Here is a 56,102-nt window from a genome sequence, read left to right on the forward strand (position 1 = left end):
ATTCCCCCCCGCCCCCTGCGGGCGCCGGCCACCTGATTTTCAAGAGACAATAACGGACAGAGCCGCGGCGATGGCGGAAAACGTTAGAATTTATAGCTGAAATTCACGCCCAGCGTCTGCAGCTTCACGTCCTGGTCGCGCTCCGTGAAAGTGTCCGAAGCGTCGAAATGCTCCTTGCCGAAATCGTAGTAGCGGTATTGCGCGCCGACGACGACATTGTTGGTCAAGGCATAGTCGACGCCGGCGCCGAGCGTCCAACCGGTGCTGGTGCGGGTTCGGGCAAAGGTGGTGCCCGCCGCTTGCGAGGTCTCGATGCCGGCAAACGCGACGCCCCCAATGCCGTAGAGCAGCACGCGATCAGCGGCGTAGCCGGCCTTGGCATTGACCGATCCGAACCATTTGACGTCGGTGCCGAAGGTGTTTCCCGGGGCGGCATCGGCGGTGCCGTCGATCGAGGCGTAGTTGAGATCGGCCTCGGCGCCGATCACGGCCTGGTCGAACTGCCAGAGCCCGGCGACATGGCCGCCGACAAAACCGCCGTCGATGTCGGGCTTGATCGGACCGCCATCGACAGTGATGTCGGACCGGCCCCAGCCATAGCCGGCCTGCATGCCGGCATAATAGCCGGTCCAGTCGAAGCCAGGCGCGGTCATCGGCAGATCAGCGCCCAGATCCGCCGCCCAGGCAGACCCGGACAGCAGGGCAAGAAAGCCGGCACTGGCGAGCGTCAGTCGACGCATCGAGCACTCCGAAATGGCGGTTCCAAAAGACTCCTTGGGAAAGACTAGCCCCTTTCGCCGCTGAACGGAATTGCATCTCTGCAACAGTGGTTTACGTCGGTGGGTTGCGCACACGATCCTCCAGGTCGCGCCGTTTCTCCTCGTGTGAGGCCAGCCGGCCGAAGGCATATTCGGCAAGCATCGAGCCGGCGATGAACAGCGCGATCGGTGCGGCCCAGGCCCAGAACGAATGGAAGGTGAAGAAGGCTACGCCGGCGCAACATGCCGACAGCACGAAAATTGCAAACCGGATCGTTTGTGCCATCTCTTCCGCACCTGAATGGTGTCCGGGTTTCAGTCTAGGCCATTTCGCTTCGTCGCAGGAGAGATCTGTCGGACCGGTTCTGTATTAAAACAAATTGGTGTTGCCAACTGGTCAAAACTACGCCCGCTTGGCACAGTCGGGCATACAGGAGTTTTTCATGGCAAGCCGCACTAATCCGACGAAACCCAAGCCCTGGACCGAAGTGGCGACACATCTGGTCGATGTCGCGACGGGCCGAAAGCCCGCGGATCTGGTGATCCGCAACGGCCGCTGGGTGAATGTCCATTCGGGCGAGATCATCCCCGGCACCGACATCGCGATCGCCGCCGGCCGCTTCGCCTATTGCGGGCCGAATGCCAGCCATGCCGTCGGGCCGGGGACCAAGGTCGTCGACGCCGGCGGGCGCTATCTGGTGCCCGGCCTCTGCGACGCGCATATGCATGTCGAAAGCGGCATGGTGACGGTAACGGAGTTCTGCCGCGCGGTGATCCCGCATGGCACCACCTCGATGTTCATCGATCCGCACGAGATCGCCAATGTGCTCGGGCTACCGGGTGTCAGGCTGATGCATGACGAGGCGGTTGCCATGCCGGTCAACGTGCATGTGCAGATGCCGTCCTGCGTGCCGTCGGCGCCGGGGCTGGAGCACGCCGGCGCCGAGTTGACGGTCGCCGACGTGGCCGAGGCCATGACCTGGGAAAACATCATCGGGCTCGGCGAGGTGATGAATTTCCCCGGCGTCGCCGCCAACGATCCGGTGATGTCGGGCGAGATCGCCGAGACGGTCAAGGCCGGCAAGACGGTCGGCGGGCATTATGCATCGCCCGATCTCGGCCTGCCGTTCCATGGCTATGTCGCGGGCGGGGCGGAGGACGACCACGAAGGCACACGCGCCGAGGACGCGATCGCGCGCGTGCGCCAAGGCATGAAGGCCATGCTGCGGCTGGGGTCGGCCTGGTACGACGTCGCGGCGCAGATCAAGGCGGTGACCGAAGGCGGCATCGACCCGCGCCACTTCATCCTGTGCACCGACGATAGCCATTCCGGCACGCTGGTGCATGAAGGCCATATGGACCGGGTGGTGCGGCATGCCATCCAACAGGGCCTGAAGCCGGTGACGGCGATCCAGATGGCGACGCTCAACACCGCGCAGCATTTCCGGCTGGAGCGCGAGATCGGCTCTATCGCGCCGGGGCGACTGGCTGACCTGCTGATCGTTTCGGACCTTGCCCAGATGGCCATAGACGAGGTCTATGGCCGCGGCGTCAGGCTGGCGAAGGCCGGCAAGCTCGAGATCGACATCCCCGCCTATGACTATCCGCAATCCGCGAAGAACACTGTCAAGCTCGGCAAGAAGCTCGCGGCGAGGGATTTCGACATTGCGGCGCCGCAGGGCGCCAACGAGGTGCGGGCGCGGGTGATCGGCGTGATCGAGAACCAGGCGCCGACGCGGGCGCTGGAGGCCGATCTGCCCGTCGAGGACGGGTTGGTCGCCATGGATCGGCGCAACGACATCTGCCAGATCGCCCTGGTCGAGCGCCATCGCGGCACGGGCGGCGTTACCAATGCCTTCGTCTCCGGTTTCGGCTATGTGGAAGACTGCGCAATGGCATCGAGCGTGGCGCATGACGCGCACCACATCATCGTCGTCGGCACCAACAAGGAAGACATGGCTTTGGCCGTCAACCGGTTGGGCGAAGTAGGCGGCGGCGTGGTGCTCTATTCCAAGGGCAAGGAACTGGCGCTGGTCGAGATGCCGATCGCCGGCCTGATGTCGGACGAACGCGCCGAGATCGTCGCGGCAAAGGCCGAGCAATTGACAGAGGCCATGCGCAAGGTCGGCTGCTCGCTCAACAACGCCTATATGCAGCATTCGCTGCTGGCGCTGGTCGTCATCCCGGAGCTCAGGATTTCGGATGTCGGCCTTGTCGACGTGACGACGTTCCAGAAGGTCGATCTGTTCGTATAGGGTGCAGCCCGGCGACTGTTTATTCGCCGCCGGTAGCTATGGTCAGAACCTTGAACGGCGTGGTGATGACCACCTCGGCCACAGATCCCACGGCTTTGCCGAGCCCTTGGCCGATGTTGTCCAACCCGGCTCCCTGAGGTTCGCCCGCTCGCAGGGCTGCCGGCGTGCGCAGCCGGTCGCCGAGCAGTTGCACCAGGATCGGGTTATCGGCGAATTTGGCATGGTTTAAGCCGCCGTCGCCGCCCTTGGTCTTGGTAAGGTCGACCACGACCACGCCGTAGCTCGCGAGATCGGCGGCGTTGCCGTAGTCGCCGACGCGCGGCTTGTCGCCGGAAATGAAGCTCGACAGCTTGAGCGCGCGGTCGTCGCCCGAAAGCAGGATGGCGAAGGGCTTGTCGGGCTTGCCATAGCGGATCATCTGCTTCTTGAAGACATCGACGTCGATGTCGGGCGAGGCGAGGATGACATAGCCGAGCTTGCCGCCGAGGTCGCGGTCGCCGGTGATGGCGAGCTGGCGCAGAGCTTCCATCGTCAGCCAGGTGCCCATCGAATGGGCGATGATGTCGATGCTCTTGACGCGTGTTTTGGCGAGCATCCTCAGCGTCGCCTCAAGATCGTCGCGCGCGGCGTTGGCGCTGTCCTTGTCGTAGATATAGCCGGTCGCCTTGGCGCTCGATGCCCATGAAAACAACACCGGCGTTCCGGGATATTTGGTGTCATGCGCGATCTGCGTCAGCCGGTAGATGCCGTCGTCAAACCCGTTATTGAAGCCGTGCACGAACACCAAAGCGCGGTCGCCGCGCATGGAAATGTCGGCGCTGACAGCCTTGGCGAATTGCTGCGCGTCGCCATAATGGACGACGTCGGTGGCCGTGAACTGCTTGGCGGGGTTAGAGTCGGCGGAGCCCTTGGCGCGCTCGATCGCGCCAACCTGATGGATCTTCGGCACGGTGACGTCGACGCGGGCGTAGCTGGTGGTCAGCGAACGGTCGCCGTCGAACACCTGGCGAGGATCCTTGGTCGCCTGCTGGCGGGTGGTGGCGACGAAGATCTCATGCGTGGCGGCGATGTCGGAGGCCGGCGCGCTAACGGGCTTGCGATTGAGAAGGTCATGTGCGCTCTGGCCGGCGCAGCCGCTGACGGCAAGCGCAAACGCAAGGCCAAGCACGATCCTAACACGCAAGATCACCCGGGATCCCCCAAGGGCGGCAAACCTCTCCGACTATTCCGATAAAGCCAGAGCGCGGCCGGGTCCAGTTCTAAAGTCAATGCAAGGCTACGCCGCGCAAATCGCGTTACTGGCTGGCGAGCTGGCGGATGCGGTCGGTCACGTCGCGATCGCTGGCAAAGCCGTCGTCCTCGCGCAGCCGCTGGCCGATCATCTGCACCATCATCGGGTTGTCGGCGAATTTGGTGTGATTGAAGCTGTCGCTGCCCTTCATCTTGGAAAGGTCGACCACCGTGACGCCATAGGAGGCGAGGTCGGCGGCGTCCCGATAGTCGCCGACGCGCGGCCGCGAGCCAGCGATCAGGCCGGAGAGCCGCAGCGCCCGGTCGTCGTCCGACAGGAGCAGGATAAAGGGCTTGTCCGGCTTGCCGTAACGGCGCATCTGGCTCTTGAAGACGTCGACATCGATGTCGGGCGAGGCGAGCACGACATCGCCAAGCTTGCCGCTCAGATCGCGGTCGCCGGTGATAGCGAGCTGGCGCAGCGTCTCCATCGTCACCCAGGTTCCCATCGAATGGGCAACGATGTCGATGCGCCGGGCACCGGTCTGCGCCAGCATGCGCAGTGTCACTTCCAGCTGATCGCGTGCGGCGGCGGCACTTTCCCTGTCATAGACATAGTCGGTGGTCTTGGCACCGGAAGCCCAGGAGAACAGCACCGGTGTGCCCGGATAGCCGGAATCATGGACGATCTGGGTCAGCCTGTAGACGGCATCGTCGAAGCCGGTGTTGTAGCCATGGACGAAGACCATCACACGTCCGCCGCGGGCGTCGATGTCGGCGTTTAGGGCGCTGGTGAATTTCGGCTGCGTGTCGTAGCCGACGACTTCCGAGGCCATGAAATACTTCGTCGGGTCGTCCGACTTGCCGCGCGAGCGGCGCTCGATCTGGCCGACCTGGTGAACGGGCGGAACGGTGACGCTGACGCGGGCATAGTTCAGCGTCGCCGAGCGTTCGCCGTCGAAGACCTTGTTCGGGTCGTCGGACCGCTTGCGCGTGGTGGCGATGAATATCGAATGGTTGCCCGCGATCTCGGTCGCCTGGGTCGGCACGACGACGCTGCCCAGGATTTCCTGCGTCTGGGGACCCGCGCAGCCTGCCGTCAGCAGCGCAAGGGCAATGATGAAAATCGTCTTCAATCGCACGTCGACACTTCCGCTGGCACTTCCACTCCGGCCGTGACTGGCCGTCCACCTCCGCGAAAAACTCCCCCACAGGCGAAGTGCGGCTAAAGTAAGTCGTGTCCAGCGGAAATCCGCTTCGCGCCGGGCGACTGTCGGCGAAGTGTTGCGCGAAAGCCAAAACGGCGGCAGGAAGGTTTCCGCACGGGGCCACGTCCGTCCTGCCGCCGAGGCCATAATGAGGGATTTCTGTTGAACAGCTTCTCTTCTCGCGTTGCCGCTGCTGCTGAGGCGATCCGCGAAATCTTTCCGGAAACGCCGCTCCAGGAGAACGACTATCTGTCGAAGAAGACCGGCGCCCGCATCCTTTTGAAGCGCGAGGACCTGACGCCGGTGCGCTCCTACAAGATCAGGGGCGCCTTCAATTTCTTCCGCAAGGCGCTTGCCGCCGGCAACCATGCCGAGCTGTTCGTCTGCGCCTCGGCCGGCAACCATGCGCAGGGTTTTGCCTTCGTCTGCCGCCATTTCGGCAAGAGGGGCGTCGTGTTCATGCCGGTGACGACGCCGCAGCAGAAGATCGACAAGACGCGGCTGTTCGGCGGCGATTTCGTCGAGATCAGGCTGGTCGGCGACTTCTTCGACGATTGCTATCGCGCGGCCTTCGAATTCACCGAAAGCGCCGGCGCGCATATGGTGCCGCCCTTCGACCACAAGGACATTATCGAAGGGCAGGCGACGGTAGCCTATGAGATCGCGGCGCAGATGCCGGGTGGGCGCGTGCCCGATATCGTCATGCTGCCGGTGGGCGGCGGCGGCCTTGCCGCGGGCGTGACCCATTATTTCGCCGACCAGCATCGCGACCCGCGCTTCGTATTCTGCGAGCCGGCGGGCGCGCCGAGCCTGCGTGAGAGCCTGGCCAGCGGCAAGCGGGTCAAGCTCGCCAAGGTCGACAATTTCGTCGACGGCGCCGCGGTGGCCGAGATCGGCCGCGAGCCGCTGCGCCACCTCAAGGACTTCACCGGCGATGCCGTCCGGCTGATTCCGGAAAACCGGCTCTGCGCCACCATGATCGAGATGCTCAATATCGAGGGCGTGGTGCTGGAGCCGGCCGGGGCGCTGGCGATCGACGCGCTGAAGGATTTTTCACGCAAGGAGATTAGGGGCAAGACCGTTGTTGCGGTCGTCTCCGGCGGCAATTTCGATTTCGAGCGGCTGCCGGACGTGAAGGAGCGGGCGCTGCGCTTCGAGGGGCTGAAGAAATACTTCATCATCCGCTTCCCGCAGCGGCCGGGCGCATTGCGCGATTTCCTCGAAATGCTCGGTCCCGACGACGATATCGCCCGCTTCGAATATCTGAAGAAGTCGGCGCGCAATTTCGGCTCGGTGCTGATCGGCATCGAGACCAAGGACCGGCGCAATTTCGACCTGTTGAAGGCCAATTTCGACGCCGAGGGCGTGCAGTATCAGGATATCACCGACAACGAGACGCTGGCGGGCTTCATCATATGAGCGCAAAACAAAGCGCGGTCTTCGTTGCGCTGTTTTCCGGCATCAATGTCGGCGGCAACCGCATCGTCAAGATGGCGGAGCTCAAGGCCTTCTTCGAGGGCCTCGGCTTCACCGATGTCGCGACCTATGTGCAGAGCGGCAACGTCGTGTTCCGGGCGAAGAACCAGGACGCGGCGGCGCTGACCAGGGAGATCGAAGCGGCCTTCGACAAGAAGTGGGGTTTTCATTCGCGCATCATGGTGCGCGATGCCGGCTGGTTCGAGCGGCTGGTCAAGGACAATCCCTATCCCGGGATTGCCGGCGACCCGACCAAGCTGCACGCCTATGCGCTGGAGCGAGAGCCGACCGCCGAGGAGACGCAGCGGCTCGCCGACAAATGCACCGGCCCTGAGCGCTTCGAAATCAAGGGCGACGTGCTTTACCTGCACGCGCCGGACGGGCTCGGCAAATCGGTGTTCGCCAATCTGATCCCGCGCACCTTGAAGGTGCCGGGCACGGCGCGCAACTGGCGCAGCGTCCTGGCGTTGCGCGATATGGCCGGGAAAGCCGGCGGCTGATCGCCGATTGTCAGGCGGCCTTTTGCCAGTCGAAGCTCAATTCCTCGCGGAAGGCGAAGCGCTTGATGTGGTCGGCGACCACTGTCTCCAACCGGTCCAGCGAAGCTTCATCGTCGGCTGCCAAAGCGATGTGCAGCGCCTGATCGTCGGCGTCCATCACAGTGCGGCCGATCGAGAGCTGGATGGCGCCGTGGCGCGGGTCGAACTCGACCGGGAATTTGTGCGACCAGTGCTTGCAAAGCTGCTGCAGGTAGCGGCTGGCATGTTCGGTGGCGACATCGGCGCGGCTGGTCGGCATGAAATTCTCCTGGCGGATGAAGAAACGCCAGCCTGGATAAGGCTGGCGCCAATTCCCGGTAGATAGGCGGTATCTGGCGAAACGCCAGCGGCGGCCGATCGGATTTACCAGACGCCCGTGTTCGCCATCGAAGCCCACGGTTCGGCCTTTGCCTTGGCCGGGCCTTTCTGCAGGAGCTCGATCGAGATGCCGTCCGGCGAGCGGATGAAGGCCATGTTGCCGTCGCGCGGCGGACGGTTGATGGTCACGCCGCTGTCCATCAGCTTCTGGCAGGTGGCGTAGATGTCGTCGACCTCATAGGCGAGATGACCGAAATTGCGGCCGCCCTTATAGTCCTCCGGGTCCCAATTGTAGGTCAGCTCGACCAGCGGCGCCTTCTCGTTGATGCCGCTCTGCTCGTCTTCCGGCGCGGCGAGGAAGATCAGCGTGTAGCGGCCCTGCTCGTTTTCGTAGCGGCGCACCTCCTTCAGGCCGAGCTTGTTGCAGTAGAAATCGAGCGACTGGTCGATATCGGCGACGCGGACCATTGTGTGCAGATAGCGCATGGCGGCTTCCTCGGCTTGTTGGGGTTGCCGGGCACCATAGGAGCCACCCAGCGAAAGGGCAATCGTCCGACAATAGCGGCGGCGGGGTCGATTTTGGGGCCCGCCTATCGTCTTTGGGAAGCGCCGGCAAACAACATTTCAGCCTTTCCGGTGCTGAACGGTGAAAAAAGGCACGTCAGCCCTTGCACACCCCGGAAGCCGCAGTGTTAATCTCTTGGCAAGAATCAGTTGCGGTTCAGTTGGAAAAAGGGGGCATTCTTATGGGGGAAAAAGCCTCTTTAACGAGGCGGGACGGAAGCCTTGACGACGCCTTGAAGCGGGACAATGGCGGCGACTCCGGCGAGCTTGTCGAAATCGCCGGCGCGATCAAATGGTTCGACGTGGCCAAGGGCTACGGGTTCATTCTTCCGGACGACGGCGTCTCGGGTGATATCCTCCTCCATGTGACTTGTCTTCGAAAGGACGGCTTCCAGACGGCGCTCGAGGGCGCGCGGGTCGTCTGCCTGGTGAAACAGGGCGAGCGCGGGTTGCAGGCTTTCCGTGTCCTGTCCATGGACGCCTCGACGGCGGTTCATCCGGCCGAGCAGGAACAGCGCACCCACGTTACCGTCAGCCCGGAGAGCGGCCTCGAGCGGGCACTAGTCAAGTGGTTCAACCGCAGCAAGGGTTTCGGCTTCCTGACGCGGGGCGAGGGAACCGAAGATATCTTCGTCCATATGGAGACGCTGCGGCGCTACGGCATAACCGAGCTCCGGCCCGGCCAGGTCGTGCTCGTCCGCTTCGGGCGCGGCGACAAAGGCCTTATGGCCGCCGAAATCCACCCCGATATGGGTACCTTGTCGGCCTCGCATTAAGGGCTTCTCGACGCACTCGAAGAGCCCCTTGGCCGCGACGTGACCATCTTGTCCGAAAACCGGTTCCACTTCCGCGGATCATGGTTTAGGACGAGCGTCTGGACGAGGTACCCCATGGCTTACCGCAATTGGCTGACTGCGGGCGCGCTCTGCGTCGCGATCGTTTTCGCCGCCTGTTTCATGGTGGCGAGGCCGAGTTCGGCGGATGCGATGCTGCTGCCCATCGACCGGACGCCGCTGGTGGTGGCGACCGGTTCGGGCGAGCGTTCCTTCTCCATCGAGATCGCCGACACTTCCGCCGAACGTGAGGCGGGACTGATGTTTCGCCGGACGATGGCCGACGATCACGGGATGTTGTTCGTCTTCGACAGAACCAGCGAGGTGGATTTCTGGATGAAGAACACGCCGATGGCTCTCGACCTCGTCTTTGTCGGCGAGGACGGCCGGATCAAGGCGATCGAGCGCGGCGAGCCCGAGTCCGAGGCGATCATCTCACCCGGACAGCCGGTGCGCTTCGTGCTTGAGTTGAAGGCAGGCACCGCCGCCAAGGACGGCATAAAGGAGGGCGATCTTCTGCGCCATCCGGCCATCGGCGCCCAATCCAACTGAAAAGCAGTTTCTGCCGATGCAATTCCTTTCGCATGACGGTTTCGAACTCGCCTATCTCGATCGCCAGCCGGCCTCGGGGCAGGGCGACCCCGTGCTGATGATCCATGGCTTTGCCTCCAGCCACTACGTGAACTGGGTCTCGCCGGGCTGGTTCAAGACGCTGAACGACGCCGGTTACCGGGCGATCGCCTTTGACAATCGCGGCCATGGCTCGTCGTCGAAGAGTTATGACGAGGCCGATTACACGCCGGCCAAGATGGCTTCCGACGCGGCCGCGCTGCTCGATCACCTCGGCATCGAACGCGCCCATGTCATGGGTTATTCGATGGGCGCGCGGATTTCGGCCTTCCTGGCGCTCTCCGACCCGCAGAAGGTCGCAACGCTGGTGTTCGGCGGCCTCGGCATCGGCATGGTCGACGGCGTCGGCGACTGGGACCCGATCGCGGCGGCGCTGCTGGCGGAGGATCCCTCGCAAAACACGCATCCGCGCGGCCGCTCCTTCCGCGCTTTCGCCGACCAGACGCGCAGCGACAGGCGCGCGCTCGCGGCCTGCATCGCAAAGTCGCGCGAGTTGCTGAGCGAGGACGACATGGCGCGGATCGCCCAGCCAACGCTGATCGCGGTCGGCACGAAGGACGATATCGGCGGCTCGCCGGACGAGCTCGCCGCCCTGATGCCGAACGCCAGGGCGTTCCACATCGAGGGCCGCGACCACATGCTCGCCGTCGGCGACAAGAGCTTCAAGCAGCGCGTGCTCGAATTCTACGCCGAAAACCCGCTCTGAGCGCACTCGCTCTCCGCCTGACAATGGTCGATCTTCTCGTCACTTATATGGAGATGTCCGTGCCACCGCAGGGCGCGCCGCGTGCATCACCTTTGCCCGGCGCCATCGTGGCGCGCGAAAGGCTCGATCCTTCCAGCTATCTCGATCTCTACCGCGCGGTCGGCGGACCGGTGCAATGGGACCAGCGGCTGCGCGTGGCGGAAGCGGAACTCGAAACGCTGCTCGCCGACGATGCCACGCATATCCACGTGCTGCGCCTCGATGGCGGGGCTGCTGGTTTCTGCGAGTTCAACCATGTCGGGCGGCCGGCTGTCGAGCTCGTTCACTTCGGACTGGTCCCGGCCTTTCAAGGGAAGCGGCTGGGGCCGTTCTTGCTCGACCGGGCGTTGCGCGCGGCGTGGTCGCATCGGCCCGAGCGGGTTTGGCTCCACACCGATACGCATGACCACCCAGCCGCTCAGGCGGTCTATGAGCGCGCCGGCTTCAAGGCCTATGCGCGACGGATGGAAACTTTTCCAGACTAAGTTCCCTTTCAACCCTCCAGTGCCGCCAACGAGCGCTGGATGTTATGGCGGGCCTGTGTTTCGAAACGCTTCTGGAATTCGGCGGTGTGGAAAATTCGCGGACGGGCGAGGAAGGTTTTCAGCACGGCTGAGCGGCCGGCGCGCCACATCGGCTCTTCCACCCAGCCATATTCCAGCCGGACCGCCTTTTCGTAAGCATCGAACGCCGCAGGCTCGGCGCCGAGGATCGCCAGATCCATGTCGAGCAGAACGGCGGCATCGTTGAGCGCGTTTTCGTCGCGGAAAGGTGGCAACTGGTGCGTGGCGGTGGCGTTGATCATCGCCGCTATGCGGGCGAGGCGGTGGGGATCGATGCGCCCGGCGAGCCTTTTCTCGGCCAGTTCAGCGCTTTTTGCCTCATTATCCTTGGCGCGGCTGTCGTAAATGGCATCGTGGAACCAGATCGCCGCTTCGACGCCCTCCGGATCGTCGAGCAGGCCCCGGTATTCTTCAGCCAGCGCCAGCATCGCCTCAATGTGAGCCAGGCCGTGATAGTGGCGTTCTTCGGCGCTATAGAGCGCGGCAAGCTCGCTTTTTAGCGCTTCGTCGATCAAGGGTTCCTGCATGGCTGGCCTTTCCAGGGAGCCTCGCGTGACCGCGGGCAAGGGAGAATGTCGCCCAGCGCTGCCGCAAACGCCAGCCGCCATCGCAAACGGTTGACCAAACGACAAGACGGCTGGAAGCTGCCGCGTCACTCAAACCGGAGGAGTTTGGCATGACCAGCACCGAGAAAGCGAAACCAGGCACGATCGACATGAAGCTGGAGGCTGTCGTCATCCCCGTCTCGGATGTCGATCGGTCCAAGAATTTCTATGCAGGGCTAGGCTGGCGGCTCGACGCTGATTTCGTCGTCGGCGACACGTTCCGCGTTGTGCAGTTCACGCCACCCGGCTCACCATGCTCGATCCATTTCGGCAAGGGACTGACGCCGGCGGCGCCCGGCTCGGCAAAAGTGCTTTATCTCATCGTGTCTGACATCGAGGCGGCCCATGCCGAGCTGGTCGCGCACGGTGTCGCGGCGAGCGAGGTGTTCCATCGCAACGGCCCTGGCCAGCCCGCGGTCAGCGGTCGGCATCCGGAGGGGCGCAGCTATTCCTCGTTCGTCACCTTCAACGATCCGGACGGCAATGGCTGGCTGCTGCAGGAGATCACCCAGCGCCTGCCCGGGCGCGTCGATGCGCGCGACACGACGTTCGCGTCGTCGGCCGAGCTTGCCGCCGCATTGCGTCGCGCGGCCGCTGCCCATGGTGAGCACGAGAAGCGCGCAGGCGGGCAATATGACACGAACTGGCCTGACTGGTATGCCGCCTACATGGTGGCTGAGCAGGCTGGAACAGCGCTGCCGCAATAGGCTTCCGGCATCAGGTTGCGGGAGCCGAGGATGCAGGAACCGGCGATTTCGAATACGATCGCCGAGCAAGGGTTCGTTTTCCATCGTCGCTTGAATTTACGTGAACCAGGTCCATTTGAACGAACACTAAGGAAAATTGAGTTCAACCGTGCTATGATCTGGCCTATATGTGCCGCCGGAGAATGAGCAAGGCCGGAGAGCGTCGATGAACAGCATTACGATTGCCCGCCCCAGCATGGTGCAGCCGGTCGACCCGATCTGGCGATCGATCCGTGACGAGGCGATGGAGGCGGTGAACCGCGATCCGTTGCTTGCGGCCTTCCTCTATTCGACCATCCTCAACCAGGAGAGCCTGGAAGAAGCGGTGATCCACCGGCTTGCCGAGCGCCTGGCGCATCAGGACATCGGGTCAGATCTCATCCGCCAGACCTTCAAGGCGATGCTGGACGACGACCAGGATTGGAGCACCACGGTTCGCGTCGACATCCAGGCCTATTACGACCGCGACCCGGCCTGCGACCGTTTCATCATGCCGGTCCTCTATTTCAAGGGTTTTCACGCCATCCAGACGCACCGGCTGGCACACTGGCTGTGGAACCAGGGCCGCAGGGATTTCGCGCTCTATCTGCAGAGCCGCTCGTCCTCCGTGTTCCAGACCGACATCAATCCGGCGGCCCGCATCGGCAAGGGCATCTTCCTCGACCACGCCACGGGCCTGGTCGTCGGCCAGACGGCCGTCATCGAGGACGACGTCTCGATCCTGCATGGGGTGACGCTGGGCGGTACCGGCAAGGCCAATGGCGACCGCCATCCGAAGATCCGCCGCGGCGTGCTGATCGGCGCCGGCGCCAAGATCCTCGGCAATATCGAGATCGGCCACTGCTCGAAGATCGCCGCCGGTTCGGTGGTGCTTTCGCCCGTGCCGCACAACAAGACGGTCGCCGGCGTGCCCGCGCGCGTCGTCGGCGAGACCGGCTGCGACCAGCCTTCGCGGCAGATGGACCAACTCCTGCCGTCGCAGAGCATGGATCACGTGGTCAGCTTCGACATCTGACCGACCGCGTACCGGTGGCGGCCGAACGGGCCGCCAGTTCCGCTTGGCTGTTCTCCCATGTTATCCTGCCGGCTTGCCTTTACATGGCCATTGTTGGCGTGTCAGAAGCGCGTTCCCACGAACAAGGCCGACATTTCGGAGAAGACTTTTGAAGCCTGACGAAATCAGAAAGCTGGACGCCTATTTCAAGCGCGTCTTCCAGAACCCCAAGCTGCAGGTCAAGGCGCGCCCGCGCAAGGAAGACTCGGCCGAGGTCTATGTCGGCGACGAATTTCTCGGCATCGTCTTCAAGGACGAGGACGACGGCGACTATAATTTCTCGATGGCCATTCTCGACATCGACCTGGGCTAAATCAGCCCTGGCGAACTGCCGCCGAATGGAGCATCCCGACAGCTACCCGACGATTTCGGTGGCCAACCGAAGCAAGCTGTCGGGCAATGTGACTGCTATTTTGCGCGCAGCGTTCAAATTGACGATCAACTCGGGCCGGCGGACATATTCGACTGCAAGCGCGCCGGCGTCGGCTCCCTCGAGGATCATGGCGACCTGGCTGGCCGTCCGGCGCGCGGCAAACGCCAGGCTCGTGCCATAGGCCAGCAGCGGACCGTACCTCGCGTGGTCCCTGCCGAAAACGGCCGGCAGCCGCGCAGCGTTCGCCATCCCGACGATCCTGGCCCCGTAAGTCGTGGTTCGCGGAACCTCCAGGCACAGCAGTCCGTCCGCCTCGGCGGCCGCGAAGGCGGCGAAACCAGCCTCCAGGTCTTCCTCGCTGCCAAGCAGGTGAACGCAAATGTCGAGGCCTTCCGCTTCGGCCGCTGCTTTTGAGAGTTTCGGCAGGATGTCTGGAACCCCCGCGTCGCCCAAAATCGCCAGGCGCCTCAGGTTCGGCGCCACCTGCTTCAACATTCGCACTTGCTCGCGGATCTGACCTGGGTCGAAATTCGAGCATCCCGTCGTGCGGCCGCCGGGCCACTCGACGTTCTGGACGATTTTCGCCGATACCGGATCGAGCACGACGGCAAAGACGATTGGCAGATCGGGCGCCGCCTCGCGAGCAGCCCAGTAGCTCACGTCCCCAATGGCGACGATAATCTCGGCTCCGCACTGAACAAGCTCGCCGGCAAGGGCTGGAAGGCGATCGAGATACCCATCGGCAAAGCGAGGCTCGATCCGGATGGTTTCACCGTCCCGGTAGCCCTGCTCTGCGATCGCCCCGCAGAAAGAGCCGAAGCTCGGATACGAGCGGTCGCCGGCGAGCAGAACGCCGACAACGGGGATGTCTGAAGGCCGCATTCTTCGCATTCCCGGCAGTTTCTTGGCGCGCCCGCGCTGCTTCGATGTCGAAGCTACCATAGGGTAGCGCAGGCGAAATGCCGAAAACCCGCTTCCTGTGCGCGGCTGCGAAAACTCCGGTCAACCCTAATCGACGCAATGTCGTGGGATATGCACCCGTCGCCAGCTTGTCGAACCTTCCCGCACCACCACCCGGCGCGCCACCGTCGCGTATGAGGGCGGGATTTCCCGGATGCGGACTTGCTGCGGCCGCACCAGCACTTCGTGGGCAACCGCTTCATATTCCGCCGGCTGAACGACGCGCCGGACGCGCTCCGGCTGGACCACGACCGTTTCCGCCACACGCGCATAGCGGGCCTTGCGCCAGACCTTGCACAGCACCTTGCGGCCATGGATGACGCGCCACTCCCAGGCATAGCCGCCATCGTCCACCTTGACCGTGTGGTAGACCGTGCGTGTCACCGCCGGCACGGTCTCATAGGTGACGCGCGGCGGCGCGATCGGGTCCACGCTTTGATAGGTGCCGAAGATCGGCGCGTCGTAATCGACCACCTGTCCGCCGGGGCTCACCATCACATCCTCGTAGACGGTGTCATAGAGCGCCTGCCTGTGGATCGGCTCGTAGCATTCGAGCGCGCGGCCACCAGCGGCGGTTCCTGAGACGCTGGCAAGCATCGCGACCGTCGCCAGCGATGCGGAGTGTTTGCGGATCATGACATTCCCCCGTTGAAAAAGGACGCCTTCACAACGCAGGACTGTAGCGGAAGGTCCGGGGTCGGACAGTGATTTCAAGGCTTTTCGTTAAGCGGCGCGGTTAAGGAAGTGCTACCTTGCGGATGGCTTCGTCCGGCCAACCAGGACCGAAGCCGTCTCGGGCGATCAAATCGGCCATGTTTCTCCGGCCTGCAGCGCTTTACTCGACTTAACCAGATGGCTAGGAGAGGCGGCCTTGCGCTAGGGTGAGCCGGCATCCTATTTAGGTCATAACCGATCCAGAACGATTCCGCGCCATTGCCCGCATACCAAGGTGCCGGAAATCCATCTCCAACAAGGGTAGTCCATGAAGAACCCCGTTGAAACCTACATGAACCTCGTTCCGATGGTGGTCGAGCAGACCAATCGCGGCGAGCGCGCCTATGACATTTTCTCGCGCCTCCTGAAGGAACGCATCATCTTCATCACCGGCCCGGTCGAGGACGGGATGGCGACGCTGGTTTGTGCACAGCTTTTGTTCCTCGAGGCGGAGAATCCCAAGAAGGAAATCAACCTCTATATCAATTCGCCGGGCGGCGTCGTCACCTCGGGCATGGCGATCTACGACACCATGCAGTTCATCAAGCCGGCCGTGTCGACACTCTGCATCGGCCAGGCAGCTTCGATGGGGTCGCTGCTTCTAACCGCTGGCCACAAGGACATGCGTTTCGCCACGCCGAACGCCCGGATCATGGTCCATCAGCCGTCCGGCGGCTTCCAGGGTCAGGCGTCGGACATTGAACGTCATGCGCAGGACATCATCAAGCTGAAGCGCCGCTTGAACGAGGTCTATGTCAAGCATACCGGCAAGAGCTATGACGAGATCGAGCGGACGCTCGACCGCGACCATTTCATGACCGCGGACGAAGCCCGGGATTTCGGTCTGATCGACAAGGTCATCTCGAGCCGCGAGGCCGTCGAGACAGCCACGGCTTCAGCCTGATTTCGGCAGCAAATGACAGCATAACGCGGTTTTGGCGCGGCTTGCGGCATTTCGGCCACATTTGGCTGTTCCCTCAGGCGTTGCGATTGCCTACGTTAAGGCTATGTTGATTTTCGACGGCTTAGCTTTGAATGGGGTTGCAGCGAATCATTGCCGCGTTTCTGATTTCGTGTTTCGTAAGGAATGCGCTGTGTGAGCCGGGACACTGGCGGTGGCGGATTCCCGCGATAGATTGGTGAGACGTCACTGAAAGCCAGACCACCGGCGGGCGTTGGTGAAAGGACAGAAAAATGAGCAAGGTCGGCAATAACGGCGGTGACTCCAAGAACACGCTTTACTGCTCGTTTTGCGGCAAGAGCCAGCACGAAGTCCGCAAGCTGATTGCCGGCCCGACCGTCTTCATCTGCGACGAATGCGTCGAGCTCTGCATGGACATCATCCGCGAGGAGAACAAGACCTCAATGGTGAAGTCGCGCGAGGGCGTGCCGACCCCGCAGGAGATCCTCAAGGTCCTCGACGACTACGTCATCGGCCAGCCCTACGCCAAGCGCGTGCTGTCGGTGGCGGTGCACAACCACTACAAGCGCCTCGCGCATGCCGGCAAGAACAACGACGTCGAGCTGGCGAAGTCGAACATCCTTTTGATCGGCCCGACCGGCTGCGGCAAGACGCTGCTGGCGCAGACGCTTGCCCGCATCATCGACGTGCCGTTCACCATGGCCGACGCCACGACGCTAACCGAAGCCGGCTATGTCGGCGAGGATGTCGAGAACATCATCCTGAAGCTGTTGCAGTCGGCCGACTACAATGTCGAGCGCGCCCAGCGCGGCATCGTCTATATCGACGAAATCGACAAGATCTCGCGCAAGTCGGACAATCCCTCGATCACCCGCGACGTGTCGGGCGAGGGCGTGCAGCAGGCGCTCTTGAAGATCATGGAAGGCACGGTCGCTTCGGTGCCGCCGCAGGGCGGCCGCAAGCATCCGCAGCAGGAATTCCTGCAGGTCGACACCGCCAACATCCTGTTCATCTGCGGCGGCGCCTTCGCGGGCCTCGACAAGATCATCTCCGACCGCGGCCGCAAGACCTCGATCGGCTTCGGCGCGACCGTTGCCTCGCCCGAGGATCGGCGCACCGGCGACCTGTTCCGCCAGGTCGAGCCCGAAGATCTGCTGAAATTCGGCCTGATCCCGGAATTCGTCGGCCGTCTGCCGGTTCTGGCGACGCTTGAAGACCTCGACGAGCCGGCGCTGATCCAGATCCTGACCGAGCCGAAGAACGCGCTGGTCAAGCAGTATCAGCGGCTGTTCGAGATGGAGAATGTCGACCTGACGTTCCATGAGAACGCGCTGTCGGCGATCGCCAAGCGCGCCATCGAGCGCAAGACCGGCGCGCGCGGCCTGCGCTCCATCATGGAGGCCATCCTGCTCGATACGATGTTCGAGCTTCCGGCGCTGGAGGGCGTGCGCGAAGTGGTAATTTCGGAAGAGGTGGTGTCAGGCAACGCAAGGCCGCTCTACATCTATTCCGAGCAGAAGGAAAAGAAGGGCAATGTCAGCGCCTGAATGGCACTGGACCCGTCATTTTCATGGAACGGCGCCCGCGTGGCGCCGTTTTGCTGTCAACGGGGCGGGGATATGCGATGGAACGGGTCGAGCGACCGTGTTAACCCTTGATCTTTGCCCCGGCTGCATCCACCTAACAGCAGAAGGCCGAGGCGCCGAATTCTGTGCTGTAAAACTCCCGTCACAAACGGTGGTAGGCGGAACGACACTCGGTCGTTAATATGAGATTCGCGGTTGGCTAAAATAAGCGGCCGCGACATGAAAGGTTGGACAATGGCCAAGATATCCAAGGCTTCCGGCGACGGCGTTTTCGCAGTCCTCCCACTGCGCGATATCGTCGTGTTCCCGCATATGATCGTTCCGCTCTTCGTGGGCCGTGAAAAGTCGATCAAGGCGCTGGAAGAGGTGATGGGTCAGGAGAAGCAGATCCTGCTCGCCACCCAGATGAATGCAGCCGACGACGATCCTGAACCCGATGCGATTTTCGACATCGGCACGCTCGCTAATGTGCTGCAGCTCTTGAAGCTGCCCGACGGCACCGTGAAGGTGCTGGTCGAGGGCGCCTCGCGCGCCAAGATCGTCTCGTTCACCGACCGCGCCGATTTCCATGAGGCCCGCGCCACCGCGCTCGCCGAGCCGGAAGAGGAAGAGGTCGAGATCGAGGCGCTTGCCCGCTCGGTCGTCACCGACTTCGAGAATTACGTCAAGCTGAACAAGAAGATCTCGCCCGAGGTGGTTGGTGCCGCCAGCCAGATCGACGACTATTCCAAGCTCGCCGATACGGTTGCCTCGCATCTCGCCATCAAGATCCCCGAGAAGCAGGAGATGCTTGCCACGCTTTCCGTGAAGGAGCGTCTGGAGAAGGCGATGGGCTTCATGGAAGCCGAGATCTCCGTGCTCCAGGTCGAGAAGCGGATCCGCTCGCGCGTCAAGCGCCAGATGGAGAAGACACAGCGCGAGTACTACCTCAACGAGCAGATGAAGGCGATCCAGAAGGAACTCGGCGAGGGCGAGGACGGCCGCGACGAGGCCGCCGAGATCGAGGCGCGCATCAAGAAGACCAAGCTTTCCAAGGAGGCCCGCGAGAAGGCGGAAGCCGAATTGAAGAAGCTCCGCTCGATGTCGCCTATGTCGGCTGAATCGACGGTGGTTCGCAACTATCTCGACTGGCTGCTGTCGATTCCGTGGGGCAAGAACTCCAAGGTCAAGCAGGACCTGAACTATGCGCAGGACGTGCTCGACGCCGATCATTTCGGCCTCGACAAGGTCAAGGAGCGCATCGTCGAGTATCTCGCCGTGCAGAGCCGCCAGAAGAAGATCAAGGGGCCGATCCTGTGCCTCGTCGGACCGCCGGGCGTCGGCAAGACCTCGCTCGGCAAGTCGATCGCCAAGGCGACCGGCCGCGAGTTCATCCGCATGGCGCTCGGCGGCGTGCGTGACGAGGCCGAGATCCGCGGTCACCGGCGGACCTATATCGGCTCGATGCCCGGCAAGGTCATCCAGTCGATGAAGAAGGCCAAGAAGTCCAACCCGCTCTTCCTGCTCGACGAGATCGACAAGATGGGCCAGGACTTCCGCGGCGATCCGTCATCGGCCTTGCTCGAGGTGCTCGATCCGGAGCAGAACTCGACGTTCATGGACCATTACCTCGAGGTCGAATACGACCTGTCGAGCGTGATGTTCGTGACGACGGCGAACACGCTGAACATCCCTGCGCCTTTGATGGACCGCATGGAGATCATCCGCATCGCCGGTTACACCGAGGACGAGAAGATCGAGATCGCCAAGCGTCACCTGATGCCCAAGGTGATCCGTGATCATGCGCTGCAGCCGAACGAATTCTCGGTCGGCGAGGACGCGATCCGCGGCATCATCCAGACCTACACGCGGGAAGCCGGCGTGCGCAGCCTGGAGCGCGAGCTGATGAAGCTCGGGCGCAAGGCGGTTACCGAGATCCTGCGGACGAAGAAGAAGACGGTGAAGATCACGGCGGAAAACCTCGCCGATTATCTTGGCGTGCCGCGCTTCCGCTTCGGCCAGGTCGAGGCCGACGATCAGGTCGGCGTGGTCACGGGTCTTGCCTGGACGGAAGTCGGCGGCGAGCTGCTGACGATCGAAGGCGTCATGATGCCCGGCAAGGGCCGCATGACGGTGACGGGCAATCTGCGCGACGTGATGAAGGAATCGATCTCCGCGGCGGCTTCCTATGTCCGCTCCCGGGCGATCGATTTCGGCATCGAGCCACCGCTGTTCGACAAGCGCGACATCCACGTCCACTTGCCGGAAGGAGCGACCCCGAAGGACGGTCCGTCCGCTGGCGCCGCGATGGCCACGGCTATCGTGTCGGTGCTGACGGGTATCCCGGTCCGGGCCGATGTTGCGATGACCGGCGAGATCACGCTGCGTGGCCGCATCCTGCCGATCGGTGGCCTGAAGGAGAAGCTGCTCGCGGCATTGCGCGGCGGCATCAAGAAGGTCCTGATCCCGGAAGAGAACGTCAAGGATCTGGCGGACATTCCGGACAATGTGAAGAACGGCATGGAGATCGTTCCGGTCTCGCGGGTCGGCGAGGTACTCGCACACGCGCTCACCCGGATGCCGGAGCCGATCGAGTGGGTCGAGCCGGTTAATGCGCCGGCTCCGGTCGACAGCGGCGACGATGCCGGAAAGTCGCTCGCGCACTAACAAAAGTTAAGGTTGCAGTGCACAAAGAGAGAGCCGGGCTTCGAGCCCGGCTTTTTCATGTGAAAAAGCCACAAAAAAATGCAAAAAAGCCCGGAATTCCGCGGTTTTTGGGCTTGGGTTCCGGAACGCTTCTTTCTAAAGTCCGTTTCCTGCCGGATGAGTCGTAGTTCCGGTTTTCTCATGGAAGGGAATTTTTATGAACAAGAACGAACTGGTGTCCGCTGTCGCCGACTCCGCAAGCATTTCGAAGGCTGATGCTCAGTCGGCCGTCGATGCGGTGTTCTCCGTGATCACTGGCGAACTGAAGAAGGGCGGCGATGTCCGGCTTGTCGGCTTCGGAAATTTCACCGTGTCAAAACGCGCTGCTTCGACCGGCCGCAATCCGCAGACCGGCGCGGAAGTGAAGATTCCGGCACGCACCGTGCCGAAGTTCTCGGCCGGCAAGGGCCTCAAGGACGCGGTCAACTAAGACCTTTTTCTTTAAGAGCAGAAAAGCCGGGCTTGCCCGGCTTTTCTTTTTCAGGTGATAGGCAGCCGGCACTTTTTCCTGGAATTGCTCAGGCCGTCGGCGCGTCGGCGCGCAACAGGCCTTCCTGCTTCAAATCCGCCCAGAGTGCAGCCGGTATCTTGGTGTCGAGCAGCGCGCGGTTGCTTTCGACCTCGGCCGGCCGCTGGCCGCCGGGGATCACCGACATCACCGAAGGATGCTGCAGCGGGAATTGCAGCGCCGCCTCGATCAGGCGCACGTTGTGGCGCTTGCAGACGGCCTCGATGCGCGCCACGCGATCGAGGATCTCCTTCGGCGCCTCGCTGTAATTGTAGAAGGCGCCAGGCTTCGGCCCGGTCGCCAGCACGCCGGAATTGTAGGGGCCGCCCAGCACGATGCCGATGCCGCGCTTCTGGCAAAGCGGCAGGAAGGACTGCAGCGCTTCCTGTTCGAGCAGCGTGTAGCGGCCGGCGAGCAGGAACAGGTCGAAGTCGCCGCGCTCGGCGAGCGTCTGCGCGACCTGCCACTCGTTGATGCCGCCGCCGAAAGCCTTGATCACGCCCTGGTCACGCAGCGAAAGCAGTCCGTAATAGCCGGACGACATGAACTCCGCGATGCGGGCATCCGAGGCTTCCTTGCTGCCATGGGTGAAGATGTCGACGTCGTGGACGAAGAGAATGTCGATGCGGTCGACGCCCAGACGTTCCAGCGAGGCCTCGAAGGAGCGCATGACGCCGTCATAGGAGTAGTCGTAGACTTCGCGGCGCGACGGTGTCTCGAAGAACTTGCCGATGCCGGTGCGCTGGTCCGGCGGGGCGACGCGCATGATGCGGCCGACCTTGCTCGACAGCACATAGTCGTCCCGCTTCCTGCCGCGCAGGAACGGGTTGAGGCGGGTTTCGGAGAGGCCGAGGCCGTAAAGCGGCGCCGTGTCAAAGTAACGGCAACCGGCCGTCCAGGCCGCTTCCAGGGTAGCATTGGCGTCCTCGTCGGAGACGGCGCGATAGAGATTGCCTAGCGGCGCGGCGCCGAAGCCCAGTTCCGTGAAGGTGATGCCGCCATTGCCGCTGCGGTCGAAATGCCGTGTCTTCATGTCTGACGATGTCCCGGAGTGATTTGTCTGACATGACACTATCACGCTGGTGGCCCAGCAAAAGTGCCGAGGCTCGTTGGACAGCGATTTTCGCGGTGATAGCATGAACAAAAACAAGCCTTTCGCCGGAAAACGCGCGGCCAGTCGTCGCCTCGCAAGACAGTCCGCGACTAGCCCAGGTGGATCTCAATGACGCAAGCCGGATCAGAGATGTTCGCGACCGCGCTGGACGAGCTTGGCGCGGTGCTGGCGCGCACAGATGAAGCCCGGATCGACGCCGCCTGCGCAATGCTGGCCAGCGCCGGCAGGATCGCCGTCTATGGCTGCGGCCGCGAGGCGCTGCAGGTGAAGGGTTTTGCCATGCGGCTTTACCATCTCGGCCTGCCGGTCTCGGTGGTCGGCGACATGAGCACGCCGCCGCTGGGGCAGGGAGACGTCTTCCTGGCGAGTTCAGGGCCGGGGGAAACCACCACAGTGCTGACCTTGATGCGGGTCGCCCGCGCGGCCGGCGCGAAGGTGCTGCTCCTGACGGCCGAACCGAAAGGCAGCGCGGCGAAACTCGCCGACTTCACGCTCGTCATTCCGGCCCAGACCATGGCCAGCGACCAGGGCGCGGCAAGGACCTCGGTGCTGCCGATGGGCTCGTTGTTCGAAGGCGCGCTGTTCCTTTTGTTCGAGATCATGGTGCTGAAGCTCCAGGCGCAGACCAATGCGACGCCGGAAGCCATGCGCGCCAGGCACACCAATATGGAGTAAGGGATGCGCTACGAGCTCATGCTGCCGCACCAGATCCGCAAGGCGATCGAGGAGAACTGGCCGGTCGTGCTGCCGCTCGGCGTGCTCGAATACCATGGCGAGCACATGGCGGTCGGCATGGATACTTTAGCCGTCATCAAGACGGTGGAGTTGATCGAGAAAGAGAGGGACCTCGTCATCCTGCCGCCCTTCTATTACGGCGCGGCAAGCTATGCGGTGGCGGCGCCCGAAGGCAGCGGCTCGGTGCAGGTCGGCGGTCCGGTGCTTTCGCCATTCGCGGAGGAATTGTTCTACGGGCTGCTGCGCATCGGCTTCCGCAACATCCACGCCATCATCCACCACCAGACCGAGAATTTCGTGGCCGGCATGCCGACCGACCTCGCCTTCAAGACTGCCGGCCGCCAGGCGATCTTCCGTTTCCTGGAAAAGGAGCGCGGCGAGGGCTGGTGGGGGTCGAACACCATGGCCGACTACTATGCCGGCCACGCCCAGGGCGAGAATGTCTTCAACTGGGTGCAAGTGCATCCGCTGATGCCGGCGGCGATGAACGGCAAATACCCGTTCGACCATGCCGGCAAAGGCGAAACCTCGCTGATGCTGGCGCTATGCTCCGAGGCCGTGGACGAGAAGCATTTCGCCGACAACACCGGCTGGTACACGAAAGACGCAGCGGAGGCCTCGGCGGGCCTCGGCAAGGTCGGCGTCGCCATGATCCTTGATCATTTAAGGGCGATCCTGCAGGCCTAGCTCCCCCTTCTCCCCCTTGTGGGAGAAGGTGTCGCCGAAGGCGACGGATGAGGGGTGCTCCAGGGAACGCCAGCGTCTCACTCCGCTGGAACATCCCTCATCCGTCTCGGCGCTGCGCGCCGATCCACCTTCTGCCACAGGGGGAGAAGGAAAGGCGCGCCAGCTACTTCACCGAGCCGGCCGTCATGCCCATGATCAGGTAGCGCTCGAGCGCGATGCCGATGATCGCCAGCGGCGCGATCGCGGCGGTGGCCAGAGCCGCCATCGACCACCAGTTGATGCCTTGCGAGCCGGTCTGGCTCGCCACCATGACGGGGATTGTCTTGGCGTCGGTCGATGTCAGCAGCGCGGCGAAGAAATACTCGTTCCAGCACAGCACCATCGCCAGGATGAAAGCGGCGACCATGCCCGGCAGCGCGATCGGCATGACGATGCGGAAGAAGGCGCCCCAGATCGACAGCCCGTCGACCAAGGCCGCCTCCTCCAATTCCACCGGAATGGAGTTGAACTGGTCGCGCATGATCCAGATGACGATCGGCAGCACCATCAGCGTGTAGAGCAGCACGAGCCCGATGCGCGTATCGAGAAGGGCAACTTCGCGGTAGAGCACAAGAAAGGGGAGCGCCAGCACGACCGGCGGCAGGATCAGCTGCGACAGGAAGAAGAAGGAGATGTCCTCGTTCCTGAACCATGCGAATTTGTAGCGGTAGCGGACAAGGCCATAGGCGGCGAGGCTGCCGATGATGATGGCGAGAGCCGACGCGCCGACCGAAGTGATGACCGAGTTCATGAAGCGCTTGAAGAATTCGTCGCGCACGGTCGAGGTCTGGAAGATCGAATCCGGCGACAGGCCGAGCGAGCGCCAGCCCTTCCAGTCCGGCGTAAAGTCGACGAAGGGGATGAGATGGCCCTGCGTGACGTCGACCGCCGATTTGAACGAGGTGGTGATCGTCCAGTAGATCGGGAACAGGCAGACGAAAGCCCAGAAGACAAGCGCGCCGTAGATGAAGACGCGGCTGGTGATGAAGGCCGCCGGCGAGCGGATCTCGGAAACGGTGTAGTCGGTGGTCTGGACGCTCATGGTGCCGCTCAGTTGACGTTGCGCACGAAGCGACTGGCGACTTTCAGCAGCCAAGTCACGAACACGACGATGATGATCAGATAGGCCATGGCGAGCATTGTGCCGTAGCCGACATTCGAGCGGTCGCGATATTCGCGGTAGATGAAGCTCGATACGGAGTCGGTAGCGCCGCCGGGGCCGCCGGAGGTCAGCGTGATGATGATGTCGGCGAGCTTCAGCTTGAAGATGATGCGCAGGATCACGGCCGTCACCGACACCGGCAGCATCAGCGGGAAGGTGACCTGCCAGAAGGTTTGCCACGCGGTCGCGCCGTCGACGCGGGCGGCTTCAAGCACCTCGCGCGACATCGCCTGCAGGCCGGCAAGCAGCATGATCATCATGAACGGGATGAAGGTCCAGGCGTCGAGCATCATGATCGAGATGCGGGCTGTGATCGGATCGGAGAAGAAGGCGGGATTGTCCCAGCCGAGATGGCGCGCCAGCGTTGCCGCCGGCCCGAAGCGGTATTCCATCAGCGATTTGCCGACCATCCAGGACACGGCAACCGGCGACAGCATCAGCGGCAAAAGGAAGACGACACGGAAGAATTTGCGGGCGCGGATCTGCGCGTTGAGCAGCAGCGCCAGGCCGAAGGCGACGACATATTCGACCAGAACCGCAAGCACATAGAGCACCATATTGAGCAGAGCGTTGCGGTAATAGGGGTCGGCCAGCATCTGCCAGAAATTGTCGAGGCCATTGAACCTGCGTCCGGTAAACGAACTGAGGTTCCAGTCGGTCAGCGCGATGTAGAAGCCGAACAGCGTCGGGAAGATCACCATGGCGATGGTGAAAAGCAGCGCCGGCAAAAGGAACAGCGCGCGCTGCCCGTCCTCGCCGCGCGTCAGCACCTGCCAGGCGCCGAGCGCCGCGCCCCACAAGATGTAGGCGTAGACCACAGGGCGCCAGGTGTCGAAGCCGACCGTGGACATCTCGGTCTTGTAGAGGATCTGCACGACGATGATCGCCAGCAAGCCGAGCGTGGCTGCGGCCAGCAGGCCCCAGCCGAGGCGCTTTCGGCCTGCCGGGATCAGGTCGGCCGGATTTGCCGGCCACGCATTCGCGGTCGAAGTCTGCTCAGCCACGCTTATCCCTTTTTGCGCAAGTGACCGGGCGATGCCGGTCAAGATGCGGCCCGGCGACGAGGTGTCGCCGGGCCGCGACTTGATCGAGACAGCCTACATGCCGAGCGAGGCTTTGTAGAGCTTGACCTGGTTCTCGCGGCCGATCTGGTCGGTCAGCTTTTCCCAGGCAGCGGCGATGGCGTCGGCGCCTTCCTGTGCCTTCATCTTGCCGGCGAAGGTGTTGGCAAGGATGTCCTCGGCGGCGCTGTAATACTGAAAGATGCCGGGGATGCGCGGCTCGATCGCCGCGTTCGGATGGTTGTAGCTGTCGGCTTCGGACTTCAGGTACGAGCTGATGAACGCCTCGTCATAGCCGGCCGCCACCCATTCCGGAATGTTGAAATGGCTGTTCCGATAGGGCTGGAAGCCGGAAGGATAGGCCGCGCACCACAGCGACAGGTCCTTGCCGCCGAGATGCGCGGCGGCCGACCATGCGGCCTTCTTCTTCTTCTCGTCGGAATCGACGCGGGCCATGACATAGACGCCCCAGCCGAGATAGGCGCAGTTCGGCGCATAGTTCGGGCCGCTGGCGAGCTTGTCCCACTTGCCGGTCTTGGAGTTATAGACGTCGTCGGAGCCCGGCAGGATCGAGAAGCCGGTGACGTCGCCGATGACCGAGGAGTCATTGGTCTTCACATTGGAGCCGACGTCGCCCCACCAGGGGATCATCGAGCCGGTGCCGGCCAGGAACTGCTGGAAGGCGGTCGTGTTCGGATCGGCGTTGATCTGGTCGGCGGGTTCGGATGGCAGGGCGTCGATGACGTCCTGGATGGCGCGCACCCAGGCCGGATTGTTGACGCGCGGCTTCATCGTGTCGGCGTCGAACAGCCAGGCCTTGTCATCGGGATGCTTGGCATAGGCGGTAGCGCGGCTGCCGAGGAAATAGAAGCCGAAACCGCCCCAGGGTTTGGGAGCGTCGAGATAGCCATAGATGTCCTGGCCCTTGAATTTCTTGCCCTTCAGGAACTTGGTGACAGCCTGGACCTGCTGCCAGGTCTTGGGCACACCCCACTCCGTCAGGCCTGCCTTGTCGCCGCTGTCCGCCTTCCAGGCTGCAGCCAGCTCGGAGTCGGAAAACACGTCGGTGCGGTAGTTGAAATTGTGCGCGTCGCCGTCGATGGTCACGCGATACTGCTTACCGTTCCAGGTGCCGACCGGCGGCTTGAGATAGTTGACCAGGTCGTCGAAGTCGATCTGCTTCTTCACCCAGTCGGGCATTTCCGAGGTCAAGCCCTTGCCGCAGACATCGCCTTCGAAGGGTGCGCCCATCTCGATGACGTCGAAGTCGACGGTGCCGGTGGCGATCGACTGCTGCAGGCGGGCGTTGTAGTCAGCCTGGGCAAGGTCGATCCAGCTGATCTTGGCGCCCGTATAGGCCTCCCACGGCTTCAGGAAGCCGCGGAACAGCACGTTGTGCAGGTTCTGGTTGTTGAGGCCCATGAAGGTCAGCTCAACGCCGGCGAACTCGCCCTCCTTGACATTGGCCTTGGTCGCTTCGAGGCAGAGCTCGCCGACCTTCTGGAAGTCGGCGTCGGTCGGCTGGCCTTTGCCGACGCCTGGAATCTGCAGGATCTTCGCCCGCAGGCTGTCATCGGCCGCGGCAGGCCGCGTCAGCGCGCCGAGCCCGGCGCCGGAGGCGGCGGCGATTGCGGCCATCGAGGCCGCGCCCTTCAGCACATCGCGGCGGCTGGCGCCGGCGCGCATCAGTTTTTCGTACAGGTCGACTCTCATCTACAGGTTCCTCCCAGAACAACAGCGATTGAATTGAAGTGCCAATCTCTCGGACGTGGAAACGTCTCTCGGTTCTCCTCGATCATACGGGGACGTGGGACCCCACCCTGCGTCGCCGAAGCTCCGATCTCAGGGTAACAGGCCTGCGTCGGATTGGCACTCGCCACTATTTCGCGTAATCGATTACCTTGTCAACAAGATTGGCTTTTTATCTATAAGGTACCGACTTGCCGTTGCCCTTGGCAATGGCTAGCTTCACCGCAAAAGATCAAAAGATAAAGGGGAGACGATGGCTCAAGTCGCGATCAGCAGTGTGGCCAAGGCGTTCGGGACCGTCAAGGTCCTGCATGAGGTCAGCGTCGATATTGCCGATGGGCAGTTCGTCGTGCTGGTCGGCCCTTCAGGATGCGGCAAGTCCACGCTGCTCAGGATGGTGGCCGGGCTGGAAACGGTTTCCGGCGGCACGATCTCGATTGGCGACCGCGTCGTCAACAATCTGCCGCCGGCCAAGCGCGACATCGCCATGGTGTTCCAGAATTACGCGCTCTACCCGCACAAGACGGTGGAGCAGAACATGGCCTTCGCGCTGAAGCTGCGCGGCACCGATCCGGCTGTCGTCGCCGAACGTGTCAAGCGCGCCGCCGACATCCTCGACCTCGCGCCCTATCTCAAACGCTACCCGCGCCAGCTTTCGGGCGGTCAGCGCCAGCGCGTCGCCATGGGCCGCGCCATCGTGCGCAATCCGCAAGTGTTTCTTTTCGACGAGCCGCTCTCCAACCTCGACGCCAAGTTGCGCGTGCAGATGCGCACCGAGATCAAGGAACTGCACCAGCGGCTGAAGACCACGACAATCTACGTCACCCACGACCAGATCGAGGCCATGACCATGGCTGACAAGATCGTGGTCATGCGCGACGGCCGCATCGAGCAGATCGGCGCGCCGCTCGAACTGTTCGACCGGCCCGCCAATCTGTTTGTCGCCGGCTTTATCGGCTCGCCGGCGATGAACCTGCTCAAGGGCACTGTGAGGAAGGGCGAGAGGCCGGTCGTCGACATTGCCGGCACACCGATGCCCGCCAACAGTGCCGGCGAGGACGGTCAGGCCGTCGTCTACGGCGTGCGCCCGGAGCACCTGGAGATACATCCCGACGGCGTCGAGGCCAAGATCTCGGTCGTCGAGCCGACCGGCTCGGAGACCCTGGTGTTCGTGCGCTTCGGCGAGGGCGAGATGGTGGCGCTGTTTCGCGAGCGCCACGACTTCAAACCTGGCGACACGCTGAAGCTCAGACCCCGACTCGACCAAGTCCACCTCTTCGACGCCGGAACCGGCAAGCGTCTTTAGAGCTTCACGCAATTCCGGACGGAAAACCGCTCACACTTTTCTGGAATTGCTCCAGATCGCACACAGACTTCCAAGAGGGAACCATGCTCAAAGGGATCAATCCGCTGCTCAATGCCGATGTGCTCCAGGCGCTGCGGGCGATGGGCCATGGCGACGACCTGATCATCGCCGACACCAATTTCCCGTCCGATTCGGTGGCGCGGCAGACGGTGCTCGGCAAGCTCTTGCGCATCGATGCGCCGGCGGCCGACGTGGTGAAGGCGGTGCTGTCGCTCTATCCGCTGGATACGTTCGTCAACGATGCGGCGGCGCGCATGGAGATCGTCGGCAAGCCGAATGAGATCCCGCCGGTGCAAAAGGAGGTCCAGAAGGAGATCGACGCGGCCGAGGGCAAGCCCTGGCCGATGATCTCGATCGAGCGCTACGCCTTCTACGAACGATCCAAGAAGGCCTATTGCGTGATCCAGACCGGCGAGCGCCGCTTCTATGGCTGCTTTGCCTTCCGCAAGGGCGTCGTGCCGCCGGATGCGGAGTAGGGACATGGCTGCCGCCAAGCCTGTTGTCATCCTGGGTGTGTTCGTCGCCGACACCGCCTATCGCGCCGACCGTCAGCCGCGCATGGGCGAGACCATCCTCGGCAATTCGTTCAAGCTCGGACCGGGCGGCAAGGGCTCGAACCAGGCGGTCGCGGCAGGCAAACTTGGCGCCGACATCACTTTCTTGACCAGGCTTGGCGTCGATGCCTTTGCCGACATGGCCAAGCACACCTGGAGGGATGCAGGCGTGAAAAGCGCCGTCATCGACACGCCGGACAGCTATACGGGGGCGGCCTATATCTTCGTCGAGGAAGGCACCGGCAACAATGCCATCATCGTCAGCCCGGGCGCGGCGATGCTGATCTCGCCTGCAGACATCGAGGCGCATGCCGCACTCATCCGGTCCGCCGGCGTCTTCGTCACCCAGCTCGAACAGCCGATCGAGGCTGCGTTGAAAGCGCTCGAGATCGCGCGCGAGGCAGGGGTGACGACCATCCTCAACCCGGCGCCGGCCGCCAGCCTGCCCGACCGCATCTACACGCTCTGCGACTATGTCACGCCCAACGAGACCGAGGCCGAGGGGCTGACCGGCATCAAGGTGTCGTCGGTCGACGATGCCCGCCGCGCCGCCGACGCTTTGCTGGCCGAGGGCGTCGGCGCCGTCATCGTGACGCTCGGAGAAAAGGGCGCGCTGCTACACACCAAGGACCGCTCCGAACATGTCGGAGCGGTCAGCGCCGGTCCGGTGGTCGAAACAACAGGCGCGGGCGATGCCTTCAACGGCGGTCTCGCCGCCGCTTTGGCAAAAGGCGTCGAGCCGCTGGAGGCCGTGCGCTTCGCCTGCGCGGTCGCCGGCATCTCAGTGACCCGCCCCGGCACCGCGCCGTCCATGCCGACCCTCAAGGAGGTCGAGGCGCTGCTCGCCAGGGCGTAAGGACGGGAGAGCGCGATGCTATGGGTTGCGCTGGTGATCGGTGCAATGCTTGGCGGGAAATGCCTCTCATTCGTTGCGACTCTCGCCGAGACGGCGGCCTGCATGGCTGCGCAGAGCGGCTCTCTGGGCTTGGCGGCGTCGTACCAGGACAGCATCACCCCGTCCTGGTTGAGAGGCCTCATGGGCTTTTGCTTCATCGAGCTGACAGGAGCGGTCTCCGGCATATGGTACTTCGAAGGATGGATCCTAGGCCTTGCCGGGCTTGGCGCGGCTATCATCCTTCCCGCGATTTTCCACCACGCCATGCCGCCGCGCGCGGGGTCGATCCTCTTCCTGCGCAGTGCTGCCTACACATTGGCGACCCAATTCCACGAGCGACGGAGAACCGACGGAACGGCGCCTGCCGCGACATCCAAAGAGATGATTTCTCGATTGATTTCGGCAAAGCCGGAACTTGCACGATATCTTTGAAGTTCGAATCCGACCGATTCCCACACTACCTCCGTGGCTTCCGCTCGGAACGCAACCGCAGCGAGCGCGTTTGCTGTTCGGCAGCGAGAGCACCCGCCTCGGAGCGCGACATGAAGAAGACCTACGAAAAGCCCACGCTTACAAAGCGGCAGAAGCTGACCGAACGGACGGCCCAGATTGTAGCTTCCGGCATAGTCGTGGGCGAATGATTCCCCGAATCGGACTCGGACAGCGCTAGAGAATCCTGCTGGTCAGTTCCAGCATTGTCGTCGCATCTTGCCCGCTGCCGGGCATATGCACCACGCGCAAGACGCGAAGGTCCTGGCTCGATCCTTCGACCGGCATCGACACGCTTTCGCCAACTCGCGGCAATTCCTGGAAAACGAGCTCGTCCACATCCCTGGCGTCATCAATCGAAATGCGGCATCTCACAGCCATCTTGAACTCCGTCTTTTTCGCCCGTGGGCTGAACGGGACAAGATTGGAATGGTTCCGGGACCAAAGACCTCAGTTGGCAAACCTGCTGCGACGTTCGCGCGGTGGAGAAGGCGGAAACGGCAAGCTGACACCACTGGGCGAAAGGCTGCCAGGTACTGGTCAACTCGAAATCATGCCTCTTAGGAGCCAACGATAGGCAGTTCCCACCGTTCTGCATCAACTTGTTCAGCGGACTGGTGGGCGATGACGGGCTCGAACCGCCGACATCTTCGGTGTAAACGAAGCGCTCTACCAACTGAGCTAATCGCCCGCTCGAGCGCGGACCTTTAAGCAGTTAGGGCCGCATTCGCAAGGCCAAATGAACAGTGGACACGCCGACCCGCAGTGCGGATTTCCCCCGCTCCAGCGCCGCTGTCAAAAAACCTTCTCCTGTTTGCTGTTATGCTTGAATGCCGCGCTTGACACCCGCAAACGAACCCCTTATCCAGCGCCCCAACGACGAACACGCCTGACACGTGCTCGTCAGTGCGCGGGTGTAGCTCAGTCGGTTAGAGTGCCGGCCTGTCACGCCGGAGGTCGCGGGTTCGAGCCCCGTCACTCGCGCCATTCTCTTCAAGCACTTAGCTTGTCCATCGAATTTCGGTTTCGACTTGTTTCGCCGCCGGGTTTCAACTTTGGTTTCGTTGCGTTCCCGGCCGAACAGCTTTCGGCCTTTGCGGCGGTGCTCGTCGGCGGCACACGCCAGATTGACCGGCATGTAGGTCCACTGCAGCCCTTTGTTCTCGTCGGTCGGCACGTGTTCTGGCCGTATAAACCGGTGGCGGCCCTTTCAAGCCCGCCACCTTGTCGCAGCTTTGTTCAGGCCGCTACTGCCTGACGTAGCAGTTTTTATGAGCGCCGGGCGCAGGATCATCGCCAAAGGAGTCGTTGCTGCAGTTGACGCCGTTCCTGAAGACGTCCTGCGCGTACCGGCCGCGTGCGCCGTATCTGACGACGGCACGGCCTCGGAAGTCGCAGAACTCGCCCTCCTTGGCGCAGGCGACCCATTCGCCGCGGTCGGGGCGCTGGCCGTAATCGTCGTCGCCGTAGTTGTTGTCACCGCCATAGCCGCCACGACCGCGGGCCACGAAATAACAAGCCTTTTCGCGGCCGGGCGCGGGATCGCCAAAAACGCGATTCGAGCAACGGACGACGGGACGGTCGAAAAACCGGGAGGTCATTCGACCCCGCGCGCCATAGACCACTTCAGTGGGGTAGGGCAGGCGGCATACGCCGCCTTCATTGGCGCATCGCCGCAGCTGCTGCGCCGACGCGGTGGCGGGGAACAGGGCGGACGCCGCGGCGACCAGGCCGGCCAGACATATGAAGGCCAGCATCGTTCGGATCGAGACGTGAAAAGTTTTTAGCACGAATTGTCTCCCGGTTTGGTTGTGCGCCCGCATCCTACCGCAGACGGGTTGAATGCGCGATGAATGGCTGATTGCGTCGGAAGGCTATCGCTAACTCGACGTGCGTGTGCAGAACGCCGGCCGGTTTCCCCGATGGCAGCGCTCAGTATTTGATGATCCGCCGTTCAACAAGAACCACCAGGCAGAACAGCGCGATCGACAGCGACGACGAAAGAACGATCGCTGCATAGAGCCGGTCGGACTGGTAGTTGAAGGTGGCCTGGATGATTAGCGCGCCGAGCCCTTTGTCCGAGCCGATCCATTCGCCAACGATAGCGCCGATAACGGCGGTGGCCGAGGCAATCCTGAGCGAGGAGAACAGCATCGGCAGGGCACGGGGCAGGCGCAGGCTCCAGAAAATCTCGGAGCGCGTCGCCGACAGCACCCGGAACAGCTCGTGCTCGTTGTCGCTGGCCGAATCGAGACCGCGGATCATGTTCACCAGCGTCGGGAAGAAGCAGATCACCGCGGCAATCACGATCTTCGGCGTCATGCCGAGACCGAAGATCAAGATGATGATCGGCGACAGCGCCAGGATCGGAATGGTGTTGAAGAAGAGCACGATCGGGAAATAGGCGGCCTGCAAGACGCGGCTGTGGACGAAGAGCACGGCGAGCAGCACGGCAGCGAGATTGCCGATGACGAAACCGGCCAGCGCCTCGATCAGCGTTGGCCTCAGATTGTCCATGAGGAGGGCAAAATTCTTCTGGAAGACGCCGAAGATGGCCGTCGGCGTCGGCACGATATAGGCCGGCACACCGAGCAGCGGCAGGAGATATTGCCAGGCAAGCAGGATCGACGCTGCGCCCAGGACGGGAAGCGCGACGGTCATTTGCGGGGAGAGCGGCGCCTGTCTCACGATGCGCGCTCCAGCGCCACGCGCAGATCTGCCATGGCGGCGACGATTGCCGGATCCTCGCGCTTGCAGCGATTGCCTTCCTGCTTGAAGGGCCGCATGTCGAGGTCCTTGACGACGCGCCCGGGATTGGCGGCCAGCACGATGACGCGCTCGCCGAGATAGGCGGCTTCCCCAATCGAATGCGTGACGAACAGGATGGTCGTGCCGCTGCGCCGCCAGAGCGCCAACAGCTCGTCGTTCAATCGGTCGCGCGTGATCTCATCCAGCGCGCCGAAGGGTTCGTCCATCAGAAGCAGTTTCGGTTCGCCGAGCAGGGCACGCGCGATCGCCACCCGCTGGCGCTGGCCGCCGGAGAGCTGGTGCGGCAGGCGCTCACCGAGACCGCCGAGCCCCATCAATTCCAGCAGTTCCGTGCTGCGGTCCTTGATTTTGCGAGTCAGGCTGCGCTGGCCGACGCCAAGCGGCAGGCGCACATTATCGCGTACGGTGCGCCAGGGCAGCAGGGTGGAATCCTGGAAGACGAAGCCAACATCGCGGCGCGAGCGCACCACATGCGGCGTCTCGCCAAGCACGCTAATCGTGCCGCCGAGGGGATCGAGCAGGTCGGCCACCACACGGAGCAAGGTCGACTTGCCGCAGCCGGACGGCCCCAGGATCGACAGGAAGGAACCGGCCGCGACGGTCAAGTCGAGGCCGGCGAGCACTTTGACGGCCGCCTGCCGGCCGCCATAGCCGACATCCAGCTGTCGCGCTTGGATCGCGTCCGGCGTCACGCGGCGGGCGCGTCAAGTTTGGGCCGGTCGGCGGCCGAGAGTTCGAGTATCTTGGTGGTGTAGACATCGGCGGCCGCCGGGCGTCCGTTCGGATACTGGCCGACCTTGTCGAGCAGCGCCAATTGCTCCTCGATCGAGGCGGGATCGAACGTGCCCCAGCCGTCCTTGGCGGTTGCGCCGTCAAAGGAGAGTTTCAGCACCAGATTAACGGTCTTTTCCTCCCAGCCGAGGTCCATTTCCGGATAGGCGGCGACCATCTTCTTCACCGCTTCCTGCGGGTTGGCATGCACCCAACCCCAGCCTTTGCTGACCGCCCCGATGAACTTCGCCAGCGTCTCAGGATCCTTCTCGATCGCCGCGTCCGTGGCGAAATAGACATCGGCATAGGAGCTCAGCCCTAGATCGCGCACCAGAAGGTCGATGCGGTCCTCGCCGACGACGCTGAGCGCCTGGGTGTTGGTGATCCAGCCGCCGATCGCGTCGACATCGCCGCGCACCAGCGGCGCCTTGTCGAAACCGACATTGACGATGGTCACTTCTGAGGGGGCGATGCCGTTCTTGGCCAGGATCTCGTCGATGACGAAGCGCGCCGTCGGCTGGATGCCGATCTTCTTGCCTTTGAGGTCGGCGACGCCGCGGATCGGCTTGGCCGGCTTCGAGGTCAGCGCATAAGGACCGGTGCGGAAGCCGCAGGCGATGATCTTCACCGGCACGCCGCTGGCGCGCGCGGCGTAGAGCTGCGGCGTCTCCGAAAACTGGCCAAGCTGCGCAGCGCCCGAAATCACCGGGGGCACGGTTGAGGCATTGGGGCCGCCGGGGCTGAACTCGACCTCCAGCCCGGCATCCTTGAAATAGCCGTTGGCGACGGCGGCGATGTCGCCGATCTGGCCGTTGGACATCAGCCAGTCATACTGGATGACGACCTTGCCGGCGGCCTTCGCGCCCGGCGTCAGCACCAGCTGCATGCCGGCAGACGCGGCCGCAACGGCTGCGATGCCGCCTTTTACAAACGCACGGCGATTCAATTCGAAGTCCCTGTTCCCATTCATTTTTCGCTCCTGTTGCAGACTTTTCTCGTCTCTTCTTCAGGCGCCGCTCCCTTCAGCGCGGCGTCGTCTACGGCTGTTCGTCGTGATAGTCGCCAGGGCCGCCGTCGAGCCAGGCGTAAAGCTCCCAAAGCGTGTCGTCCGGGTCGGTGAAATAGGCGCAGCGCGCGTTCCAGACGTAGTTTTCCGGTGGGCCGTAGAAAGGCACGCCTTTGGCGCTCAATTCGCCATGCAGCCGGTCGATATCGGCAGGCGTGTCGAGCTGTACCGCGACGCAGACCTTGTGCGCATGGCGCGGCGATCGCAGCTTCGACGCGCCGGTATAGCGGTTGATGTGGTCGAGTTCCCAGGCGGCGAGCGTCACGCCCTCGCCATGGAAGTCGGCAAAACCTTCGGCTCGGCGGCGCAGGCGGAAGCCGAGCTTCTCGACATAGAAATCGACCGTCCTTTCGATGTTTTCCACCAGAAGGCAGACGTCGGAGATGCGCGTGACGCTTGCCGGCATGGCTATTTCGCTCCAGCGGTTTTCTGGAGCGGCAGCCTGACGCCGACGCGGTTGGCGGCGCCGACGATGTGCGCCCGCATTGCCGCTTCAGCCGCCGCCGGATCGCCCGCCACCAGAGCCTCATAGATACGCACATGCTCGCCGACATTGATCTCGACGAGATCGTGCAGCGGATTGGTCATGCGCGCGTAGTGGATCGAGTGGCGGATCTGCTCGCAAACGAACGAGATGAAGGTGTGGATGTAGCTGTTGCCGGTGGCGCGCGCGATCTCGCGGTGGAAGAGCAGATCAGCGTCGATGCTGCCTTCTTCCCAACGCTCCTCGCCGCCCATGCGGTCGAGCGCAGCCTTGATCGAATCGAGATGGCCCTGATCGCGGCGCGCCGCTGCCAGCGCTGCCGATTCGGCCTCGAGGATGCAGCGCAGCTCGAACAGCCGCTCCATGTTGTGCGTGTCCTTGAGCGCCTCGCGGTCGATGCGGATCGCGGCCCGTTGTTCCGGCGCCAGCACGAAGGCGCCGATGCCTTGGCGCGCCTCGATCATGCCGTCGGCGCGAAGCTGGGCGATCGCCTCGCGCACGACATTGCGGCTGACGCCGAATTTTTCGGACAGTTCCTGCTCGGTCGGCAGGCGCGCGCCGGGGTTCAGCTCGCCGGATTCGATCTCGCGGCTGAGGAAGGCGGCGACCCGGTGCGGCAATGTCTCGACAGTGCCGATGGCGGCCAGTCTTTGCTTCATGGAAAAGTCTCCGTCGCCGGCAACAGACAGCCGGGATTCATCAGGCCCTTGGGGTCGAGGGCGCTCTTCAGCGCCGAGACCATGCGGCGATGCGCCGGCGAAAGCCCGGCCCAGAATTCCTTGCAGCGGCTGCGGCCGATGCCGTGCTCCGCGCTGATCGAGCCGCCGAGGCCGACGGCGATCTCGTAGAGTCCCGCAGTGACGTCCGCGCCTCGCATGCGGGCTTCCGCCGCGCTGAGGCCGAGCGGCGGCAGCACGTTGAAATGGATATTGCCGTCGCCGGCGTGGCCGTAGGCGAGGGGGATCCAGCCGGGATGGTCATTGGCGACGAAGCGGCGGGCTCTTTCGATGAGGCCGGGGAAGTCGGAAATCCTCACCGACAGATCGGTGCGTACATGATAGCCACGCTTGGCCTGGCCTTCGACCAGACCTTCGCGGATCGCCCAAAAATTCTTTGCTTGAGCGGTGGTCGCGGCGAGAACCGCGTCGGTCACCAGGCCATTTTCCATGGCATCGCCGAGGAGGCCGGCCAGCAAGCTGTTGAGGTCGATAGCAGCGCTGGATGACAATTCGATCAGAACGTGGACGGGCGCGACGACCGGCGCTCTCATTGCCGGGTCGATCAGCCTGGCAAGCTCGATGCATTCGGCGCCGATGATTTCGAAAGCGGAGATGAGGTCCGAGCAGTCGCGACGCGCTTGGTTGAAGAGCGCAACGGCCGCCTCGAACGAGGCCAGGCCGAGATAGGCGGTCTCCGTTCGCGTCGGCTTCGGAAACAGCTTGACCTCGACACCCGTGATGACGCCGAGCGTGCCTTCCGAGCCGATGAAAAGCTGCTTCAAATCATAGCCGCTGTTGTTCTTGCGCAGGCCAGAGAAGCCGTTCCACAGCTCGCCATCCGCCAGCACCACTTCGAGACCGAGGATCAGATCGCGCGCCATGCCGTAGCGCAGCACGTTGACGCCGCCGGCATTGGTCGCCGCATTGCCGCCGATCTGGCAGCTGCCTTGCGCGCCGAGCGCGAGCGGAAAGAGGCAATCTCGCGCCTCGCAGGCGTCCTTGATCGTCTGCAGCACGCAGCCGGCGTCGGCTTGCAGCGTGAAGTTGCCCGCATCGATCTGCCGGATGGCGTTCAGCCGCTCCAGGCTTAAGACAACCAGGTCGCCCCCGTTGCTATCGATCGCGCCTGATACCAGCCCGGTGTTTCCGCCCTGCGGAATGACGCCGACGCCAAGCTCGTTGCACAAGCGCATCAGGGCCTGGACTTCGCCGGCCGAGCCGGGCCGCAGCACGGCAAGCGCTTCGCCGCGATAATCGCCGGCCCAATCGCCCAGATATTTCGCCATTCCAGCCGGCTCGGCGGCAATGCCGTTTCGGCCGACGGCGCCTTCCATGGCGCTGAGGATTTCCGGCGAGAGTCGATGAACGGTCATGAAGCTTCATGTCTGGATATCGGGTGATACATATCATCCTACAACCTAACTCGAGTCAATCGTTCTCTGGCGGGCCGTAGAAAGGGGATGCGCTTGGCGTTCAGTTCGCCATGCAGCCGGTCGATGTCGGTAGGCGTGCCGAGCTGGACTGCGACGCAGACCTTGTGCGCATGGCGCGGCGATCGCAGCTTCGACACGCCGGTATAGCGGTTGACGTGGTCGAGCTCCCAGGCGGCGAGCGTCACGCCCTCGCCATGGAAGTCGGCAAACCCTTCGGCGCGCGTCGGCGCAGGCGAAGCCGAGTTTCTCGACTAGAAATCGACTGTCCTTTCGATGTTTTCCACCAGAAGGCAAACGTCGGGGATCCGCGTGATGCTTGCCTGCACGGCTATTTCGCTCCGTTGGCTATCGAAAGCGGCAGCTTGATGTGTCCTTGAGCGCCTCGCGGTCGATGCAGATCGCTGCCCCCGATCGCAGAGCAGGTCCTTTCGGTTTCCACCCTTGGCGGCCACGAAGCGGGGACGCCAGCGCCTGCATTCACAATGGCAGCAGCCGCAACGCGGACTGCCCCGCGCCGGATCTGATCCGAAGGGCGTAATTGTGCGACGGCTTGCGGTGTGATGGGCTGATATGAAAGCTCGGAAACATGCCGTGAAAGCGAACCGTATCCGCTCACTCGATGGTCTGCGCGGTCTCTGCGCAATCATCGTCATGTTCTTCCACTGGTGGCTGCTTAGCCCGGCGGTCTGGAACGTGGTCTCCAAAGGCGTCATTCCTGCGGCCGGCTCGCCGCTTTTCATGATCTCGAAGACGCCGCTCAACGTGCTGGTTGCCGGCAGTTCGGCGGTCTTCATATTTTTCGTCATCAGCGGGGTCGTCCTAGCCCTGACTTTCGAGGAGGTGGACAGACACGACAGCGTCGCGTTCATCGTCAAGAGATTCTGCCGGATTTACCTGCCCTACGCGGTCGCGATCCTGGTCAGCCTGTCAGCCATGCTGCTGGTCCAGCCGGCGCCCGTTCCCGGCTTGAGCGAGTGGTTCAACACCTACGCCTGGTCCCAGACGATTACGCCGCTACGCCTTCTGAACTATGTGTTGATGACCAATCACGACACAACCCTGGACCCGGTCATCTGGAGCCTTGCGCATGAGCTCAGAATCTCGCTGGTCTTTCCTCTGATCTTCTTCTTCATGGCCAGGCACGGAACGGTCGCGCTCGTCGCGCTTGTCGCCTTCAGCCTGGCAGCCGAGATCATCCTCGCAATCGCGCATGTTCACTGGGTGATTGGCGAATTTCTCAACACCGGAAAATATCTGTTCCTGTTCGCATTCGGCATCTGGTTGTACAGGCGCGGGGCGGCCCCAGGTCACAGGGAGGGACGAGCCCGGACGCTGGTCCTGGGTGTCTCCGCGCTCATCGCCATTTTTCTTTCCGCGCGCATCGACCTGCTCGCCTTCACTCCGGCCGCCTTCCTGCTTTCTACGGTGGGTTCCATTCTGGTCGTGGCGCTCGCGCTGGGGCAGAACGCCATCGCGAACGCCCTGGCATCAAACGGCGCCGTATGGTTCGGCCGGATATCCTACAGCCTATACCTGATGCACATACCGGTGATGCTCTTCATCCTCCATCAGTTCCACGCCAGAGCGCCGGCTGGATTGCTGTTCGTGACCGGCATTGCCGCCGCGATCGGTGTGGCCTGGCTGATGTCGATGACGGTTGAGCGGTTCTCGCAAAGACTGGGACGATGGCTCGCCACCCGCTTGAGTTCGGCATCCGCGGCAAAGGCAGGGGCGGGTGCAGTCACCGCCGCCTCCTGAGGATGGCTTGCCCTTTGCATCCGTACTCGCGGCCGTTCCTCCGAATGGTCTAAGGGCGCTACGAAAGAGTCCATTTGCAGCAACCGGAATCCGTGGAAGATGGGCGGCGCAATCGCCTCGCGCACGTTCATGAATGAGGGCGTGCGCGTATAGCCTCCCGAAAATAGACGTCGTCGGCGACCCGGATGGAGAGGGCGATGCGGCATTTCACACTCGACGAAAAGCTGGCGCAGAGCGGCAACAGACCGACCGGTTTCGACTATATGCGGATCGGCCTCTCTCTTGCCGTCGTCGCCATGCACAGCGTCATCACGAGCCACGGCGTCGCGGCCGAGATACCGCTGTGGACTTCACCGCTGCGGCCCTACATGCGTGCGATACTGCCGATGTTCTTCGCGTTGAGCGGCTTTCTCGTTGCCGGCAGCCTCCTGCGTACTCCCGCACTCAGCCAGTTCCTTGGGCTTCGTGCCATCAGGGTTTACCCGGCGCTTGTGGTCGAGGTCTTCCTCTCGGCATTGGTGCTTGGACCCCTCCTGACGACCTTGCCCCTTACGGCCTATTTCTCTGATCCCGTCTTCCGGCTCTATCTGCTGAACGTGACGGGACACATCCATTTCCTGCTGCCGGGCCTGTTCCACGACAACCCCTTTCCCGACACTGTCAATGCACAGCTTTGGACGGTTCCCTACGAGTTGATCTGCTACATTGGCCTCTCGGCGCTGACGCTGGTCGGATTGAGGAAACGGCCGTGGATCGCGCCAGCTGCCGTTGTCGCCTTTTCGCTGGTCTATCTGGCGGCACGCTTGATCCGCCATCACGGCGAGCTGCCTTTCATCCTCGGCGGCATACCGGGTTCCGTGCTGGTGATAAGCTTCCTCGCGGGCGTCTCGATCTTCTTCTACAGGGACCGTTTGCCCTGGAGCCTGCCATTGTGCGTGCTGTCGGGAGTGGCGACGGCTCTTCTCCTCAGCGTGGTGCCGTTCGGCGACTATGTCGTCGCCCCGGTCGCCGCCTATTTCACGGTCGCCCTTGGCGTGACGAACCCCCGCAAGTTGCGCTTCCTGCAGGGAGCCGATTATTCCTACGGCATCTATCTCTATGGATTCGTTATTCAGCAGACCCTGATGGCGATCTTTCCCTGGGCGCGCATCTGGTGGCTCAATATCCTGCTTTCCGTGCCTGCCGCCGCGCTGTTCGCCGCGTGCTCCTGGCACTGGGTCGAGAAGCCAGCCCTGGAACTGCGGCGATATCTGGTGCCGCGCGGCAAGGGAGCCAAGACACTGCAGCCGGAACACAGCGAGGCGAAGCCGATATTGCAACCCGTGGAGCCCGCCGTCCTGCCCGGGCGGCAAACGCTCTGAGTTGGTAGAGCGCTCGTTTACACCGAAGATATCCGCGGTCGAGTCCGTCATCGCCCGCCACGACGCTTTGTGCGTCCCTGACTGGCCCTCTATGACTTCGAGCGAGACACCGGGCGTGACTCTCAGGATTGCAGACGCTCTTGAAGACCTGCCTTTTGGAAAGTGATCAGCGCCCGTCGTCCGGACCTTGAAGACAAACGGGATGTCGATCCGAGTACGTCGTCGCGGCCCGGAGCAGGGCGCGCCGGCATGTCGGGCCAGGCCCTGCCCATGCGTTGTGCTGGCTGATTGCGAAGGGCCAAAACCACCGCAATGGTGGGCGACAAGGGGTGGCGACTTGTCGCCCCGCCAAGGCGACCCGACAAGGAAAAAAGATGATCGAACTGCCCTTTGCCCGCGAAGAGTACCAGCAGCGGCTGGCAAAAATCCGCGCCGAAATGGCCAGGCGCGGTATCGAACTCCTGATAGTCAACGACGTCGCCAACCAGCATTACATCACCGGCTATGATGGCTGGTCGTTCTATACGCCGCAGGTCGTGCTTGTTCCCGTCGAGGATGCCGAGCCGGTCTGGATCGGCCGCGCCATGGATGCCGCCGGCGGGTTGCTGACGGCCTGGATGAAGCCGGAAAACGTCGTCGGCTTTCCGGAGGACCATGTCCAGCGCGCCGACCGTCATCCGATGGACTGGATCGCGGCCTGGATCGTCGCCAAGGGCTGGAGCAACCGTCAGATCGGCATCGAGCTCGAAGCCTATTATTTTTCGCCCAAGGCGCATGCGCGTCTCGTCGCCGGCCTGCCCAATGCGAAATGGCACGACGCCGAACTGCTCGTGAACTGGATCCGCGCGGTGAAAACCGCGCCGGAAATCGCCTATCTGCGCAAGGCCTCGAAACTGGCGGAAGCGGCGGTCGCGCGGGCCTACGAAGTCATCGCGCCGGGCGTGCGCGAATGCGACGCGATTGCCTCCATCCAGGCGGCGCAGATCGCCGGCAGTCCGGATTTCGCCGGAAATATCACGGCGCTGCCACCGACAATCCTCGGCGGCGAAAATGCTTCGGCACCGCACATCATGTGGAGCGACAGGCGGTTCGGGAAGGACGAAACGATCGCGCTCGAGCTCGCCGGGGTCTGCCGCCGCTATGCCGCCGGGCTCGCCAGGACGATGCAGCTCGGCAAGACACCGATCCGCGTCGCGGACACGGCAAAGGCAGTGATCGAAGGCATGGACGCGGTGCTCGACACCGTACGGCCAGGCACGACCGCCGAAGCGGTCGAAGCGGCATGGCGCGAGGTCATCGAGCGCCACGGGCTGAAGAAGGAATCGCGCATCGGCTATTCCATCGGCGTTGCCTATCCGCCGGATTGGGGCGAGCATACGATCAGCCTGCGGCCCGGCGACAAGACGGTGCTCCAACCCGGCAATGTTCTTCATTCGATTCTCGGCATGTGGATGGACGGCTGGGGCATCGAGATCAGCGAGACCGTTCTGGTGACCGAGACCGGCAACGAGACGCTGACGAAGTTCCCGCGGGACATCCATGTCAAAGCCTGACCAGCCGCCTTCAGCGAGCGATACCGCGTCCGGCATCGAGGCCGGAATTCTCGACCGAATGATCGAGATCCGCCGCCATCTGCACCGCCACCCGGAGCTGTCGAACCGGGAGGCGGGCACGCAGCGTTATTTGCGCGAGATGCTTGCAAAGCAAGGGATCACCGAGATTCGCGATGTGGCCGGCTACGGGCTTGCCGTCGACATCGTCGGCACCGGCCGGCCTTCGAACCGTAAGGTGGCCATCCGCGCCGATATCGACGCCTTGCCGATCGAGGAGGAGTCCGGCGTCGACTTTGCGTCGGAAAATCCGGGCGTGATGCATGCCTGCGGCCACGATGCCCATGCGGCGATGGGCTTTGCGGTCGCCGCGCATCTCAATCGCTCGCGCGACAGTTTTGGCGGAACCGTTCGCCTCATCTTCCAGCCGGCCGAGGAGGACGAGCCGTCAGGCGGCAAACGAGTGGTGGAGGAGGGGCAGCTCGACGACATCGACGCCGCGATCTGCGTTCATGTCGATCCCTATACGCCATCCGGCAAGGTCGCTGTCGGTTCCGGTCCCTACACTTTGGCGTGCGACACGTTCGATGTGCTGGTCACCGGCTCGGCGGCGCATGCGGCAAAACCCTATGAAGGTATCGACGCGCTGACTGTCGCCTGCTCGATGGTGAACGAGTTGCAGAAGATCGTCTCGCGCGAGACCGATTCCTATGATCCGCTGGTCATTTCGGTGACCGCCATCAATGGCGGCAATGCCTACAACGTCACCGCCGGCAAGGTCGCCTTCAAAGGCACCATCCGCAGCGGCAACGACGCCACTCGCGAGCGCGCCTGGCGCCGGCTTCGCGAGATGCTTGAAGGAATTGCGGCAAGCCACGGCGCAAGTGTAAAGATCGACATCCACCGGGGCGAACCGGGCGTCGTCAACGATGCCGGTATGGCGGCGCTCATCATGGCCGGCGCCAAGGCCAGCATCGGCGCGGACAATGCTCTCAACATGCCCGGTTGGAGCATTGCCGACGACTTCGGTTACTACAGCGAGAAACGTCCGTCGGTGTATTTCCGGCTCGGCATCCGCAACGAGGAAGTGGGATCGGTCTATCCGCTTCACCACGCCAAGTTCCGCGTCGACGAGGCCGCGTTGAAGAACGGCGTCCTTACCCTGGTGTCGGCGGCAACGATGTACTTGGCCGGGCAGGAGAATCCAGGCGCTTAGCGAGGTCGCGGCGCCGGCTTTGGATCGACCGGTCAAAGATATTGCGCGACTTTCTTGCCGACGGTCAGGAAGCGCAGCGGGTCGACCGCCTCGCCATCGTGGCGCACCTCGTAGTGGAGGTGCGGACCCGTGGAGCGGCCGCTGCTGCCGGTCTTGCCGATGACGTCGCCGGCGGCAAGCTTCTGGCCGACGGTCACATCGATCTCGCTCAGATGTCCGTAGCGCGTGGCAAAGCCATTGCCATGGTCGACCTCGACCATGCGGCCGTAACCGCCGGCCCAGCCGGCCCTGGTGACGGTGCCGGCGGCCGTGACCTTGGCCGGCATGCCGATCGGCGCCCTGAAATCCATGCCCGTATGCAGGGCGGCGCTGCCCAGGATCGGGTCTGTGCGCACACCAAACGGGCTGGTTACCGGATGGCCGGGGGCAGGGTTGGCGAGCGGCAGCGTGCGCGCCTCCTTCTTGACCTCGTCAAGCGCGTCTAGCGCCTCGTCCAACTCCTTGACCTTGCTGTCGAAAACCATCGAGGGATCAAGCGGAACCAGCGGCCCGCCGACATCGCTCTTGCCGAGTTCACTGTCGACCGGCAGGCCCGCCGCTTCCAGCGCCTGGGCAATGGCATCGGCGTTCTTGTAGGCGCTGTCGGCAAGCGTGGTGATGCGCGAAAGCTGCTGGCTTTCAATGGCCTTCAGCGACGCATTGATCGAGACGAACAGCTTGTCGGCACGATCGGCGGCCGTTTCGGCATCGAGCGGATTGGACCGTGTCGACCAGAGTGAGAAGGGCCTGGTGTCGCCGGCGCTCAATGATGCGACGGAATAGGTCGGCGCCTGCGAAAGGCTGCCGGTGATTTCCGCGTGTTCGTCGGGCTTGGGTGTTGCCGCGCTCGCCGCGGGCACGTCGCCGACCTCGTTCTCAGCGCGCTCGAGGATCGGGCCGAGCCGTCCGTGGCGTTCGCTGAGCTGGATCTGCCTGGCCAAGAGCTCGCTGACCTTGGTTTCCATCAGCTGCTGATCGAGAAGCTGGCGGCTGGTGATGCGGTCGACCTGGGCGCGAAGGGCTGAAATGCGGTCCTCATAGGCCTGCTGCATGCGCGCCTGCCTTGCCGTCGTGGCGCCGATCAGGTCGTCGCGCAGCACCAGATAGGACGTGGCGAGCAAATAGCCGATGGCGATCGCCGCCAGCGCCGAGCCGATGAAGGCGGCCAGCCAGGGGCGGATGGTGAAGTGCCTTATCTCGTTGCCCCGGGCGATGATGACCGTGTGCGGTTCCTTGCGCCTGCCGAAGACAGCTGACTGACCGGTTGGTTTCACGGGGACCAGGCTTTCGTTACGGGACCAACGACAAGCCTGATTACACATTATTAGGGTTAACAAAGTTTTGCGGGCCCGATCCCGGCGCCGCCTTTGCCCGTAACGCGGGTACCGGATTGTAGCGTGGCGGCGTCGGCGCCTCAGAGCGCGCGCACGGCCTCGAGCACCTCTTCGGCATGACCCTTGACGCGAACCTTACGCCAGACGCGGGCAATGCGCCCGTCCTTGCCGATCAGGAACGTGGCGCGCTCGACACCCATATAGTTGCGCCCGTACATCGTCTTCTCGACCCACAAATGATAGGCTTCGATCACCTTGCGCTCCTCGTCGGCGACGAGATCGACGGTGAGATCGTACTTCGCCTTGAATTTGTCGTGTTTCTTTACGCTATCGGGGGAGAGCCCGATCACCACGGCGCCGGCCTTCTCGAATTCGGGCTTCAACTGCGAGAAGCCGATCGCCTCGTTGGTGCAGCTTGTGGTGTCGTCCTGCGGATAGAAGTAGAGTACGACGGGCTTGCCCCGGAACGAGGCGAGGCTGAGGGAGCCGCCGCCGTCACGCGGAAGATCGAATTGAGGCGCTGCGTCGCCCACCTCGAGATCAGCCATATCGATGCCCTTGTTTGCGGTTACGCGCGGGAAAGCATCGATATAACGTGAGGTGGGATTCGTCCATGACGGGTTCGTCACAACGGAAGATTGCTTGGATCAGGAAGACCCGCAGCACGAGAAGATCAGGTTCAGGCGTGACGAGATCACCGACCTGGCGAAGCTCCCGTCCGCGTGCAGCGTGCCGCCGCTTGGCCGCGCGGTGGTACGGCGGCGCTTCCGAGTCCTCGGCCGCGTGTTTGCCGGGCTTTGCGCTCTCGTGCTTCTGGCGGCGGCGGGCGTCTATGTGCTCGGAGCCTCGGGCATCGGCACGGAACGGCTCCGGGCCGAGGCGGAGATTGCCATCGAGAAGCTGGCGGGCGTCGATGTCAATGTCACCGTCGGCGCGGCGCGGCTGACGCTGGACGGATCGAGCTTCATTGCCCTGCAGGTGAACGATGTCAGCCTCAAGACGGCCGACGGCAAGCCGATGGCCGATATCGGGCGCGTGCGTTTCGGCATGCGCCTCTTGCCGCTGCTTTCGGGCGATGTCCGGCTGACCAGCGCCAGATTTTCCAACGCCCACATCGTCGTGGCCGCCATGCCTTCCGGCGGCGGCGACTGGACGGCGGCGCTGCGCAACGAAGATGGCCTCGTCGATCCGGAGAAAGTCTCGGCGGCGGTGTTCGCAGGCGTCAACGACGCGCTCGATGCCGTGCGCGAGGATTCCATGCGCCAAGTCGATCTGCGCAATGTCGCGTTCGAACTGCCAGATACCGGGCCGGTCGAGCGCGTTACCGTCACCTCGGCCACCGTCGCGCAGACCGGCACCGGAAGCATACAGTTCTCCTACGATGCCGAGGTCGATGGCCGCCACGCGACTTTGACCGCCTCCGCGACCCGCGATGCGACGGCGAGGCGGATCGCCTCGCTGGACGCCAATCTCGCAGTTGCTGGCGTCTCAGGCGAGGAGAGTGCGACCGGGGCCGCGCCGGTGGCCGAGGGCGCGAAGCTGGGTTCGATCGCGCTGAAGCTTTCGGGTTCGGAAGCGTCCGGCGACAACCCGTCCAGCCTGGCGGCTACGCTCTCGCTCACCGGTTCCGTGCTCGACCTGGGCGAACGCGGCCTGCTGCCCGTCGACGTCGATACCGATGCCACTTTGGAGGCCGGCTCGAACAAGATCTCGGTCGAGCGGCTGCTGATCAGGAACGGCCGCTCCAGCTTCGACTTTGCCGGATCGATCGGGCCGAAGCCGTTAGCAGCGGGGGAGGAACCCGCCTACCGCTATGATCTCACCAGCGACGGCTCGACGCTGGCGCCTTCGGAATCGCCGGAGCCGGCGCTTCGGTTCCTGGCGCGTATCGCGGGCGTCTATCAGCCGAAGAGCCGCAAGCTCGTCGCCGAGCAGATCGGCGTCCGGTCCGGCGGATCGGGCGAGGTGCTTGGCGCTGCCACGGTTGCCTTCATCGACAACGGCCCTCCGGGCATATCGCTGTCGCTCAACGTTCACGACATGCCGGTCTCGCATGTCAAGCAATTGTGGCCATGGTTTTCGGCCCGCAACGCGCGGCTTTGGGTGCTGGGCAACCTGTTCGGCGGGACGGTGACCGAAGCCAACCTGCAGTTCCAGGTCGCGCCGGGGCGCCTGGGCAACGGCGTGCCGCTCACTGGCGACGAAGTGTTCGGCCGTTTCCAGATCGACGGCTCGCGTTTCGATACCGCCGGACGCATCCCGCCGATCCGCGATGCCGTCGGCGTCGTGGCGTTTCACGGCAATGATGTCGACATCAGCCTCTCATCGGGCAGCGTCTATATGCCAAGCGGCCGCACCGTGGCGGCAAGCGGCGGCACGCTGACGATCAAGAACGCGAACCGACCGATCGTGGTCGGCGGGCTCGACATCGACGTCGCGGGTGAGGCGCCGGCGATCGCCGAGCTTGCCTCCTACGAACCGATCAATGCCATGCGCCATGTCGGGCTGGCGCCCGAGGACCTGTCCGGCACCGTCACCGGCCATGTCAGGGCGGACATTCCGCTAACGAAGGGCATGGACACTTCGAAACTCGATTGGCTGGTTTCCCTCGACTATCAGGATCTGTCTTTAGCCAAGCCATTCGAAGACCAGACCGTGACCGAGGCGGACGGCTCGATAACAGTGGGGCCAAAGCAGGCGGTGATTTCGGCGGACGCCAAGCTCAATGACATTCCGGCCGAGCTCGATCTGGTCGAGCCGCTTGCCGACGACGGGCCGGCGCGAAGCCGCAAGGTCACGCTGATCCTCGACGACAAGACGCGTAACGCCAGCATGCCTGGACTGTCGGACCTGCTTTCGGGAACCATCAAGGTGGCGATCGACAAGAGCGGCGAGGGCGCCCAGCAGGTCTCTGCGGACCTGACCAATGCCAGGCTCGACATTCCCTGGGCGGGCTGGAGCAAGGGTGCCGGCATTCCGGCCAAGGTCGCTTTCAACATGGCGAAGTCCGGCAGCACCACCACGCTGTCGGATTTCGCTCTCGACGGAAAAAGCTTTTCGATCGACGGCAATGTGACGCTGGCCAACGGCGCGTTGTCCGCGGCCCGCTTCAGCAAGGTTGCGTTGAACCGAGGCGACGACATTGCCGTTTCGGTAAAGCGCGCCGGCAAGAGCTACGCTGTCGACGTCAGCGGCGCATCGCTCGACGCCCGCTCGCTGATCAAGCAGTTCACCTCCGATGTCGACACCGCCACCAAGGGCGCCGGCAGCGACGCGATCTCGGTGAGCGCCGATGTGGCATCGCTGACCGGTTTCCACGACGAGGTGCTTTCCAATCTCAAGCTCGAATACAGCGCGGCCGGATCGCGCGTGAACGGGCTCAACGTCACCGCCGCGGCAAGCTCGGGCGCCCCGATTGCGATCAGCAACACCACCAGCGAGGGCGGTCGGGTGCTCAGGGTGAAGTCGGCCGATGCCGGCGCGATCCTGCGTTTCCTCAACGTCTATGAGCATATGGAAGGCGGCGCGATCACGCTGTCGCTTTCCGGCACCGCCGATGGTCCGATGAGAGGACAGGTGGATGCCAGCAATTTCTACGTCGTCAACGAGCCCAAGCTGGCCTCGATCGTGTCGACCACGCCGGCCGGCGATACACGCAGCCTGAACGAGGCCGTCAAAGGCAATATCGACACGTCCAGGGTGCAGTTCGAGCGCGGCTTCGCCGAGATCGACAAGGGTTCCGGCTACCTGAAGCTGGCGAACGGCCTGCTGCGCGGCCCTCGCATCGGCACGACGTTCCAGGGCACGCTCTACGATCCGGACAACAACATGGACATGACCGGCACCTTCATGCCGGTCTATGGGCTGAACCGCATCTTCGGCGAGTTGCCGTTGTTCGGCCCGCTGCTCGGCAACGGCCGCGACCGGGGCCTGATCGGCGTGACCTACCGGCTGCGCGGCAACGCCAACAAGCCGACCCTCAACATCAATCCGCTGTCCGTGGTGGCGCCAGGCATATTCCGCTCGATCTTCGAGTACAGGTAAACCTGATCCCGAAAAGCGGTCTCCGGCTTTCGGGCAGGATGACGATCGGGAAGGTGCGGCCGATCAGATCGGCCGCACCAGAACGTGCTTCTTCTTGCCGAGCGAGAGCTTCACCACGCCTTCCGGGCCGAGGTCCTGGGACGTGACGATGCGCCGGTCGTCGGTCAAGGGCTGGTCGTTGATGCGCACCGCGCCGCCCTGGATATGGCGGCGCGCTTCGCCGTTCGAGCCGGCCAGCCCGGCCGTGACGAACAGCGCCAGGATGCCGATCCCGGCTTCGAGGTCCGATTTGGCGACTTCGACGCTGGGCAGCGTGTCGGCAAGCGCGCCTTCCTCGAAAGTCTTGCGCGCCGTCTCGCTTGCCGTCTCGGCCGCCTCGCGGCCGTGCAGCATGGCGGTGATCTCGGTGGCGAGGATCTTCTTCGCCTCATTGATCTCCGAGCCGCCGAGCTTTTCCAGCCGCGCCACCTCGTCCAGCGGCAGCGTGGTGTAAAGCTTCAGGAAGCGGCCGACATCGGCGTCCTCGGTGTTGCGCCAGTATTGCCAGAACTCGTAAGGCGAGAGCATGTCGCCATCGAGCCAGACGGCGCCCGAGGCCGACTTGCCCATCTTGGCGCCCGACGAGGTGGTGAGCAGCGGCGTGGTCATGGCGAAGAGCTGCACGCCCTCCATGCGGTGACCGAGGTCGATGCCGTTGACGATGTTGCCCCACTGGTCCGAGCCGCCCATCTGCAGCCGGCAACCGACCCGCTTGTAGAGCTCGACGAAGTCGTAGGCCTGCAGGATCATGTAGTTGAATTCGAGGAAGGACAGCGACTGCTCGCGGTCGAGCCTGAGTTTCACGCTATCAAAGGCGAGCATGCGGTTGACGGAGAAATGCCGTCCGACATCGCGCAGGAAATTGACGTAGTTGATCTGCATCAGCCAGTCGGCATTGTTGACCATGACCGCGTCGCCGGGGCCGCTGCCGAACTTCAGGTAAGGCGCGAAATTGCGGCGGATGCCGACGAGATTGTCCTCAATGTCCTGAGCGGTGAGCAGCTTGCGCGCTTCGTCCTTGAAGGACGGGTCGCCGATCATCGAGGTGCCGCCGCCCATCAGCGCGATCGGCCGGTGGCCGGTCTGCTGCAGCCAGTGCAGCATCATGATCTGGATCAGCGATCCGGCATGCAGACTCCGGGCCGTGGCGTCGAAGCCGATATAGGCGCTCACCGTTTCCTTGGCGAAAAGCTGGTCGAGGGCGGATTCATCCGAAATCTGGTGGATGAAACCGCGCTCGTTCATGATGCGCAGGAAATCGGATTTGAAGGCGGACATGGTTTCTTCCTGGAGATCGCTGGGCACCAAGGCCAAGCTGGATATGAAGGCGCGCGTTTAGCATCCAAGCGCGATCAGCAAAAGTGGTTTCCGGTTTTGCGTCCGATCGCGCTTCACTCCAGCGCTGCGTGCGAGAGAGTAGCGGGGCATATCGCTTCAGGCCGAACTCGCCTCCATCGCCCTTTTCCGAGCGCCGACTTCGAACGCTGGGCTCTCTGCCGCGAGTTGGAAACTGAAGCGATTGCCCGGGGACAGGCCACTTCTTGCTTCGCCCATCTTGCTGGCGTAATGAAGCGCCGCGCAAATACAGGCGCCATGCCGCGACGGGGCCATCCCGCAGTTTCAGATCGGACGAGCTCCCGCGATGAACAGGAACTACATTCTCCTCTTTCTGTTCAGCATCGTCATGACCGTCACCGGCTTGGCCAGCCTGCCGCCGGTCGACCGTGACGAATCCCGCTTCGTCCAGGCGACCAAGCAGATGGTCGAAACGGGCGACTATGTCGACATTCGGCTGCAGGACGTCACGCGCTACAAGAAGCCGATCGGCATCTACTGGCTGCAGTCGGCGGCGGTGGCGCTGAGCGGCGAGGGGGCAGCGGCGCCGATCTGGGTCTATCGCGTGGTCTCGATGCTGGGCATCGCGATCGCCGTCGTCGGCATCGGCTGGACCGGAAAAAAACTCTTCGGCGCCAATGCCGGGCTGGCCGCCGGCCTGACGATGGCGGCGATCTTCGCCACCGCCTTCGAGGGGCGCGACGCCAAGACCGACGCCATGCTTCTCGCCTGCTGCGTGATCGCGCAAGGCGCACTGGCGCAGGTCTATGTGGCAGCCAAGCGCAACGAGCCGGTTCCCGGACATCTGCCGTGGATCTTCTGGATCGCGCAAGGGCTGGGCATTCTCATCAAGGGACCGGTTTCGCCGCTCTTGTCGCTGCTGACCGCCGCTGCGCTCGTTGCCTTCGACCGCGACTGGCGCTGGCTCACCAAGATGAAGCTGGTGCGCGGCGTGGCGATCGTGCTTGTCATCGTCCTGCCTTGGCTCGTCCTCATCACCTGGAAGAGCGGCGGCGCCTTCTTCCAGGAAGCGGTCGGCAAGGACATGCTGAACAAGGTGGCGCAGGGCGAGGAATCGCACGGCCTGCCGCCCGGCTTTTACATGTTGACCTATTCCCTGTTCATGTGGCCGTTCGGGCTGATCGCGGTCGGCGCTGGGCTGCAGGCGATCAACCGGTTCTGGGACGATCCGCGCCTGCGCTTCTGCCTGGCCTGGTACATCCCGTTCTGGCTGGTGTTCGAGGCGATCCCGACCAAGCTGCCGCATTACGTCATGCCGGCCTATCCAGGGATGGCGCTTTTGATCGGCTGGCTGCTCACCTTACCAGCAGACCAGGCCAACGCGCCGCTGAAGCGCTGGCAGACATGGCTGTGGTGGGCGACCGCCTTCGGGCTTGCCGTGGTGGCGATCGGCCTTGCCGTGGTCTGCGTCGGCGCGCCGCTTTATGTGGCGAAGACCTTCTCCTGGTGGAGCATACCGGCGGCGATCGCCGCCCTGGTCACCGGTTATCTCGCTTTCCCCAGGCAGTTGCAGGTGCCGCTTCCGCGGATCGCCGCGATCGCCGTTGGCGCGGGCATCACCCTCAGCCTGCTGTTTGGCGTCATTGCGCCTTCGCTGAAGCCGATTTGGCTGAGCCCCGCGGTCAAGGCCGCCGTCGACGCCAACCGGCTTTGCGACACAAGCGTGCTTGCCTCGGCGAAGTTCCAGGAGCCGAGCCTGGTCTTCCTGGTCGGCACCAAGACCGTGCTCACCGACGTTGAGGGTGTGGCTCGGCATCTGTTGGCCGATCCGGCCTGCGCGCTTGGGCTGGCGCCGATCAAGGACGAGCAGAAGCTTGCCGGTGTGCTGACCGCCCAGGGCAAGTCAGCGAAGCGGCTGACCGAGATCGACGGCATCAACTATTCGTCAGGAGACAAGCTCGCGCTCGGGCTTTACCGGGTGGCTCCCTGAACAATAGCGTCGGGCCTCCATTGCCCCTATAGACTTTGCGCCAAAGCCATGTCCGCAGCACCCCTTGCCCTTTACCGCCGCTCGCTCGGCAATTTCCGCGACACGGTGTCGATCGTGAAGCGGCGCTTTGTGGTGCGGCCGGCGCGCTATCCGCGAATTCTATGGAGCGTCTGGCTCATAGCCTGGGTGCTGCTCATCATTGCGACCTTCCTGCGCCTTGACGCCGGCGCGGGCGAGATGCGCGGCGAATGGTCGCCCGGCTTCGCGCGCTTCACCGATTTCTTCACGCAGTTCGGCCTCGGCGGCTGGTATCTCATTCCGGCGGCGCTCTGCCTCGTCGCCGCCAACCTGACGGATTGGCGCGGCCTGTCCCGGCAAGGCCGGATGCTCGTCTACAACTGGACGTGCTTCGCCTTCCTGGTGCTCTGCGCCGTTGGCCTGTCCGGTCTCGCGGTCAACGTGCTGAAATACGGCATCGGCCGGGCTCGGCCGCTCTATTTCAACGATTTCGGCGTCCTGTCGCTGCATCCTTTCGCCATGGACGCGCGCTTCGCCGGCTTTCCGTCCGGCCATGCCACGACGATGGGCGCGGTCTTCGGTATCCTGCTGCTTTTGTTCCCGCGCCGCTGGACTATCGCGCTGGCGGTGACCGCCTGCATTGCCTCGACGCGCGTCTTCGTCGGCGCGCATTATCCGAGCGACACGGTCGCGGGGTTCGGCCTCGGGCTGGCTTTTGCGGTGCTCTCGGGGCTGGTGTTCGCCCGGCTGGGTTTCATCTTCGGCCAGACAAGCTCGAAACTGCCGGTGCGCAAGCGGACATTCAGGCTGACACCTTCGCGTGCGCCGCGAGACAGGGTTTCGATGGCCGGCTCGGTCGACGCCAGCGGGATCGGCGCCGACCGAACCCAGGCCCCATAAGGCACCCGGGCTGGCACTCTTCGGTGCTTAGCGCAGCCGTTTCGGCCGCGGATCCGCGAGCTCGCCGGCGAGGCGCCGGTCGAGATAGTCGGCGCATTCATGGATCAGCAACTCGGCGTCATTGGCGAAGAAATGGTTGGCGCCGGGCAGCGTCTTCTGGGTGATGGTGATGCCCTTTTGCGTATGCAGCTTGTCGACCAAGCCCTGCACGTCCTTGGGCGGCGCCACCTTGTCGGCATCGCCATGGATGATCAGGCCGGATGACGGGCAGGGCGCCAGGAACGAAAAATCATAGGTGTTAGGCTGCGGCGCGACCGAGATGAAGCCTTCGATCTCCGGCCGGCGCATCAGAAGCTGCATGCCGATCCACGAGCCGAAGGAATAGCCGGCGACCCAGCAGCTCTTGGAATCCGGATGCAGCGACTGCACCCAGTCGAGCGCCGCCGCCGCGTCCGACAATTCGCCGGTGCCGTGGTCGAACTCGCCCTGGCTGCGGCCGATGCCGCGGAAATTGAAGCGCAGCACGGTGAAATCGCGCTTCTGGAACATGTAGAAGAGGTCGTAGACGATCTTGTTGTTCATCGTGCCGCCGAATTGCGGGTGCGGGTGCAGCACGATGGCGATCGGGGCGCTCTTTTCCTTCGAGGGCTGATAGCGTCCCTCCAAGCGACCAGCCGGACCGGCGAAAATGACCTCAGGCATAAAATACTCCACGTGGCATATGAATGCGCTAGCCCGGAACTGTTTCGGCCCTAACTCTGCTGCGGCCCCAAACCTTCTGTGGCCTTGACGCCGGGCGAGCGTCTTCCTAGAAGCTAGTTTAGAATTGTTCAAAACTGGGATGCCGAAACCCGATGGTTCGGCCGCCCGCGCCGCAAGCCGCGTAAATAGGACGGCTTGCCTTGCAATTTCAAGGAAATAACGCGCTATCCTCGCGGGATAGTTGGCGGAGGACGAACTGAGCGAAAATGGCCGCAACCCGCGCCTATCTCGACTACAACGCCAGCGCGCCGCTCATTGCGGAAGCGCGGGCGGCGATGGTTGCCGCGCTCGATGCCGCCAACCCGTCATCGGTCCACACGGAAGGGCGCGCTTCGCGCCGGCTGGTCGAGAACGCGCGCCGCGACGTGGCGCGGCTGGTCAACGCCAGGCCCGAGCATGTCGTCTTCACCTCCGGCGCCACCGAAGCCGCCTCGACGCTGCTTGGGCCGGACTGGCAGATGGGACGCGGCGCCATCCGCATGAGCCATCTCTATGTCTCTGAGGCCGACCATCCCTGCGTCCTCAATGGCGGGCGCTTCGCGCCGGCGCAGGTGACGAGGATCGGCGTCGACCGCAACGGCGTTGCCGATCTTGAGGCGCTTGCCGCCGCGCTCGCCCAGCATGACAAGGCGGCCGGCCTGCCGCTGGTAGCGATCCATGCCGCCAACAACGAGACAGGCGTCGTCCAGCCGGTCGGTCGCGTCGGTGAAATCGTCAAGGCCGCCGGCGGGGTGCTGGTGGTCGATGCCGTGCAGGCAGCCGGGCGGATTCCGCTCGACATGTCAGCTCCTTATGCCGATTATCTGATCCTGTCCTCGCACAAGATTGGTGGGCCCAAGGGTGTCGGCGCGATCGTCGCCGCGTCCGACCTGATGATGCCGCGGCCGCTGGTCAATGGCGGCGGCCAGGAGAAGGGCCACCGCGCCGGCACGGAAAACGTCGCCGGGATCGCCGGTTTTGGCGCCGCCGCGCGGGCAGCACTTGCGGGCTTGGACGATGTTGATGCCGTCTCGCGGCGCCGTGACGAGATCGAAGCTCTCGTGACGGAACTGGCGCCGGACGCGGAAATCTTCGGAAATGGCGCTCAGAGGCTTGCCAACACGACATTCTTCGCTATTCCCGGCGTCAAGGCCGAAACGGCGCAGATCGCTTTCGATCTTGCCGGTGTCGCACTGTCGGCGGGCTCGGCCTGCTCGTCGGGAAAGGTCGGGCCAAGCCATGTGCTGAAGGCCATGGGCCGTGGCGACAGCCTGGGCGCCTTGCGGGTCTCGATCGGCCGCGTGACCGGGGCCGAGGACATCGAAGCGTTCCGGGCTGCGCTGGTGGGTATCGTCGCGCGCCGGGCGGGCAAGGAAGAAGCCGCCTGACGGCGGCGAAGATGAATTCAGGCCCTGCGGCCTGGTAGAGCCGTGCGTTTTGTCCTGGCCGGG

General features: G+C 63.4%; 56 protein-coding genes and 2 tRNA genes. 31 read left to right on the forward strand and 27 right to left on the reverse strand.

Annotated features, from left to right (window positions below; genetic code table 11):
- Positions 1 to 83: 83 nt before the first annotated feature.
- Both CK230_RS17895 and CK230_RS17900 read right to left on the reverse strand, forming a co-directional pair.
- Positions 84 to 740, reverse strand: a complete 657-nt coding sequence (locus CK230_RS17895; protein WP_095818481.1) for an outer membrane protein — start codon at positions 738 to 740, stop codon at positions 84 to 86.
- A gap of 91 nt (positions 741 to 831) precedes the next feature.
- Complete coding sequence (locus CK230_RS17900) at positions 832 to 1,044, reverse strand: hypothetical protein (protein ID WP_095818482.1); 213 nt, start codon at positions 1,042 to 1,044, stop codon at positions 832 to 834.
- 157 nt (positions 1,045 to 1,201) lie between these two features.
- Between CK230_RS17900 and ade the strand changes: the two genes are divergently transcribed.
- Positions 1,202 to 3,013, forward strand: coding sequence for an adenine deaminase (ade, locus tag CK230_RS17905; RefSeq protein ID WP_095818483.1), 1,812 nt, complete (start codon positions 1,202 to 1,204; stop codon positions 3,011 to 3,013).
- A 19-nt stretch (positions 3,014 to 3,032) separates the two neighbouring features.
- Here ade and CK230_RS17910 read toward each other — a convergent pair whose 3' ends face one another.
- Complete coding sequence (locus CK230_RS17910; protein WP_095818484.1) at positions 3,033 to 4,202, reverse strand: alpha/beta hydrolase; 1,170 nt, start codon at positions 4,200 to 4,202, stop codon at positions 3,033 to 3,035.
- 106 nt (positions 4,203 to 4,308) lie between these two features.
- Positions 4,309 to 5,385 carry an alpha/beta hydrolase gene (locus CK230_RS17915; RefSeq protein WP_095818485.1) on the reverse strand — a complete coding sequence of 359 codons (1,077 nt, stop codon included), beginning with the start codon at positions 5,383 to 5,385 and terminating at the stop codon, positions 4,309 to 4,311.
- 228 nt (positions 5,386 to 5,613) lie between these two features.
- Here CK230_RS17915 and ilvA point away from each other — a divergent pair, with 228 nt between their 5' ends.
- Both ilvA and CK230_RS17925 read left to right on the forward strand, forming a co-directional pair.
- Positions 5,614 to 6,870, forward strand: coding sequence for a threonine ammonia-lyase IlvA (gene ilvA, locus CK230_RS17920; protein ID WP_095818486.1), 1,257 nt, complete (start codon positions 5,614 to 5,616; stop codon positions 6,868 to 6,870).
- Positions 6,867 to 7,427 (forward strand): DUF1697 domain-containing protein, encoded by a 561-nt coding sequence (locus tag CK230_RS17925; protein ID WP_095818487.1) that lies wholly within the window; start codon positions 6,867 to 6,869, stop codon positions 7,425 to 7,427. Before ilvA ends, CK230_RS17925 begins: the two co-directional genes overlap by 4 nt.
- A gap of 10 nt (positions 7,428 to 7,437) precedes the next feature.
- Here CK230_RS17925 and CK230_RS17930 read toward each other — a convergent pair whose 3' ends face one another.
- Entirely contained in the window at positions 7,438 to 7,725 is a 288-nt protein-coding gene (locus tag CK230_RS17930; protein ID WP_095818720.1) for a DUF2218 domain-containing protein, read from the reverse strand.
- 104 nt (positions 7,726 to 7,829) lie between these two features.
- Positions 7,830 to 8,270, reverse strand: coding sequence for a lactoylglutathione lyase (gene gloA, locus CK230_RS17935; protein ID WP_095818488.1), 441 nt, complete (start codon positions 8,268 to 8,270; stop codon positions 7,830 to 7,832).
- Between the two features lie 260 nt (positions 8,271 to 8,530).
- On the opposite strand from gloA, the gene CK230_RS17940 reads away from it, so the two are divergent.
- The 4 genes from CK230_RS17940 (at position 8,531) to CK230_RS17955 (ending at position 11,041) form a co-directional block, all read left to right on the forward strand.
- Entirely contained in the window at positions 8,531 to 9,124 is a 594-nt protein-coding gene (locus tag CK230_RS17940; protein WP_095818489.1) for a cold-shock protein, read from the forward strand.
- A gap of 114 nt (positions 9,125 to 9,238) precedes the next feature.
- On the forward strand, positions 9,239 to 9,733 hold the full coding sequence (locus CK230_RS17945; protein ID WP_095818490.1) for a DUF192 domain-containing protein: 495 nt from the start codon (positions 9,239 to 9,241) through the stop codon (positions 9,731 to 9,733).
- Positions 9,734 to 9,749: 16 nt separating this feature from the next.
- Positions 9,750 to 10,517 carry an alpha/beta hydrolase gene (locus CK230_RS17950; RefSeq protein ID WP_095818491.1) on the forward strand — a complete coding sequence of 256 codons (768 nt, stop codon included), beginning with the start codon at positions 9,750 to 9,752 and terminating at the stop codon, positions 10,515 to 10,517.
- A 53-nt stretch (positions 10,518 to 10,570) separates the two neighbouring features.
- Entirely contained in the window at positions 10,571 to 11,041 is a 471-nt protein-coding gene (locus CK230_RS17955) for a GNAT family N-acetyltransferase (RefSeq protein WP_245429974.1), read from the forward strand.
- Positions 11,042 to 11,049: 8 nt separating this feature from the next.
- Here the strand turns inward: CK230_RS17955 and CK230_RS17960 are convergent, their stop codons facing one another.
- Positions 11,050 to 11,646, reverse strand: coding sequence for a hypothetical protein (locus tag CK230_RS17960; protein WP_095818493.1), 597 nt, complete (start codon positions 11,644 to 11,646; stop codon positions 11,050 to 11,052).
- A gap of 149 nt (positions 11,647 to 11,795) precedes the next feature.
- On the opposite strand from CK230_RS17960, the gene CK230_RS17965 reads away from it, so the two are divergent.
- The 3 genes from CK230_RS17965 (at position 11,796) to CK230_RS17975 (ending at position 13,837) form a co-directional block, all read left to right on the forward strand.
- Positions 11,796 to 12,431, forward strand: a complete 636-nt coding sequence (locus CK230_RS17965) for a VOC family protein (RefSeq protein ID WP_095818494.1) — start codon at positions 11,796 to 11,798, stop codon at positions 12,429 to 12,431.
- Between the two features lie 205 nt (positions 12,432 to 12,636).
- Entirely contained in the window at positions 12,637 to 13,485 is an 849-nt protein-coding gene (gene cysE, locus CK230_RS17970; RefSeq protein ID WP_095818495.1) for a serine O-acetyltransferase, read from the forward strand.
- 148 nt (positions 13,486 to 13,633) lie between these two features.
- Complete coding sequence (locus CK230_RS17975; RefSeq protein WP_042644432.1) at positions 13,634 to 13,837, forward strand: DUF3126 family protein; 204 nt, start codon at positions 13,634 to 13,636, stop codon at positions 13,835 to 13,837.
- 42 nt (positions 13,838 to 13,879) lie between these two features.
- Here CK230_RS17975 and CK230_RS17980 read toward each other — a convergent pair whose 3' ends face one another.
- Positions 13,880 to 14,839 carry an ABC transporter substrate-binding protein gene (locus tag CK230_RS17980; protein ID WP_095818496.1) on the reverse strand — a complete coding sequence of 320 codons (960 nt, stop codon included), beginning with the start codon at positions 14,837 to 14,839 and terminating at the stop codon, positions 13,880 to 13,882.
- A gap of 66 nt (positions 14,840 to 14,905) precedes the next feature.
- Entirely contained in the window at positions 14,906 to 15,493 is a 588-nt protein-coding gene (locus CK230_RS17985) for a hypothetical protein (protein ID WP_095818497.1), read from the reverse strand.
- A gap of 346 nt (positions 15,494 to 15,839) precedes the next feature.
- Between CK230_RS17985 and CK230_RS17990 the strand changes: the two genes are divergently transcribed.
- From CK230_RS17990 to hupB, 4 genes are all read left to right on the forward strand, one after another.
- Complete coding sequence (locus CK230_RS17990; protein WP_095818498.1) at positions 15,840 to 16,475, forward strand: ATP-dependent Clp protease proteolytic subunit; 636 nt, start codon at positions 15,840 to 15,842, stop codon at positions 16,473 to 16,475.
- Between the two features lie 290 nt (positions 16,476 to 16,765).
- Positions 16,766 to 18,040 carry an ATP-dependent Clp protease ATP-binding subunit ClpX gene (gene clpX / locus CK230_RS17995; RefSeq protein WP_040969491.1) on the forward strand — a complete coding sequence of 425 codons (1,275 nt, stop codon included), beginning with the start codon at positions 16,766 to 16,768 and terminating at the stop codon, positions 18,038 to 18,040.
- A 273-nt stretch (positions 18,041 to 18,313) separates the two neighbouring features.
- Positions 18,314 to 20,725 carry an endopeptidase La gene (gene lon / locus CK230_RS18000; protein ID WP_095818721.1) on the forward strand — a complete coding sequence of 804 codons (2,412 nt, stop codon included), beginning with the start codon at positions 18,314 to 18,316 and terminating at the stop codon, positions 20,723 to 20,725.
- A gap of 196 nt (positions 20,726 to 20,921) precedes the next feature.
- Entirely contained in the window at positions 20,922 to 21,194 is a 273-nt protein-coding gene (hupB, locus tag CK230_RS18005; RefSeq protein WP_027166452.1) for a DNA-binding protein HupB, read from the forward strand.
- A gap of 88 nt (positions 21,195 to 21,282) precedes the next feature.
- Here the strand turns inward: hupB and CK230_RS18010 are convergent, their stop codons facing one another.
- Positions 21,283 to 22,305 carry an aldo/keto reductase gene (locus tag CK230_RS18010; RefSeq protein ID WP_095818499.1) on the reverse strand — a complete coding sequence of 341 codons (1,023 nt, stop codon included), beginning with the start codon at positions 22,303 to 22,305 and terminating at the stop codon, positions 21,283 to 21,285.
- A gap of 189 nt (positions 22,306 to 22,494) precedes the next feature.
- Between CK230_RS18010 and hxlB the strand changes: the two genes are divergently transcribed.
- Together hxlB and CK230_RS18020 are read left to right on the forward strand one after the other, a co-directional pair.
- On the forward strand, positions 22,495 to 23,061 hold the full coding sequence (hxlB, locus tag CK230_RS18015) for a 6-phospho-3-hexuloisomerase (RefSeq protein ID WP_095818500.1): 567 nt from the start codon (positions 22,495 to 22,497) through the stop codon (positions 23,059 to 23,061).
- A 3-nt stretch (positions 23,062 to 23,064) separates the two neighbouring features.
- Entirely contained in the window at positions 23,065 to 23,808 is a 744-nt protein-coding gene (locus CK230_RS18020) for a creatininase family protein (protein WP_095818501.1), read from the forward strand.
- 163 nt (positions 23,809 to 23,971) lie between these two features.
- Here CK230_RS18020 and CK230_RS18025 read toward each other — a convergent pair whose 3' ends face one another.
- The 3 genes from CK230_RS18025 to CK230_RS18035 all read right to left on the reverse strand — a co-directional run bounded on the left by CK230_RS18025 (position 23,972) and on the right by CK230_RS18035 (position 27,783).
- Positions 23,972 to 24,889 (reverse strand): carbohydrate ABC transporter permease, encoded by a 918-nt coding sequence (locus CK230_RS18025; protein ID WP_042644446.1) that lies wholly within the window; start codon positions 24,887 to 24,889, stop codon positions 23,972 to 23,974.
- An 8-nt stretch (positions 24,890 to 24,897) separates the two neighbouring features.
- Positions 24,898 to 26,013, reverse strand: coding sequence for a sugar ABC transporter permease (locus CK230_RS18030; RefSeq protein ID WP_095818502.1), 1,116 nt, complete (start codon positions 26,011 to 26,013; stop codon positions 24,898 to 24,900).
- A 93-nt stretch (positions 26,014 to 26,106) separates the two neighbouring features.
- Entirely contained in the window at positions 26,107 to 27,783 is a 1,677-nt protein-coding gene (locus CK230_RS18035) for a sugar ABC transporter substrate-binding protein (protein ID WP_095818503.1), read from the reverse strand.
- Between the two features lie 289 nt (positions 27,784 to 28,072).
- Between CK230_RS18035 and ugpC the strand changes: the two genes are divergently transcribed.
- The 5 genes from ugpC to CK230_RS33445 all read left to right on the forward strand — a co-directional run bounded on the left by ugpC (position 28,073) and on the right by CK230_RS33445 (position 31,275).
- Positions 28,073 to 29,125, forward strand: coding sequence for a sn-glycerol-3-phosphate ABC transporter ATP-binding protein UgpC (gene ugpC / locus CK230_RS18040; RefSeq protein WP_095818504.1), 1,053 nt, complete (start codon positions 28,073 to 28,075; stop codon positions 29,123 to 29,125).
- Between the two features lie 83 nt (positions 29,126 to 29,208).
- A complete protein-coding gene (locus CK230_RS18045; RefSeq protein WP_095818505.1) occupies positions 29,209 to 29,661 on the forward strand; it encodes an RbsD/FucU family protein in 453 nt (150 codons plus the stop codon).
- Positions 29,662 to 29,665: 4 nt separating this feature from the next.
- Positions 29,666 to 30,595 carry a ribokinase gene (rbsK, locus tag CK230_RS18050; RefSeq protein ID WP_095818506.1) on the forward strand — a complete coding sequence of 310 codons (930 nt, stop codon included), beginning with the start codon at positions 29,666 to 29,668 and terminating at the stop codon, positions 30,593 to 30,595.
- Between the two features lie 15 nt (positions 30,596 to 30,610).
- On the forward strand, positions 30,611 to 31,066 hold the full coding sequence (locus CK230_RS18055; RefSeq protein WP_095818507.1) for a hypothetical protein: 456 nt from the start codon (positions 30,611 to 30,613) through the stop codon (positions 31,064 to 31,066).
- 110 nt (positions 31,067 to 31,176) lie between these two features.
- Positions 31,177 to 31,275 carry a putative RiPP precursor gene (locus tag CK230_RS33445; protein ID WP_210201486.1) on the forward strand — a complete coding sequence of 33 codons (99 nt, stop codon included), beginning with the start codon at positions 31,177 to 31,179 and terminating at the stop codon, positions 31,273 to 31,275.
- A 25-nt stretch (positions 31,276 to 31,300) separates the two neighbouring features.
- Here the strand turns inward: CK230_RS33445 and CK230_RS18065 are convergent, their stop codons facing one another.
- Entirely contained in the window at positions 31,301 to 31,504 is a 204-nt protein-coding gene (locus CK230_RS18065) for a hypothetical protein (RefSeq protein ID WP_095818509.1), read from the reverse strand.
- 234 nt (positions 31,505 to 31,738) lie between these two features.
- A tRNA-Val gene (locus CK230_RS18070) sits at positions 31,739 to 31,814 on the reverse strand.
- A gap of 219 nt (positions 31,815 to 32,033) precedes the next feature.
- Between CK230_RS18070 and CK230_RS18075 the strand changes: the two genes are divergently transcribed.
- Positions 32,034 to 32,110, forward strand: a tRNA-Asp gene (locus CK230_RS18075).
- A gap of 19 nt (positions 32,111 to 32,129) precedes the next feature.
- Positions 32,130 to 32,381: a hypothetical protein gene (locus CK230_RS32540; RefSeq protein WP_141246056.1), complete on the forward strand. Its 252-nt coding sequence runs from the start codon at positions 32,130 to 32,132 to the stop codon at positions 32,379 to 32,381.
- Here CK230_RS32540 and CK230_RS18080 read toward each other — a convergent pair.
- The 8 genes from CK230_RS18080 to CK230_RS33645 form a co-directional block, all read right to left on the reverse strand.
- Positions 32,371 to 32,913: a hypothetical protein gene (locus CK230_RS18080; protein ID WP_348629163.1), complete on the reverse strand. Its 543-nt coding sequence runs from the start codon at positions 32,911 to 32,913 to the stop codon at positions 32,371 to 32,373. The genes CK230_RS32540 and CK230_RS18080 overlap by 11 nt on opposite strands.
- 142 nt (positions 32,914 to 33,055) lie before the next feature.
- Positions 33,056 to 33,811: an ABC transporter permease gene (locus CK230_RS18085; protein WP_095818511.1), complete on the reverse strand. Its 756-nt coding sequence runs from the start codon at positions 33,809 to 33,811 to the stop codon at positions 33,056 to 33,058.
- Positions 33,808 to 34,584: an ABC transporter ATP-binding protein gene (locus CK230_RS18090; protein WP_095818512.1), complete on the reverse strand. Its 777-nt coding sequence runs from the start codon at positions 34,582 to 34,584 to the stop codon at positions 33,808 to 33,810. Before CK230_RS18090 ends, CK230_RS18085 begins: the two co-directional genes overlap by 4 nt.
- Positions 34,581 to 35,633 carry an ABC transporter substrate-binding protein gene (locus tag CK230_RS18095; protein ID WP_176480137.1) on the reverse strand — a complete coding sequence of 351 codons (1,053 nt, stop codon included), beginning with the start codon at positions 35,631 to 35,633 and terminating at the stop codon, positions 34,581 to 34,583. The genes CK230_RS18090 and CK230_RS18095 overlap by 4 nt, the downstream gene beginning before the upstream one ends.
- A gap of 67 nt (positions 35,634 to 35,700) precedes the next feature.
- Positions 35,701 to 36,135, reverse strand: a complete 435-nt coding sequence (locus CK230_RS18100; protein WP_176480138.1) for a VOC family protein — start codon at positions 36,133 to 36,135, stop codon at positions 35,701 to 35,703.
- A 2-nt stretch (positions 36,136 to 36,137) separates the two neighbouring features.
- Positions 36,138 to 36,872 carry a FadR/GntR family transcriptional regulator gene (locus CK230_RS18105; RefSeq protein WP_095818514.1) on the reverse strand — a complete coding sequence of 245 codons (735 nt, stop codon included), beginning with the start codon at positions 36,870 to 36,872 and terminating at the stop codon, positions 36,138 to 36,140.
- On the reverse strand, positions 36,869 to 38,305 hold the full coding sequence (locus CK230_RS18110) for an FAD-binding oxidoreductase (protein ID WP_245429968.1): 1,437 nt from the start codon (positions 38,303 to 38,305) through the stop codon (positions 36,869 to 36,871). Before CK230_RS18110 ends, CK230_RS18105 begins: the two co-directional genes overlap by 4 nt.
- Positions 38,306 to 38,343: 38 nt before the next feature.
- The gene (locus tag CK230_RS33645) at positions 38,344 to 38,550 is read right to left on the reverse strand and encodes a hypothetical protein (protein WP_245429969.1); all 207 of its coding nucleotides are present in this window, start codon (positions 38,548 to 38,550) and stop codon (positions 38,344 to 38,346) included.
- 406 nt (positions 38,551 to 38,956) lie between these two features.
- On the opposite strand from CK230_RS33645, the gene CK230_RS18120 reads away from it, so the two are divergent.
- From CK230_RS18120 to CK230_RS18135, 4 genes are all read left to right on the forward strand, one after another.
- Complete coding sequence (locus CK230_RS18120) at positions 38,957 to 40,123, forward strand: acyltransferase (protein WP_176480139.1); 1,167 nt, start codon at positions 38,957 to 38,959, stop codon at positions 40,121 to 40,123.
- 197 nt (positions 40,124 to 40,320) lie between these two features.
- A complete protein-coding gene (locus tag CK230_RS18125; protein ID WP_176480140.1) occupies positions 40,321 to 41,484 on the forward strand; it encodes an acyltransferase in 1,164 nt (387 codons plus the stop codon).
- Between the two features lie 374 nt (positions 41,485 to 41,858).
- The gene (locus CK230_RS18130) at positions 41,859 to 43,037 is read left to right on the forward strand and encodes a M24 family metallopeptidase (protein WP_095818518.1); all 1,179 of its coding nucleotides are present in this window, start codon (positions 41,859 to 41,861) and stop codon (positions 43,035 to 43,037) included.
- Positions 43,024 to 44,250: a M20 family metallopeptidase gene (locus tag CK230_RS18135; RefSeq protein ID WP_095818519.1), complete on the forward strand. Its 1,227-nt coding sequence runs from the start codon at positions 43,024 to 43,026 to the stop codon at positions 44,248 to 44,250. Before CK230_RS18130 ends, CK230_RS18135 begins: the two co-directional genes overlap by 14 nt.
- Positions 44,251 to 44,282: 32 nt before the next feature.
- Here the strand turns inward: CK230_RS18135 and CK230_RS18140 are convergent, their stop codons facing one another.
- A complete protein-coding gene (locus CK230_RS18140) occupies positions 44,283 to 45,563 on the reverse strand; it encodes a M23 family metallopeptidase (RefSeq protein ID WP_095818520.1) in 1,281 nt (426 codons plus the stop codon).
- Positions 45,564 to 45,703: 140 nt separating this feature from the next.
- On the reverse strand, positions 45,704 to 46,171 hold the full coding sequence (locus CK230_RS18145; RefSeq protein WP_095818521.1) for a peroxiredoxin: 468 nt from the start codon (positions 46,169 to 46,171) through the stop codon (positions 45,704 to 45,706).
- Between the two features lie 94 nt (positions 46,172 to 46,265).
- Here CK230_RS18145 and CK230_RS18150 point away from each other — a divergent pair, with 94 nt between their 5' ends.
- Positions 46,266 to 49,667: a DUF3971 domain-containing protein gene (locus tag CK230_RS18150; RefSeq protein WP_095818522.1), complete on the forward strand. Its 3,402-nt coding sequence runs from the start codon at positions 46,266 to 46,268 to the stop codon at positions 49,665 to 49,667.
- A gap of 63 nt (positions 49,668 to 49,730) precedes the next feature.
- On the opposite strand, the gene tyrS is transcribed toward CK230_RS18150, so the two are convergent.
- On the reverse strand, positions 49,731 to 50,984 hold the full coding sequence (tyrS, locus tag CK230_RS18155; RefSeq protein ID WP_095818723.1) for a tyrosine--tRNA ligase: 1,254 nt from the start codon (positions 50,982 to 50,984) through the stop codon (positions 49,731 to 49,733).
- Between the two features lie 364 nt (positions 50,985 to 51,348).
- Here tyrS and CK230_RS18160 point away from each other — a divergent pair, with 364 nt between their 5' ends.
- Together CK230_RS18160 and CK230_RS18165 are read left to right on the forward strand one after the other, a co-directional pair.
- A complete protein-coding gene (locus tag CK230_RS18160) occupies positions 51,349 to 52,992 on the forward strand; it encodes a glycosyltransferase family 39 protein (protein ID WP_095818523.1) in 1,644 nt (547 codons plus the stop codon).
- Positions 52,993 to 53,040: 48 nt separating this feature from the next.
- A complete protein-coding gene (locus tag CK230_RS18165; RefSeq protein WP_095818524.1) occupies positions 53,041 to 53,910 on the forward strand; it encodes a phosphatase PAP2 family protein in 870 nt (289 codons plus the stop codon).
- 27 nt (positions 53,911 to 53,937) lie between these two features.
- Here the strand turns inward: CK230_RS18165 and CK230_RS18170 are convergent, their stop codons facing one another.
- Positions 53,938 to 54,612: an alpha/beta hydrolase gene (locus tag CK230_RS18170; RefSeq protein ID WP_095818525.1), complete on the reverse strand. Its 675-nt coding sequence runs from the start codon at positions 54,610 to 54,612 to the stop codon at positions 53,938 to 53,940.
- A gap of 266 nt (positions 54,613 to 54,878) precedes the next feature.
- On the opposite strand from CK230_RS18170, the gene CK230_RS18175 reads away from it, so the two are divergent.
- A complete protein-coding gene (locus CK230_RS18175; RefSeq protein ID WP_095818526.1) occupies positions 54,879 to 56,039 on the forward strand; it encodes a cysteine desulfurase family protein in 1,161 nt (386 codons plus the stop codon).
- The last annotated feature ends 63 nt before the right edge of the window (positions 56,040 to 56,102 follow it).

This window comes from Mesorhizobium sp. WSM3859 (assembly GCF_002295065.1).
Lineage (GTDB): Bacteria > Pseudomonadota > Alphaproteobacteria > Rhizobiales > Rhizobiaceae > Mesorhizobium.

Coding starts and splice junctions, on each gene's coding strand:
- CK230_RS17985 (WP_095818497.1), bottom strand. CDS start 15,493: ATGATCCGCAAACACTCCGCATCGCTGGCGACGGTCGCGATGCTTGCC.
- ugpC (WP_095818504.1), top strand. CDS start 28,073: ATGGCTCAAGTCGCGATCAGCAGTGTGGCCAAGGCGTTCGGGACCGTC.
- CK230_RS18020 (WP_095818501.1), top strand. CDS start 23,065: ATGCGCTACGAGCTCATGCTGCCGCACCAGATCCGCAAGGCGATCGAG.
- CK230_RS18035 (WP_095818503.1), bottom strand. CDS start 27,783: ATGAGAGTCGACCTGTACGAAAAACTGATGCGCGCCGGCGCCAGCCGC.
- CK230_RS18010 (WP_095818499.1), bottom strand. CDS start 22,305: ATGAAGACACGGCATTTCGACCGCAGCGGCAATGGCGGCATCACCTTC.
- CK230_RS17960 (WP_095818493.1), bottom strand. CDS start 11,646: ATGCAGGAACCCTTGATCGACGAAGCGCTAAAAAGCGAGCTTGCCGCG.
- ade (WP_095818483.1), top strand. CDS start 1,202: ATGGCAAGCCGCACTAATCCGACGAAACCCAAGCCCTGGACCGAAGTG.
- CK230_RS18145 (WP_095818521.1), bottom strand. CDS start 46,171: ATGGCTGATCTCGAGGTGGGCGACGCAGCGCCTCAATTCGATCTTCCG.
- CK230_RS17980 (WP_095818496.1), bottom strand. CDS start 14,839: ATGGTAGCTTCGACATCGAAGCAGCGCGGGCGCGCCAAGAAACTGCCG.
- CK230_RS18165 (WP_095818524.1), top strand. CDS start 53,041: ATGTCCGCAGCACCCCTTGCCCTTTACCGCCGCTCGCTCGGCAATTTC.
- CK230_RS18160 (WP_095818523.1), top strand. CDS start 51,349: ATGAACAGGAACTACATTCTCCTCTTTCTGTTCAGCATCGTCATGACC.
- clpX (WP_040969491.1), top strand. CDS start 16,766: ATGAGCAAGGTCGGCAATAACGGCGGTGACTCCAAGAACACGCTTTAC.
- CK230_RS18055 (WP_095818507.1), top strand. CDS start 30,611: ATGCTATGGGTTGCGCTGGTGATCGGTGCAATGCTTGGCGGGAAATGC.
- gloA (WP_095818488.1), bottom strand. CDS start 8,270: ATGCGCTATCTGCACACAATGGTCCGCGTCGCCGATATCGACCAGTCG.
- CK230_RS18105 (WP_095818514.1), bottom strand. CDS start 36,872: ATGAAGCAAAGACTGGCCGCCATCGGCACTGTCGAGACATTGCCGCAC.
- CK230_RS33445 (WP_210201486.1), top strand. CDS start 31,177: ATGAAGAAGACCTACGAAAAGCCCACGCTTACAAAGCGGCAGAAGCTG.
- CK230_RS18095 (WP_176480137.1), bottom strand. CDS start 35,633: ATGAATGGGAACAGGGACTTCGAATTGAATCGCCGTGCGTTTGTAAAA.
- lon (WP_095818721.1), top strand. CDS start 18,314: ATGGCCAAGATATCCAAGGCTTCCGGCGACGGCGTTTTCGCAGTCCTC.
- CK230_RS17990 (WP_095818498.1), top strand. CDS start 15,840: ATGAAGAACCCCGTTGAAACCTACATGAACCTCGTTCCGATGGTGGTC.
- CK230_RS17900 (WP_095818482.1), bottom strand. CDS start 1,044: ATGGCACAAACGATCCGGTTTGCAATTTTCGTGCTGTCGGCATGTTGC.
- CK230_RS17945 (WP_095818490.1), top strand. CDS start 9,239: ATGGCTTACCGCAATTGGCTGACTGCGGGCGCGCTCTGCGTCGCGATC.
- CK230_RS17925 (WP_095818487.1), top strand. CDS start 6,867: ATGAGCGCAAAACAAAGCGCGGTCTTCGTTGCGCTGTTTTCCGGCATC.
- CK230_RS17965 (WP_095818494.1), top strand. CDS start 11,796: ATGACCAGCACCGAGAAAGCGAAACCAGGCACGATCGACATGAAGCTG.
- CK230_RS17950 (WP_095818491.1), top strand. CDS start 9,750: ATGCAATTCCTTTCGCATGACGGTTTCGAACTCGCCTATCTCGATCGC.
- CK230_RS17930 (WP_095818720.1), bottom strand. CDS start 7,725: ATGCCGACCAGCCGCGCCGATGTCGCCACCGAACATGCCAGCCGCTAC.
- CK230_RS18065 (WP_095818509.1), bottom strand. CDS start 31,504: ATGGCTGTGAGATGCCGCATTTCGATTGATGACGCCAGGGATGTGGAC.
- CK230_RS17940 (WP_095818489.1), top strand. CDS start 8,531: ATGGGGGAAAAAGCCTCTTTAACGAGGCGGGACGGAAGCCTTGACGAC.
- CK230_RS18025 (WP_042644446.1), bottom strand. CDS start 24,889: ATGAGCGTCCAGACCACCGACTACACCGTTTCCGAGATCCGCTCGCCG.
- cysE (WP_095818495.1), top strand. CDS start 12,637: ATGAACAGCATTACGATTGCCCGCCCCAGCATGGTGCAGCCGGTCGAC.
- hupB (WP_027166452.1), top strand. CDS start 20,922: ATGAACAAGAACGAACTGGTGTCCGCTGTCGCCGACTCCGCAAGCATT.
- CK230_RS18045 (WP_095818505.1), top strand. CDS start 29,209: ATGCTCAAAGGGATCAATCCGCTGCTCAATGCCGATGTGCTCCAGGCG.
- CK230_RS18170 (WP_095818525.1), bottom strand. CDS start 54,612: ATGCCTGAGGTCATTTTCGCCGGTCCGGCTGGTCGCTTGGAGGGACGC.
- CK230_RS18100 (WP_176480138.1), bottom strand. CDS start 36,135: ATGCCGGCAAGCGTCACGCGCATCTCCGACGTCTGCCTTCTGGTGGAA.
- CK230_RS17955 (WP_245429974.1), top strand. CDS start 10,571: ATGTCCGTGCCACCGCAGGGCGCGCCGCGTGCATCACCTTTGCCCGGC.
- CK230_RS18175 (WP_095818526.1), top strand. CDS start 54,879: ATGGCCGCAACCCGCGCCTATCTCGACTACAACGCCAGCGCGCCGCTC.
- CK230_RS18130 (WP_095818518.1), top strand. CDS start 41,859: ATGATCGAACTGCCCTTTGCCCGCGAAGAGTACCAGCAGCGGCTGGCA.
- rbsK (WP_095818506.1), top strand. CDS start 29,666: ATGGCTGCCGCCAAGCCTGTTGTCATCCTGGGTGTGTTCGTCGCCGAC.
- CK230_RS18135 (WP_095818519.1), top strand. CDS start 43,024: ATGTCAAAGCCTGACCAGCCGCCTTCAGCGAGCGATACCGCGTCCGGC.
- tyrS (WP_095818723.1), bottom strand. CDS start 50,984: ATGTCCGCCTTCAAATCCGATTTCCTGCGCATCATGAACGAGCGCGGT.
- CK230_RS18125 (WP_176480140.1), top strand. CDS start 40,321: ATGCGGCATTTCACACTCGACGAAAAGCTGGCGCAGAGCGGCAACAGA.
- hxlB (WP_095818500.1), top strand. CDS start 22,495: ATGACGCAAGCCGGATCAGAGATGTTCGCGACCGCGCTGGACGAGCTT.
- CK230_RS18110 (WP_245429968.1), bottom strand. CDS start 38,305: ATGACCGTTCATCGACTCTCGCCGGAAATCCTCAGCGCCATGGAAGGC.
- CK230_RS17895 (WP_095818481.1), bottom strand. CDS start 740: ATGCGTCGACTGACGCTCGCCAGTGCCGGCTTTCTTGCCCTGCTGTCC.